The following is a 57,671-nucleotide window of genomic DNA, read 5'->3' as shown; positions in this document are numbered from 1 at the left end:
TCTTGCTAACCTGTGTGGTTGAACTCGCTATTGCTCCTCACTGCATAAGGCGCGGCCAGCTTGATAACAACTCGGTTGCCTTGGGCAGACGGCACCGCGAGCGCAAATAAGCCGAGCGTCATTTTCTATGCCGCGTTCAATCCAATTAATATTGAGAATTTTCGCTACACTCATAAGGTTTTTCTTAACATGCGTAGGCATAGTCACAGAGCCACTATTGGTGGCGCATGACTGTTTTAAATCCGCTGCAATCGCTGCAGCGTCGCCGCCTTGGGCATCAATGGCGGGGTTTAAATCGATTCCGGCACAAAGCACGTGATTATTGCCCGCCATGTCTTCAACTTTAATCGACTCACAGCAATAGATCCTTGGCTCATCAGCAACATCCAAAATGGATATTTGCGCTGAGGTACCGACCTTAGGCTCATTAATCATTCTAAATACTGCCCAGTGCTGACAGGGATCTTCTACTACGCGCATATTTCCCCAAGGTAGCGGGATACCATTACCACGATAAACGGCTTTTAACTTGCCTGGGGCATAAGCATCGAAGTAGTGCCAATGGGGGTAGGGAGAGACAACCGTCATACGCCGCATTGCAACGGAGGCTGAAACCCCAATGGTTTTACTGACGTTAATTTCATAACCGTGACGGTCAAGTAATTGTCTATAAGCCACTTTAGGGCACAACAATGCACCGGCAAAAAAGCTCGATTCGAAATCTCGCCATGCATGTAAAATATCTTGCGCATTTAGGGTCGAGGAAGCTGGTGCAGCGTTATCGTCATGGGACGCTGTATGGCGGCGACCAGCGGTTAATACGCACTTAAGTCCATCTTTATTGTGTAAAACACAGTGACCAATATGTACCGCTAAATCATATTTTAGCCGGGTGGGGTAGGACTTAAGCATTTTATTTAAATAAATGGTTGATGGTGGCTCGAAAAATGAAGTCACCACATGGGCTGTGCTGACCCCCATCTCATCGACAACTTCTTGCGGGGTTTTATCAACCCACTTAAGTTTTAGTCCGAGTGATTTAGCAATATCTTTTAAATCGTCGAGGGCTAAAGGCAAGCGTTTGTGACCGACCTCTTCAGCTGCACGCTCAAGATCAGGAAAGTGGTTTTGATGATGCTCTTGGTGAGCTCGAATAAGTAAATGGGCAAACTCTCTTCCCGTGGTGCCGGTTTGCGATAACATTTCTGGGATCGCTATCTGCAAAATATCGTTAGAAAATAAAAAGCTAGGCTCTAACGCCATACCACTAATTCCGCCGCGGCGACCTTTCTCAGGTGTGATGGCATCGCCTTCGGGTACATCATCTAAAAACCAATCGACTTCCTTTTGAAACACGGCTGCAATGACGGCGAGCATGCCTGCGCTTGGTACGCGTTTGCCCCGTTCAATCATAGATAAGTAGGAAACGGATGGGGCGGATTCTGGATCAACCCGTACGCATCTCGCAGAAAGATCTTCCATTGTGAGATGGTTACGTTTACGCAGGTTTCTAATCTTAGTCCCTAAGAAATGTGACTTTCTGATCAAGCTCTGATTATTTTTCATCTTGTAAAATTCACAATGTAAAATTTTTATTGTGAAATTGTAATGAAAATTACACTAGACTACAAATCAAGCAATCAGAAAACGGAAATAATTTTGGTTGCGATGTGAACAAGCAATAGCTGAACCGAAATCGACAGTAAGAGGACAGGGCCATGGAACTATCAACAATCAATAGTACTCAAGTAAATCTAAATAATAACTTTATTGGTGCCGATCTTGTTGATGTGAATGTTGTCGAAAAGGCAACTAAAGACACAACGGCCCCTTGTGCAAAAGCATTTTTAGACGCTAAGTTTCCCCTCGCAAATGGCTCGCATAAAGATGCATGCAGCTATGTAGTGTATTACCAGCAACTGCTTATCTTTATGGCTGATGGTACGCAAACGGGATTACGTATCCCTAAGCAGTTTGTGGCGCTGAATGGTCATAAAAGTGAGCCAACGGCGATTTTGCTTAAAGATAATGGTACTCATGTCGAGCTCACTTTTGAGCGTAATAAAGAAAATGACTGCCAGGACTTGGCTAATATTAAAGATATTCAGCTAGAAGGGCATGAATATTGGATTAGTTTAATCGATATTGAGCGTTCAGTGATTGCAAGTTCGATGCAAGATCAAGTGTTTACCGCCAAAGATGGCAGTGACTATTTATTAAAGGAATAAAAGCGAGACTATCGCTATCCTAACGATGAAATACCGCAATCAATTGCGGTATTTTTTATTGTGGTTATGAGTCCGTGGTTCGATATTCCATGGCATTTGTTGAGCTTGATTGCCCATCTTACTAAGCGTTCCTTTCAGCCACTTATTTAGCTTTGCACCTGTTTACTGGAAGTAAGTCAATTTAATGCTGAATTCTTACGGTATTTAGTCGGGCTAAGCTTGCGTATTGACGTCTTTACTCCTATGATCGCAGCGTTTTCTAATCAGAGTAATTTTTTAATGTTGAAATCTTCGCTATCTCCTAGCTCTAACGAACTAGTGATCAGTATTCTTGATCTTGTTTTATCTGAGGGTAAGCCGTTAGATCGTGCTTATTCACAACACTTTTCGGGACTAAAATTAGAGCCGAAAGAACAAGGTCGCATCACATTCGTAGTGGGTGATATTTTACGAAGATTGAACCTTTACTGTTTCCTATCTGATGTTAAGTCTGAAGAAATGGCTCGTTTAGGCACGCGTTTGCTTAACGTTTGGCATTTATTCAACAATTTGCCGCTACCGAAAATGCAGTATGCGCTGCAAGTGGATGAGCAAGAACTCGCAGCTCGTATCGAAGAAGCTAAAGCCCAACCAGTTTTATGGGATGGCTGTCCTGATTGGCTTAACGAAATGGGCCAAGCGCAAATGGGCGATAAGTGGCCTGCAGAACGTGCTGCACTAAATAAGCCAGCAAAACGCTTTTTACGTACCAATATTTTAAAGTGTACCCGCGAAGAGTTAGCAACAGCGCTGCGTAAAGAAGGTGTTGAAACTGCTACTGTGCCGGGTGTTGATACTGCGCTTGAAGTGGTTTCTGATTCAGCACTATTTAGAACCGAAACCTTTAAAAAAGGTTGGTTTGAGCAGCAAGATGCAGGTTCTCAGCTAGTGGCATTAGCACTTGATGCAAAACCAGGTATGCGCGTTGTTGATGCGTGTGCTGGCGCTGGTGGTAAAACCTTATCTATTTCAGCGCAAATGCAAGGCAAAGGTCGCTTATTAGCGATGGATGTTGAGCAATGGAAACTTGATAACCTCAAGCAACGTGCTCGCCGTGCAGGCGCACATAACGTTGAAACACGCATTATTGCCAGCAGCAAAACCATTAAGCGCTTAAAGTTAACTTGTGATCGTGTGCTATTAGACGTGCCGTGTTCAGGTTTAGGTGTACTTAAACGTAACCCAGATGCTAAATGGCGCGATACGCCAGAGCGTTTACCAGTGTTAGTTGAGCTACAAAAGCACATTTTGCAAAGCTATAGCCGCATGGTAAAAGTGGGCGGCATGCTAGTTTATGCAACCTGTTCAATTATGCCTGAAGAAAACCGCGACCAAGTTGACGCGTTTTTAGCTGAAAACAAACATTTTAGATTTATTGAAGATGAAACCATCAGCCCAGCAGAAACAGGCTTTGACGGCTTTTATCTTGCTAAACTAGAGCGAATTGCTGAAGTTTAATGGACTCAGTTTTAATCCAATAAAAAGAGCACTTTAGGTGCTCTTTTTTATGTGTTTAGTTAATCAACTTAGATTGAAGCCATTTCTGTTTTACTCGCCATTGATGGTGACAAGAATCCTACGCTTACCGCCATGATCACGATGCTCGCCTAGATAAATCCCTTGCCAAGTGCCTAGGTTGAACCTGCCGTTAGTAATTGGAATCGTTAAGCTAACACCTAACAAACTTGATTTAAGGTGGGCTGGCATATCGTCATCCCCCTCATAAGTGTGGGTGTAATAGGGCGCTCGTTCTGGTGCTAACCGATTTATATATGCTTCAAAATCAGATCTTACACTCGGATCCGCGTTTTCATTAAGCGTGAGCGATGCTGAAGTATGTTGTAAAAGTAGATGAGCCACGCCAACTTTTATCTGATTTAACTCTGGCAATGCGCGCTCGATCTCTTCGGTTATCAAATGAAAGCCGCGAGATTTTGCTGTTAGCGATATAGTTTGTTGTAACCACATAATCAATTCTGCAAAAATTAGAATACGCCAATGGTTATCTATTTTGGCTTTTTGATCAATTAGCTTATTTACGCGTGATCTCGAGAAAGTCGAATGCCTGTTAATGAACTTTGCGGTCAGTTTACAGCGCATTCGATTTTTATTAGCGGTTTATTGGCGAAATAGAGTTAGCCCTTGTGTTCTTCGTTTTGCTCTAACTCTAACTGCATAAGTATCATATCCTCACCATCAAGCACGCGAGTGTTATTGCTTTCACAGTGGCTACAAATAACGTTGCGCTGCTTATGCTCTGTTTGTTGGCCGCAATTATTGCAGGCGATAACCAGAGGTTGAATATGCATTATCAAGTCGGCATTGCGACAGATCCCCTCAAGCTTAAAGGTGTCAAACGCTGTGTTAAGAAGGCTTGGCTCTACACCACTTAAGATCCCAAGCTTTATTTCAACACGGGTAATAGCTTGAGCATTATTATCTAATGCAAGTTGCTCACATTGCTCGATTAATGCTGTAACTATCGAATACTCATGCATTAACAGATCCTCGGTAGTAATTCACCTTGAGGAACATCCAAATAGCGGGCACTGCCCCAAGGAGTATGTAAAATCACTTTGCCTTGTTGGCTGTTTTCGGTCGCGCTGTTGCTGTCGTTACCAGCATTAGCTTTATCTGCTGTTACTTTTTCCGTGGTCACTTGGCCAATAATACTGGCAGCTTGGCAATGACAAAATTGCTGCATAACATTCATTGCTTTTTCTGCGTTAGCTGCGGGTACGGCAATAATAAAGGTTCCTTCATTAGCGAGATCAAATGGTTCAAAGCCATAAAGCTCGCACAGACCTTTGACTTCATCACTGACTGGTACCGATTCTTCTTTGACCTCGATACAGACATTTGACGCTTTTGCCCACTCATTTAACACCGCAGATAATCCACCACGGGTAGCATCACGCATGGCATGAATATCAATGTTAGCGGCAATTAATTGTTCGACTATTGGCCACAAGTTAGCACAATCACTGGTGAGTTCAGATTCCAATGCGAGTCCTTCACGAGCCATAAGTATTGCTGCGCCGTGGCGACCAATATCGCGACTAACAATAATGCAGTCTCCAGCCTCAAGGTTTTTCACTGAGATCTTAGGTTTTATTATTCGGCCAACACCAGAGGTATTAATAAACAAGCCATCTGCGCAGCCTTTAGGCACCACTTTAGTGTCGCCACAGACAATGCGGGTGTTGGACTTTTTAAGTTCACTCGCCATGCTGGCAACAATGGTTTTAAGTTTCGCGATTTCAAAGCCTTCTTCGATAATTACGCTACAGCTCAGGTACTGCGGCTCAGCGCCCATCATGGCTAAATCGTTGACCGTACCTGCGACGGCAAGCTTGCCAATATCACCACCAGCAAAGAAGATAGGTGAGACAGTAAAAGAGTCTGTGGTGAAGGCGATATTGCCGTCAAAGTGCAGTACTGCTGCATCTTCTTCACTGCGCAAAATGGCATTGTCAAAAGCGTCAAAGAATATGTCTTTAATTAGGCGGTTCATCTCTTTACCACCACCGCCATGGCTAAGTTGGATGACTTTGTTTGCTAACGCGTTCATAGATTTACTCCGTTATAGCGATAGTAGGCGTTGCAAGCGCCTTCTGAGCTGACCATACAGCTACCAAGAGGCGTGTCAGGGCTGCAGCCGCGGCCAAATACTTTGCAATCTTTTGGTTTGCAAAGGCCTCTTAGAATATCGCCACATTGACAGGCTTTATGATCGTCAATCTCTATTTGTGGTAATACATTGGCATAAACGCGCTCAGCATCTAAGTGAGCATATTCAGGTTTGAGCATGAGTGCGGAATTTGCAATCGGGCCCAATCCGCGCCAGCGAAACTCTGGCCGAATAGTCAGATACTTATCAATTAATGCTTGAGCAGTTTGATTACCGTTTTCAGACACTGAGCGGCTGTATTGGTTTTCAAGCTCAGCACGTTGCTCAGCTTTTTGTTTTACCAACATTAAAATCGATTGCATCACATCAACTGGCTCAAAACCGGATACCACAACAGGTGTGTTATATGTCTCAACTGCTTGGCGGTATATTTTAGCGCCGCTAATTACGCTCACGTGGGCAGGCCCAATAAAGGCGTTAACTTTTACTTGTGGATCGCTCATTACTGCACTAATCGCTGGCGGGACTAACACGTGGTTGATATGAAACAGTAGATTAGTAATGCCACGCTGGTTTGTCTGTTCAATTAACACCGCCGTCATTGGCGTCGAGGTTTCAAAACCTATGGCAAAAAAGATAATGGTTTTGTCAGGATTGTTGACCGCGATGGTTAACGTGTCTAATGGGTCGTAAATTGGCCTTATATCGCAACCTTTAGCCCTAAACTGCGCCAAACTGCCTTTTGAACCGGGAACGCGGATCATATCGCCTAGTGTGACTAAAATGGTATCGGGTTGACTGGCAAGGGCTGCAGCATGGTCAATGCGCTCTTTAGGCATAATACAAACAGGGCAACCGGGACCGTGAATAAAGTCGATATTGCTCGGTAGTAATTGATTAAGAACGTATTTCATTATGGTGTGGGTGTGGCCGCCGCACACCTCCATAATATTAATCTTACCTTCTACTTGGCTGGCATAGTGGCCAATTTGCTGAGCGAGTGAGCGGATCACCTTAGGATCGCGAAAGCCTTGATAAAGATCGTTTAAGGCAATCATCACGCCTCCCGCTCTTCTTGCTCAAGCTTGGACACAATCTCCTGATACAGGGCTAAACTTTCCATCGCATCGGCTTTATCTATCTTGTTCATCACAAAGCCAATGTGGATAAGCACATAATCATCAAGGGCTAAGGGTTCTGCCAACAAGTGGCTGCTGACTTTACGCTTCACCCCCATAGTATCAACGGTAACGGCTTGCTCATCTGGATGAAGCTCAACGACTTTTGACGGGATAGAAAGACACATTAAGCAGTTACTCCAACATTGTGATTAAGCCACTGCACCACTTTTTCGAGGGACTCTGGCTGCTTAACTGAGATCTCCATTAGTTCTACATTAGGGTTTAGCTTTTGAAGTTGCTTACGAGATTCTTCGATACTGAAATCAAAATGAGGCATTAAGTCGGATTTGGTGATCAGTACCAAATCGGCACGGCGGAACATCACTGGATATTTTTCGATTTTGTCATCACCCTCAGGTACTGACAGCAGCACGATATTTTTATGGGTGCCAACATCGTAACTTGCAGGGCAGACGAGGTTGCCCACGTTTTCTACAAAACAAATATCGATAGCATCTAAATCAATGTGGTGTAACGCGCTATGCACCATAAATGCATCTAAATGACAGGCTGCGCCGGTTTGGATCTGATAAGCATTAATACCTTTAGCTTTTAATCTATCGGCATCGCGAGAAGTCTCGAGGTCGCCTTCAATAACGGAATATTTCAGATCAGTATATTGATGTAAGTGTTCAAGTAGAGTGGTTTTACCGCTGCCAGGGCTACTCATTAGATTGAAAGCAGTGATCCCTTTGGCCTCAAAGTGGTCACGATTGTGCTGGGCTTCAATATCGTTTTTATCAAGGATTTTATGGATCACTGATAAGGTGGTTTTGTCGTTCAATTGCGGGTTACTGGCAAGGTTATGATCATGTCTTGAATGCGATTCTTTAGTATGAGAGTGGCCAGTTTTTAGTAGGGGATCGTGTCGGGCAATAGAACAGCCGCAGTCTTGGCACATAGGAAACTCCGTTTATTTATAGTATTAAGCCATTGTCGATCACGACTTACTTACGCGTTTTGATTTAAATCAGCTTTATCAAGGAGTGCGTGAGAGGTGTGTCGCATTTTGGCTGCTAATTGTGTTGTTTCACACCTGCTAATTTATCTAATTAGACTGATTAGCAGGTATTAGACATATATTCGGTTTTAGTCTTCGGGTTTAGTCTGTGGTTTTAGAATTAGTATTTTGTCGCAAGGGAGTGCCAAAGCTGACCGAGGGAGATCCCCGCATCATTAATTGGCACGTATTTAGGATCTAATACTCGATTACCTTGTGCTATGAGTGCTGTTTCGCAGCGCTGTAATAAGTATTTGTTTTGAAACACGCCACCACAAAGCACAATAGGTAGTTCAACGTGGTCTTTAGCGGTCAGGCAAACGATATCGCTTAACGCATCCATAAAGCTTCTGGCTATCAGGGCTACGCGTACTGGGGTCAATGGTTCTGCGGTAATCGCATTGATGATCTGCATTATTAGATCTGCGCTATCCCATACATTGCGATTATGCTTTATCGAGAATGGGATAGGGTTTTCTGTATACTCGCCAGTTTTTACAGCAAGATTATTTGCATCATCAACACTGCCACCCAAAGCGTTGTTAGCAAAAGAGTGCTTATCGAACGAATGATTATCAAATGAATCCTTATCAAATGAATAGCCATCAGAAATATTCATACCTTTATCATTTTTTTGCAGTTTTTCTGCATTTAGAGCATCTTCTGAGCGCTGGTGAGTATCATTTATGCGTGTATGTTGTGTTAAAGAGTTAGCAGCAGCTTCTAACAACATACCTGCTTGTCCTTCATATTGGATCTCATCAATCAAGCCTAAAGCTACTGCTACAGCATCGAATAGTCGGCCGATAGATGAGGTTTTAACACTAATGTTTGCACGCCAGACTTTTGTTAGGTTGTTAAAGGTAAAGTTTGCCATCTTGGTAAAAGCGGGCAGCTGTAAGGCCTGGATTTCTTCTGGTGAATATTTTTCAAGCAAGATGGATAGTAATACTCGGTTAGGCTGTTTAATCGCTTGTTCGCCGCCGATTAACTGAAATGGCATTAGATGGGTGAGACGCTGATATTTTTGGTTATTACACACTAGCGCTTCACCGCCCCAAAGCGTGCCATCATCACCTAAGCCAGTGCCATCAAAGGCAAACCCTAATACAGAATCTATATAATTATTTGCCGCCATAACACTCAGTACATGGGCATAATGATGCTGCACCATCATCTTTTGTGGCGCTTGTTTTTCTGCCCATAGGCTGGTGGCGTAATCTGGATGAGTGTCGTGAACCAGTTTTTTAGGCTCAAATTGGTAAAGCGTTTTAAAAGTCGCCAAGGTGTGGTGAAAGTAGTCTAACGCTTTAATGGATACCAGATCGCCAATATGGGGGCTTAAAAAGATATTTTGTTTAAAGCCAAAACAGACGGTATTTTTTTGTTGCGCCCCTACAGCCAGAGTTGCTTGTGGAATGGCTTGCTCACAATACAGGGATAATGGTGCATAACCTCGGGCAAGGCGAAGTACTTGCACTTTATCGTTAATGACTTGCACTACGCTGTCATCGCAAGCATTTAGTATTGGCCTATTATGATCCAATATAAAATCAACAACATGGCCAAGCTTTTGTTTGATATCCAATGCATCAATTATTATTGGCTCGCCGGATAGGTTGGCACTGGTCATCACTAGCGGGCGTTTTAGCTGCGCTAAAAGCAGAAAATGTAACGGTGTATAGGGTAAAAACACCCCGAGTTTATCAATTGCTGGGGCGATCAATTCGCTCAAGTTGTTTTGTTGATGCTTTAGTCCAATGCTCAAAGACGGCGCTATTTTCTGCATTAGTGTAATAGGGCGCTCTGCTGAGCTAAGGGTCTGCCATTCACTTGCATTACCGTAAACATACTGGGCTGCAACTTGCGGATTTTCGACCATAATCGCAAACGGTTTTGCTGGTCGATGTTTACGCTGACGCAGTAAAGCAATACTGGCGTCGTTGCTTGCATCGCAAACAAGGTGAAAGCCACCGAGCCCTTTGATTGCGAGTATTTTTCCCTCTTGCAACGCTTTGACCGCATCGGTTAATGCCTGTTCTTTATCACTTAATCTTTCAAGTGCTGCGGTATTAAAGCTTAACTGGGGCCCACAGTCTGGACAGCTGACAGGTTGTGCATGATAGCGTCTATCTAACGGATTTTGGTATGCGTTGGCGCAGCGATCGCACATAGCAAAACTTGCCATTGCAGTATTGGGTCTATCGTAGGGTAGGCCTTTAATTAAGGTGTATCTTGGGCCGCAGTTGGTACAATTGGTGAACGGGTATCTAAAGTGGCGATTGTTAATATCGCTTATTTCACTAAAGCAATCATCGCAGGTGCATTTATCTGGCGATACTGCAACAACGCTATTGTTAGCATTATTGCGATTGTTACAGCTATCAGCATTTTCTTGAGTCTCTTGAGTATTCTCACTGGCAATAATCGTAAAAGCAGTTTCATTAGCAACTGTGGCTAATGGTTTACTGGTGATGTTATCGATGCGCGATAGTGGTGGCGGTGATAGTACAAAGGCTTGTTCAAACTGAGTTAATGCGTCTTTTGGGCCCTGAGCAATAATCAACACGCCTTGACTATTATTTAATACGCTGCCGCTTAGCCCAAGCTCATGTGCTAGACGATAAACAAAAGGGCGAAATCCAACCCCTTGTACTACGCCGGTGATATTAAGTTGGATACGAGCGAGTGTGGCTTGCTCAGATCCGTATTGTGGATTACTGACCGGCTTAATGTCGGTTGACTGCATATATTTCAATACTCTAACGGGTAGGTTGTTTGTGATTAAATGAAAAGCGAGATAGCTAAGGTTTGCATTGCTAGCCTTAGCTAAAAACGTTTGCTTTAACGCCTACGTTGCTTTAAATACAGTCCACCTACTGCGAGGTTTACGCCATCAAGATCCATTGCTGGATTGGTGTTTAAGGTAAAGTTCTTCACAAGTCGCAGGGCAATACGCTCTGCTAGCATTGGGTTACTAAACTCATTACCTGCCAATACAACTGATTTTAAGCCGATATTTTGGTCTAAATGCTCAATCCAATTAGCAATATAATCTGCAAATGAGTCGTGAAGACCAAAAGCGAGTTTTTCAAGGTTGCCGTCTTCAGCCAGTCTAAAGCTAATAATACTGCCTAAGGTTTTACACCAATTTAAGCTTCGAGCGGCTTCGCCTTTGGTTAAGGGAAAATCAATTCTTGGTGCGTTGCTGCCTTTGTGAGCCATGGCTTTTGCTATTACAAAGTCACAAAGTGCCGTTTTACAGAGCTGAGTTTCGGCCTCTTTTGTTGCGTCTTTACTGGTTTCTGCTCCGAGTATAATGGCTACGATTGCCCACAGGGTTTGAATATTATTACAAGGCGCTGCAAGTTTTAGCGATAACAGCTGAATGTAATCCTCTGGATATTGAGCTTTAAATTTCTCTAACAGGATTTTTTGAGGAGAATCTGACAGTTGATGAACAATCTCGTAGCCGTTATCTGGCAACTCAGGAAACTCAAAAAACAGCTCCATGTTTTGTTGCTTATCCGATGTCACAATCTGGCTTTTATATTGATTGCTGAGATAAATCGCTGCAGTATTTTTAGCATGTTTATTGCGAATATGGGCGGCGAGCAATGCACGGGTCGCGGCATTATCAGGGGCTTGCCCTAAAGGTTGATGGTTAAAAATCGGCTCTTGGATAACACTGATGACATGCTTTTGCCACTTAGCAATATAAGGCCCGGTTTGCGCGTCATCATGCAGTGGTGTTTGAGTGGTCGGGATCAATAGCGGCGCAGCGCCTAATTGGCTCGTCACCTCACACCACTGGCCATTGACCATTGCAAAATGGGGATTGTCTGAATGGGCAATATAAAGGTAATCAACTCCTTGCTGGCGTAGAACTTCACAAAGCACCAGTAATAAACGTGATTTAGCAAAACAGATCTCGTAAAGAGCGTTATGTAGACGAGGGTGTTTAGCAATGGGTTTGGCGCTGATAAATGGCTTTTCGATGCTTGATAAACCAAGTATTTGACTGCCTGTGAGTGAGAAGTGCGCGTTAAGATTATTTGGATTGCAGATCACTAGGTGTTGCCGCTGCTGCGAGCTATTAAGCACTTTATTATCTATGGGCTGGAAACTAACTATGATTGGCAATGTGTCGTTTGGGCTAGGTAGCTCTATATAGCCTTGTGAATTAAGTTTTGCTGCTAAAGCTTTGATATCTTCGAGGCTAAAGGATTTTTCAGGATCTGTAATGCGTAAATGGCTTTGGCAACAAGGGCAGGCGAGATCTATTTCACCAAACTGCGCTGATTGATTGTCGGCAAATTTAGGTTGGCAGTGTTGACAATATTCTAAGCCTAAATTTGCAGGGGTTAGCTTATCACTTTTTAGCGGTGTTTTACTGCCGCTAAAGTCGTCCACCAGCTTGATATCAGGTTTAGTTAGGCAAACCGATAATAGGAAGTCACTGGCAACCTCATCTGCGAGTTGCTCTAACTTACCTTGCTCGCCCTGGGCTTCTAAATAGTAACGGTTTTCTTCTCGGCCAATGGCAATGTCATAATCAGGTTTAAGTAGGTATTGATCACATAAGTGAGCGTAAAATGGCACATCGCGGGTACAATTAAACTCGAATCTAATTTTCTTCATCGGAAATTAAGCCACGTTTATAGGAATCGGGAATTAGGCTGTTGATGTCGATATTGGCAATGCGTTGGTGAGTAAAGCCTAATGTTGTTAAATGTTGTAATAAGGTCTTTTCCATCAAAGGCACGGCCGCTTGGATCTGCTTAGTTAATCCTAAGATCATCGGCTCGAGTACCGTTGGGGTAACCCCTAATACAAATGTTTTTGGGCGATCGCCGACCATTTCCATCATGATTAAGGTTTGTAGCATTTCTACTTCGTGGGCGCTGCCTTGCCAATCGATTTCTGCTGGGGCCTTGTCGAAGTCAAAGAAATACACTTCACCAGGCGCAACACCGTTAGCGTTAACCGTATCGACCACAATAAGATAGTCATATTGGCAAAGAGTAGGGATAAGTCCTTGGGCTAATGTTCCACCATCGAGAATGTCTAACTGCTCAACTGGATGGTGGAAATGATAGTTTTCTTGGATGTAATTGACGAAATGTACGCCGATGCCCTCATCGGCGTACAGGACATTGCCAATACCAAGTAGCAATATCTTCATGAGTTCCTTTTATTTTTTCTTATGGTAGTCATAACCTGAGACGATAGAGTCAACAGAGTTGTGCTTAAAGCGAATACCCGACCAAACAGCCATATACACGTGTATTACCACAAAGATGATAAATACCCAGGTAAGGTAATGGTGCCAGATGCGCACAGGCGCTAAGCCACCCATCAATGCCGTTAACCAATTCGCCATTGGCGCTAGTAATCCACCAAGACCTTCATGATATACATTGGCATACAACACGAGTCCTGTAATGCAGATCAACAATGCAACGACAGAGATTGCCAAGTAAGTCACAAATTGTAGTGGTCCATACACGCCAGCTTTGTCTAAATGTCCCATCCATAGGTAAGATTTAAGCTGAGTGATCCAACTTTTTACGCTCATTACATCTTTAAAAGAGCGTCGTTCGATATCGCTTTTACCAAAAAAGAACAGATAAGCCCGCACTATGGTGATTGCTACTAACACAAAACCAAAGATCTGATGGGCGGCGCGAATATAACCTTGTACCAATACGTCAGAGTTTTCTGGTGCAACCAAAAACGGCCACGCGATATAAAACCCCGTCACTATGAGTACAAAAATGGCTAAAGCTCTTAGCCAATGGAATATTCGTATTGCAGCACCAAAGATCAGTTCCCTTTGGTAGGGCGCAGATTGAGTTGCCATGTTATCCCCCTTGATTAAAATCCGTTGGGATCAATTTTAAATTCACCTAAGTTTTGCCCTTTGTAGTCCATAACGTGCACAGCACATGCCATACAAGGGTCGAACGAGTGAATAATGCGGATCACCTCTAAAGGCTTGGTAGGATCTTCAAGCTTTAGCCCAATAAGCGAAGCCTCATAGGGGCCCATCTTACCGTTGGCATCAACGGGGCCAGCGTTCCATGTAGTTGGAACTACGGCTTGATAGTTTTCAACTTTGCCGCCCTTAATGCGGATCCAGTGACTGAGCATACCGCGCGGCGCTTCAATCATGGCGTGACCCACATACTCTTTGCTTGAGTCAATTTCAGGCTTGATGTAGGTGGCTTCGTCAGACTGCATATTGGTTAGCATGGCATCAAAGGTTTTGAGGCCTTCTTCAGCAACAATAACCGTTTGCAACATACGTGCAGCGGTGCGGCCTAAAGTGGTAAATAGCGCTTCAACTGGTAATCCTGTTGCTTCAAGTAAACCGTTAACCGCATTAACTACCACTTGGTTACCGCGAGCATAACTGACAAGTAAACAAGCAAGTGGGCCAACTTCTACTGGCTCGCCGTTATAACGTGGCGATTTAACCCAAGTGTATTTGCCGTCGCCATCGACAGTTGGCAGTTTGCCGTAGACAGTGTCGCGCTCCACAAAGCCGGTGTAATCAGGCACTGTTGTACCATCGTAAGGGTGCTCTGGTTTATCGGCTTTATACCAAGCGTGGGTAGCGTCTTCTGAGATCATATCAGGATCTAAATCAGCCACATTGGCCAAGTCGCCATTCATGATCACGCCTTGATTAAACATGTACTGGTTATCACCGAGTAAGAAGTCATCACAGGCTAAGAAGTTTTTAATATTCACGCCGCCAAGTACGCTAGGCTCACTGCCAAAGGCGGCTGCAGCCATTACCACGTCTGCTTTATAAGCTCTAATAATAAAGTCTTGTACGATCTCATGCTTTTGCTTCCACTCTTGTAAACGAGCAGGGCTTAACATGTCGCGAACCGCTGTTACGCCGCCAACGACAATCGATTGTGGATGCGGTGACTTGCCACCAAAAATCGCTAGCATTTCAGCGGCTACGCGCTGTACTTCTAATGCTTTTAGATAATGCGATAGGGCGATTAGGTTTTGCTCTGGAGTAAATTTATAAGTGCCGTTGCCCCAGTAAGCGTTAGCGAAAGGACCAAGCTTGCCGGTTGCCACTAATCCTTTAACTTTTTCTTGTACTGCGCGCAGATCGCCTTCACCTGCGGCAATCGGATTAGCCGTGTATTTCAGGGCTTCTTGGGCTGCTAAAGCTGGATCTGCACTTAATGCAGAGACCACATCAACCCAATCTAATCCGTGCAGATGATAGAAATGCACAATATGATCATGCATATACAAAGAGGTTTGCATCAAGCTACGCAAATATTTGGCATTAAGTGGAATTTTTACACCTAGGGCGTTTTCTACCGCTTCAGTACCACAGCGGTAGTGAGAATAAGTACAAACACCACAAATACGTTGCACAATTAAGCCGACATCCATAGGTGTACGGCCTTTTAAAATCACTTCAATACCGCGCCATAAAGTGGAAGATGACCAAGCTTTTTTAATAACATTATTTTCATCAACTTCGACTTCTACGCGAAGGTGACCTTCAATACGCGTGATTGGATCGATAACAACACGTTTACTCATGATTATTCCTCTTCAGGTTTGGCAAATAAACTGGCTACAGCATGTGCGCCAATTCCGACAGCAGTTGCACCTAAAATGACGGCACCTATGGTGTCGCTGGTGGCGTCTAGACTGTGCAGTAATTGCCTACCTAAAGGCTTTTCAAAGTCGGCCATATCATCCCAGAAATTTGGCTCTGAGCAGCCAATGCAGCCGTGGCCTGCAAGTACTGGCCAGCTGGTATGGTGGTTAAATCGTTCTGTTGGGCAGTTGTTGTAGGTGTAAGGTCCTTTACAACCAACTTTATATAAGCAGTAACCATCTTTTGCGCCTTGATCGCCAAATTCTTCAACGAATTCACCCGCATCAAAGCGACCACGACGTTCACAGTTATCGTGCACGCGTGCGCCGTAAGCCCATTTAGGGCGATTAAACATATCAAGTGCAGGTAACTTGCCAAACATAATGAAGTACATCAAAGTACCGACAATGTTCTTCTCACTTGGTGGGCAACCACCTAAGTTAATCACGGTTTTATCAACGACTTCATATACGCCTTTAGCACCAGTTGGGTTTGGCGCCGCGGCTTGCACGCCACCAAACGCAGCACAAGTGCCTACTGAAATGATTGCGGCTGCATCTTTGGCGGCTTCTTGCACTATATGCAGGCCGGTGTGACCTTTACAGCCAACAGTGAGATACGCACCATTGTTTGCTGTTGGTACAGCGCCTTCAACGGCAAGCAAGTAATTACCTTTATAGGCTTCTAGCGCATGCTCAAGGTTCTCTTCTGCCTGCCAGCCTGCGGCAGCCATTAAGGTTTCATGATATTCGAGCGAAACGTGTTTAAAGATTAAGGTATCGAGGTTAGGGGTATCGGTACGGATCAAGGACTCGGAACAACCAGTACATTCGGCTAGATGCAGCCACACCAGTGGAACTCTGTCAGCAAACTCTGCAGCTTCAGCTACGAGCGTGCTAAACGGTAAGGGCAGTGCAAGCATGGCGGTAACTGCAGCGCTCCATTTCATGAAGTCGCGGCGGCTAATGCCATTTTGCTCCATCTTTTGCTGCAGGGTTTCTCCACTGCGAGGTTCTAACTGACGAAGTTGCTCTATTCGGGCGAGGCCTTGTCGATAAAGGGCTTCATGTGTTTCCATGTTTAAACCTTTTTTATTGTAAGGAATTTGCTCAACTTCAGCAGTTTATGCTGCACAACTCAGCAGAATGTTGATGTGGGTCAAGTTTTTTTTCGCTTTCAGAGGTAGGGCGAGCCTAGTGTTTCGCAGTCTTGCGGTAGATCATTAAAAATGACCTTGATGAGACAAAATGGCGCAGGCTAGAATTTTTTTGTGAACAAGATCACTAAATATTACTTAAAAATAGACATCACAATTAGCCAATCTCTCCCAGTTTTTTTAGATGAACTCGCTGTTGCTTGTGTTATTAACGCGGTACTTTTTCTTTGTTTTCATCAGTATTGTGTGTGAGCCTTTGTTGCAGATATTTGCTTGATGCGAATTTTCAGGTCGATATTAATGGTGTGTATCCGTGGTGATAGTTTTGTTGTTTGCATCTTATGCGGTGCAGTTTTTGTAGCGTTTTCGCCCGACTATTGCGCCGTTATTGTTAAGGGAGAGGATAGTAAATTCGTTAATGGTTAAATTTTGACTTTTATTAAGCGGCGGTAAGGCCAAATCAACTTTTTAATTAACTTAGTTAAGTGAAATGTTGCCTATTGTACTGTGACTGTGGTCACGAATGGGTTATTGCTCTGTTGTTTACTGGCTCGTTTTTGCGTTGTTTTACGATTTAAATCAATAAAACCCGACATGGTTTTATCTATTATCGTGGCAAAAAAAAGAGAAAGATTTGTACAAGCTACTAATAATAAGTCTGTTTTTTACTCTGCCACAATATTCATTCGCAGCTAATGATATTGAAACTAAACGGGCTCAATCAACTCCAGTAGATCTGACAACTCCCTTGGAACGTGTCGTTTCTTTAAATCAGCATGTTACTGAGGCTTTGTTGGCGCTACACGCCGACAAACAAATAATTGGCATTTCTTATAACGATGATAAGCCCGCTGAGCAATGGGCGCAGAGATTCAATACATTACCGACGTTATCTAAGGAATACCCCAATCCAGAGATATTGTTATCGTTACAACCACAACTGGTTATTGCGGGATTTAATAGTGCGTTTAGTGATTGGGGGATCGGCCCACGTCAACGTTGGATCGATTACGGCGTGGACAGTTACTTATTTAAGTCCGGTGAAACTAATGCGGTTGTTAGTATGGCGACCATCTTTAACGATTTAACAAATCTTGGTCAATTGTTGGGTAGAGAGCCTCAAGCTTATGAACTGATTGATGCCTATAAAAAACGGCTTGATGCTATAGGCAAGGTGCAAACCAAGCCAAGAGTTTTGTTATGGCTAAGAGAATACGATATTCCCTACGTTGCAGGCTGTTGCGGCGCTGGAAACTTATTAATTGAACAAGCGGGTGGGATTAATATTGGCCGTGATATTAACTCGCAATGGGGACATATGTCGTGGGAGTCTGTTGTGGCTCTTAATCCTGACGTTATATTAATGGTTGATTCAAATTGGTCGTCATTTACCCAAAAGAAAAATTATATAGATGCTCAGCCATTATCATTCGCTATCCATGCCGTTGAAAGCTCACAACTACTCAAGATAGGTTTTTCTGAAACCGTTGCAGGCGTGCGGCTCATTGATGGAATTGAATTGGTTAACGCATACCTCGAGCAAGTTACTGCATTATGAATTTTTTTAAGCGCTACTTGTGGTTGTTGATATTGGTGCTGCTGTGCTTTTTGCTGATCTTGTTCATCACTGGCGTGTCATATGGCGCGTTATCGTTATCTTTTTCTGAGTTAATTGGCGGCCTGATTCAATCAGAAGACCACAAACTCGCGTCAGCAATTATTTATGACATGCGCCTGCCGCGAGTGATCTTAGCCGCGCTTGTAGGTTCTGCATTATCTGTAGCAGGTCTTTTAACCCAAACTCTTGTCAGGAATCCGCTGGCAGATCCTTATTTACTCGGTATTGCCAATGGCGCCTCTTTATTTGCGGTAAGCGGCATTACTTTGGGCCTGTTTGTTCCACAATGGTTATTGTCGGTACTTGGGGCAACAAGCGCGTTTATCTTAGTGATGATGTGCGCTAATCGAAAAGGCGTGCCAGTGTCACCGATGGCTTTGGTTTTGTGCGGTGTCACAATCAGCTCTATTGGCGCATCATTAACGACCTTAATGATGATCCTTGGTGATGAGCAAGCATTAAGTCAGATCCTTAGATGGCTGATGGGCTCGCTCGTAGGGACAACCTGGGAGCATATCATTCCCTTGGCTATTGCTTTACCGCTCATTGTGTATCTAGCTTATCGCAACAGACACTATCTCGATTTAATGCTGCTTGGCGATGAAAAGTCACAGTCTATTGGCGTCAACCTGACGTTATTACGTTGGCAAGTCGCGTTCGGGGTTTTACTTTTAACCGGTATGTCAGTTGCCTCGGCTGGTGTTGTTGGCTTTATTGGCTTGTTAGTTCCGCATATTTGCCGACTGTTAGTCGGCGGAAGTCATAAACATCTTATCCCTATTACCGCGACATTAGGCGCTGTGACCTGTGTTTTCGTCGATATTATCTGTAGATGGTTATTGGCACCTAATGAACTACCGTTATCTGTGCCATTGGCATTGATCACTGCGCCATTACTTCTCTCGTTAATTAGAAGGCAGACTCATGCTGCATATTGATAGTTTGCGCATAGCCGCTAACGGGCTTGAAAACTTAGCACCATTTCAATTTAGTGTTAATCACGGAGAATGGGTGGGGATTTTAGGTCGTAATGGTTGTGGCAAAACGACTTTGCTTAAATCTATGGCTGGACTGCTGCCTGTTAAAAGTGGTGATTTATATTGGCGTACTGACTCGTTACTACGTATGAAGCAAAAGCTACGCGCTAATTATCTTGCACTTATGATGCAGCATAACGGTGCCTGCGGTGGTTTAAATGTCAGTGATGTAGTGTCTTTGGCCGCGTGCTCCTCTTGTATTGACCAAGCAAGGCTCGCGCAGTTGCTCGCAGATTGCAGCCTTACTCACCTTAAAGATCGCCAATTAGAACACCTATCTGGCGGCCAGTTACAACGCGTTATGTTGGCGCAAACATTATTTCAAAATACAGAATTACTGTTACTTGATGAACCGACTAACCATTTAGATATTTATCACCAACACCAATTGCTGTCGATCATCAAGCAGCGTGCAAACACCGTTATTGCAACCTTCCACGATATCAATTTAGCGGCGCAGTATTGCGACAAGCTTCTGCTTTTAGTTGATGACAAGGTGGCTTCATTTGGAGCGCCAACAGAGGTGTTAACACAAGAAAATATCCGTTTAGCGTATAAAGTTGATGCCCAAATACAAACTGGGGTTAATGGCGTTAACGTCACTGTTGTTGGAGTATTTGATGAGTAGTGTTTTATTGGCTTTAGGTGCAATCGCCATTGCAAATGTGAATGATATAGATGAGGTGATAACCGTAACCAATACGTTGGAGCAAACCTTAAGTTTAGATCAAGCGCAGTTAGGCCAATCTATGGTGGTGATTGAGCGAGAACAAATAACCAGCTTTGGCCAAGCTGATATTAACTCAATCCTCGCTCAATTGGTGCCGGGTTTATTCTCGTCCGCTAAGGGTGGTCGTTATGATGGCGGTTATTATTCATTACAAGGCTCACGTAAGCAGGATATCTTGTGGTTACTTGATGGTAACCGATTGAATAACCGCTTATATGGTGGGGTGTACCTAGATAGCTTAAATCCGAACATGATTGAGCGCATAGAAGTGCTCAAAGGTGGTCAAGGCATTGTCTACGGAACCAGCGCGATTGCTGGCGTGGTCAATATTGTTACTCGCGATCTATCAAAGCAAAACGTAGCTGAATTCTCGATAGGTGCAGACACACTTGCAACTCAAAGTATTGATGCTTATGTCTCTGGCGATATAGAAAGCATTGATTGGTCTTTATATGGTTCTTACTCAACGAGCGAAGGTTATCAACTTTGGCCTGATGAAAATATCCATTGGACAGCGTCGGATGACGTTAAGCGCGGTTATACGGTTTATAACATTGGCGGCAAGGCGAGATGGCTTGGTGAGCAAGATCAGCAGTTAACAATGTTGATGCAGTTCAATAATGCAGATCTAGAACGGCTTAGGCCTTATGGCACAATAAGCAGCAATAACGATAGAGATGAAAAACTCATAACTCTTGATTATCAGCAACCGATATTCGATGAGTGGGATCTGCAAGTAAAGGGTTATTACCACCGCTGGGATACTTATTATAACCGGGTCGATCAGGATGAAAATGGCGAGATCACGATAGTTGATGATAACAGTTATTGGGGTTTTGAGGATTACGGCCTAAAGGCGATAGCACAGTATCGCTCAGGCGAGATCAATGACTGGCTTGTTGGTGCAGAACTGCAACAATATCGCGGTGAAGATGAAGTGATGAACTTCGTCAGTGATACAGAAACCGTGCAATCTGTTTTTGTTCAATTTAGGCCTCAAATACATTCAACTCAATTTTCATTTGGCCTACGTTATAGTGATATCTCAGATGCTGGCGACAGTCTCAATTGGAGCGCAAGTAGTCAACATGAGTTTAACCCTAATATTATGCTTTCGGCGTCTGTCGGTACTGGCTTTAGGTTACCGAGCGCCGAAGAGCTATTTTCGGTAGCTGAGGAAGGCGGTGTTACGGGAAATTCTGATTTAGATCCTGAACAAAGCATGAGTGCCAATATTGGGCTTCGCCTGTCAGTTGATGAGTTTACGTTTGAGCCATTGCTTTTTTGGCGCGAAGTCGATGACTTAATCGGCATCAAAGATGCGCATTACGTCAATCTATCTGAACAGGTCAATACTAAAGGTTTTGAATTGCTTAGCCAGTGGCAATCAGAAGTACTTAGCATCTCTGCTGCGCTAACGTACGCAGATACTAAAGAGAAAGGCGAGTCTGAGCAGTTATCTGGGATCCCTAAGTGGTTATCACAAGTTAACGCGGACTATTTTGTTTCAGACAGTATAAAACTCGGTGTTCAAGGCCTGTATACCGGTTCTCTTACTGAGCATGATGTTGAAGTTGGCAGTGAGTGGGTTTTCTCATTGTCATCTAGCTACACATTAGGCCAACACACGCTCAGCCTGCGTTTAGAAAACATGTTTGATGTAGAGGGTGCCGTAAGCGTATTCAATCCAGGAAGCAGTGCACCAGAGGAGCATAGACAGCCCATACCAACTTTGGGGACTCCTCGAAACTTACAGTTTAATTATCGTTATCAAATGTAATCAATTTTTGGAGTCATTATGGGACAGAGAATATTATTTCTTGGCGTGTATGGTATGGAAATCGTTGAATGTGGTGGCGCACTGGCGATTAATGCTCAAAAAGGTGGTCAGTCATTTGCGTCAGTCATGCTTGCAAAAGAGATGATGAAGACTGAATTACAAGATGCTGCGACTGTGCTTGGCATTAATAAGTTGTACTTTAATGATTTTGAGCGTGGTGGGATTGATCTACGTAAAGAGTATAAAGTTGAGCTGGTAAGAGTTATTCGCGAAACCAAGCCGGATATTATCATTACTCAATGTCCTGAGCACAGCTATGAAGATCTCGATCCGGATAGAAGACCCGCTATGATGCTCATCCTCGAATCAATTGCGTTAGCGTCTCGAGATTTTGCTTTAGCTGAATTACCTGATCTAGCGCCACATCCAGTTGCCACTATATATTATATGAATCCCAAAACACCTAATTGTAGTATTTCATTGGCTTCAGTAATGCATTTAAAAAATAAGGCGATGGATTGTTTAACAATACAAATGCAGTTCTCTGGCGAACATTTTTCTCAGTGTTTATCTCAAGATGAACGAACAGCGATCAATCCACAGTTTGATTCACTGAGTTTTGTTGAACGAGGTCGCGCTGTACAGCAGGCAATTGATAACTCGCTCTATTTTTATAATGGCATTGGTAGCCACAGTAAGTTTGTTATTGCTGAGCCTTACAGAAGGCATGGGATTATGGAGCTAGAAGAGTTAATGCCTTAAGGCTTAACTAGATAGAAATAAAAATGCCAGTAACTCATTACTGGCATTTTAATGCTCAAAACTAATTGCGAATTAGCAATTAGAAGTTTGCAGAGTTTGGTGAACGTGGGAATGGGATCACGTCACGGATGTTAGCAACACCAGTTACGTAAGATACCAAACGCTCAAAACCTAGACCGAAACCAGCATGAGGTACTGTGCCGTAACGACGTAAATCACGGTACCACCAGTAATCTTCTTGGCTTAGTTCCATTTCAGCAAGACGTGCATCAAGTACATCTAAACGCTCTTCACGCTGTGCACCACCGATGATTTCACCGATGCCAGGAGCTAGAACGTCCATTGCAGCAACTGTTTTACCGTCGTCATTTAAGCGCATGTAGAATGCCTTAATGTCTTTCGGGTAGTTTTTAACAACTACAGGTGCTTTGAAGTGTTCTTCAGCAAGGTAACGCTCGTGCTCTGAGTGTAAATCGATACCCCATTCAACGTCGAACTCGAAATCTTTATCACAAGCTTTCAGAATTTCGATTGCGTCTGTGTAGTCGATTTGCGCGAAGTCACTGCTTACGAAGTTTTCTAGACGAGTGATTGCTGTTTTCTCTACACGTTGTGCAAAGAATTCAAGATCATCACGACGCTCTTCAAGTACGGCTTTGAAACAGTACTTAAGCATGTCTTCAGCAAGCTTAGCTGCATCGTTTAGATCAGCGTAAGCTACTTCAGGCTCAACCATCCAGAACTCAGCCAAGTGACGGCTAGTGTTTGAGTTTTCTGCACGGAATGTTGGGCCAAAAGTATAAACTTTTGATAATGCACAAGCATAAGTCTCAGCGTTAAGCTGACCAGATACAGTAAGGAAAGACTCTTTACCGAAGAAGTCTTCACCGTAATCAACAGTGCCTTTGTCAGTACGTGGTAGGTTCTCTAGATCTAATGTAGATACACGGAACATTTCACCTGCGCCTTCAGTGTCTGATGCAGTGATAAGTGGTGTAGAAACCCAGATATAACCTTGTTCATTGTAGAAGCGGTGAATCGCTTGCGATAAACAGTTACGTACACGGGCAACAGCACCAATGATGTTAGTGCGTGGACGTAAATGAGCTAATTCACGTAAATGCTCAATTGAGTGACGCTTTGCAGCCATTGGGTAGGTGTCTGGATCTTCAACCCAGCCAGCAACCTCAACTTTAGTCACTTGCATTTCAAACGCTTGGCCTTGACCTGGAGATTCAACAACTTCACCAGTCATCACTACAGAACAACCAGCAGTAAGCTTTAACACTTCGTTGGTGTAATTTTCTAGATTATTTGGCACAACACCCTGGATAGGGTCGAAACATGAACCGTCATAAACAGCTAGGAATGAAATCCCAGCTTTAGAATCGCGGCGGGATCTTACCCAGCCACGTACTGTGATTTGCGAACCAATCGCAAAGTCACCTTTAAACACAGAAGCGACAGATGTAATGCTCATTGTTGCTTAGTTCTCCAACGAAACGTTTTTTTAAATAATTTGGAGGTTTATATTACCTGTATAAACACTTTTCTCAAGTGGAAAGTAGGGTATCTTAGTGTCTAAATTGGTATTCTGCCGACAATCATGACAAAAACTACGGATGGCATGCATGAATAGAGTAAAAATCTTCCACTTTTTACTGTCGAGCCTGTCGATTATCGGCTGGTCTTTGGCAATCTATGCCTTAATGCTTTTTGATAAGGCAAGGCCTGATGCTGCGATAGGTTACTTTCAAAGCCATGGCGCAGAAGTAAGACTTGAGTGGGATCCTGAGCAAACGGTATTGCTGGAACATATTATTTGGGTGTGTGCGATACTAAGCTTTATCAATCTTGGGTTTAACTTTTACATTGCTCAGCGTAGTAAACTCGGCTGGTGGGTGAATATTCCATTACTGTTTACCTGCTCACTGGCTGCCGGGCTTTATATCCGCTTTGTGGTCTAGTCTATGTTTCTGTCATTTGTGTTCGAGTTAAGAGTGCTCCAGTAACAATACTTAGGTGTGAATATTTCTGTGTGAAAAATCCCGCTCCGATGTTGCTCATCGGAGCATGCAGCTGTAAAGCTCTACTAAAGCTCTACTATTGCAACAAGGCTAGTACAACAGCGTTGTTATTAGTGATCAGCTTACTAGTGATGGTTAAGTAAAAGATTTTCGTTATGACTTTAATTGTGACTTAGATGCCTACATAACAAATCAATCATTGCTGCAGTAGCGCCCCAAATAAAATGCTGTTTATAAGGAATAAAGTGCACCGGGTATTGCAATCCTTTACGGGTATAAAGCTGAGTGTGGCGATGATAACGCTTTAACAGAAATGACAGTGGCACGGTAAAGTATTCATCCACTTCACCTGGGTCGATAACTGGCACAAATGATTGTTTAACGGTTGCGACAAATGGAGTGATTTCAAAGCCTGTAAAAGTCTTATGGGCTGGCAACGCGCCAATGACCTCGACATTGGTACTTAATAAGCCAATCTCTTCTTGGGCTTCTCGTAACGCTGTTGCTTGATAACTTATATCTGCTTGCTCAACTTTACCGCCTGGAAAACTGATTTGCCCTGGATGCGCCCTAAGGTGTGTAGGGCGCTTGGTCAAAATAACGTGCAGCTGATTATTGATTTCATGGATAGCGATTAATACCGCAGCTTGACGCAGATTAGCCTCAATTTGGTCTAAGTCTGAATGAATAGGGTCGAGTTCTGGCAAAGTGTTAAGACTATAGCGGGCTTTAAACTCGACCAGATCCATTGATTATCCTTGTAATGAAGCCATAGTTATTGGCCCTTTAATAAACTTAAGCTTTTGACACTCGTTCGTTATTTATTTAGCGATTAAGCTTTGATAAGACTGGGAGTATTCGGCTCACTTTATCAAAACTTTCTTGGTACTCCGCATCAGCCTTAGAGTCGGCGACGATACCTCCTCCAGCCCAGCAATGAATGACACCTGATTTTTGCTGCTGATCTGTAGCTTTTGTTTCAGAGCCTTGTATTGAACTTGTTTGTTCTGACACTAACGTGCGGATAGTAATACTGGTATCCATAGTGCCGTCTTGGCTGATGTAACCAATAGAGCCACAATAGAGGCTTCTTCTTGAAGGTTCAAGTTCCTCGATAATCGACATTGCACGGATTTTTGGTGCGCCAGTTATCGAGCCTCCCGGGAAACAAGCCTTAAGTAAGTCAATTGGTGTTAGCTTAGGAGCTAGCTTGGCCGTTACTGTGCTAACTAAGTGATGTACGGCTGGAAAGCTTTCTACATCAAACAGTTTTGGTACCGTTACGCTTCCAGGGGCTGCAACTTTGCCTATATCGTTACGTAATAGATCGACAATCATTAAGTTTTCAGCGCGATCCTTTTCAGAATCTTTTAATTGCTGTGCTAACGCTAAGTCATTCAGCGGATCTGTATCGCGTGGCATAGTGCCTTTAATCGGCTTGGTCTGCACATCGCCATTTTGATGCTGAATAAAGCGCTCCGGTGAAATAGACAATAGGGCATGCTGCTCAAGACGGATAAACGCCGAGAATGGCGCGCCATTGGTTTCTCGTAGCGCCATATAAGCTTGCCATTCATCACCTTGATACTGTGCACTAAAACGCTGAGTCAAATTGATTTGGTAGCAATCACCACTTAAAAGATACTCTTGCACGCTAGCAAATTTTTGCTTGTAAGCTTGCTCGGTCAACTGATTTTGCCAATCACTGGTTAAAATGAAGGGCTCAATATTGCCTGATGTATCTGCTTTCGCAATATCTGGCTTAGCTGTATCGGTTGTATCTGTATTGCTAACAAGTTTAGATAGTCTATCTGCAAGAATATCGAGTGCTTCATTCGAGCTGTAATGCACTAAATGCCAGCTGTTATCTTGATAGTAAAAGATCAACGCCCAGTCATAACAGCCAAGGTTCATCTCTGGCAGCGAAATATCATTTTCAGCTATTTGCGGTAATGACTCGATTACTCGACCTAGATCGTAGTTAAAGCTGCCCATGACGCCGCCGCTAAACATAAATGGGCTGTGCTTCTGTACTGGGTAATATTCGTTAATTAGCGCATTGACCAAGCTAAACGGATCATCATTTGAATGCGATTGTTTTGCGTTATTGATGCTATAAGGCTGATTAATTGAAAAAAGGGCGCTTCTATCAATACTGCGATTGATTGTTGTGGTATCCGCCTTAGTCACAATCGTTGCTACTGGTTCGGCACAGATCACATCAAACCTTGCGTCAATGTGATTTGCATTGGCTGAATCGAGCAAAATTGCCCAAGGTGTATCTTCAAAATGGGAAAATACAGCTGTAGTGGTTAAATTCCAATCAAGACGCTTACAAAAAACGGCATTTTGCGCCAAATTGTTCATCTATTGACCCTATCTAAAATGTGATGTTTAACTAAAAGTCGCGAAAGAGTATCATATTGGTTAAACAAGTAATAAAAACAAAAACACCTGAGCGTTAACGGTGACTGAGTCATACATAACAATCAACTTTTAGTATGATTTCAGCCGATTAATAAGTGTCTGCTAAAAAGGAAGTGTCTGTGAGTAAAGAAGTCCCTGTCATTAAGCAAGCCGATCTCATTGAAAGCGTTGCTGATGCCCTACAATATATCTCTTATTATCATCCAAAAGATTTCGTCGATGCGATGGCCGAAGCCTATGAGCGTGAGCAAAGCCCTGCTGCTAAAGATGCGATTGCACAAATCTTAATTAATTCTCGTATGTCAGCAGAAGGTAAACGTCCTCTGTGCCAAGATACGGGCATTGTAACCTGTTTCGTTAAAATCGGCATGGGTGTTCAGTGGGATAAAACCGATTTAACCGTTCAAGAAATGGTTGATGAAGGTGTTCGCCGCGCTTATACCAATCCAGATAACCCTTTACGTGCATCTATTGTTGCCGACCCTGCTGGTGGCCGTAAGAATACTAAAGATAACACGCCATCAGTGGTGCATGTTGAAATGGTTCCGGGTAATCATGTTGATGTGGCTATTGCTGCCAAAGGTGGTGGCTCTGAAAACAAATCAAAAATGGCGATGTTAAATCCATCTGATGATATTGCTGCTTGGGTTGAGAAAACCTTGCCGACAATGGGCGCAGGTTGGTGTCCGCCGGGTATGCTGGGTATAGGTATTGGTGGCACGGCTGAAAAAGCGGCTGTTATGGCTAAAGAGTCATTAATGGACCCAGTCGATATTCATGAACTTCAAGCTCGCGGTGCTGAAACTGCTGATGAAAAGCTACGTTTAGATATATTTGAGCGCTCAAACAAGTTAGGTATTGGCGCGCAAGGTCTTGGCGGTGTAACAACAGTGCTTGATATCAAGATTAAATCTGCCCCAACACACGCAGCCTCTAAGCCTGTTGTAATGATCCCAAATTGTGCGGCAACCCGTCATGTACATTTCCATTTAGATGGTTCAGGTCCAGCCGATCTAAGTCCACCATCTTTAGAAGATTGGCCGGAGATCACTTGGGAAGTGGGCGAGAGCGTTCGCCGTGTTGATTTGAACACAGTGACGCAAGCAGAAATGGAGCAGTGGAAGAGCGGTGATACTTTGCTGCTTAACGGTAAGATGCTTACTGGCCGTGATGCTGCCCATAAACGTATTCAAAGCTTAATTGAAAGCGGTGAAGGTTTACCTGAAGGAGTAGATTTTAAAGGGAAATTTATTTACTACGTAGGCCCAGTTGATCCAGTTGGTGATGAAGTTGTAGGTCCTGCAGGCCCAACGACTGCAACTCGTATGGATAAATTTACTGACTTGATGCTCGAAACCACGGGTCTAATGGGCATGATTGGTAAGGCTGAGCGTGGCCCTGCTACCGTTGAGTCGATTAAAAAGCATAAGTCTTGTTATTTAATGGCTGTTGGCGGCGCTGCATACCTTGTTTCTAAAGCGATTAAGAAATCACGCGTGGTTGCTTTTGCTGATCTTGGTATGGAAGCCATTTATGAATTTGATGTCAAAGATATGCCCGTTACAGTTGCAGTTGACTCTGATGGTGTTAATGCCCATGAAACCGGACCAGCCATTTGGAAGGTTAAGTTAGAAGGCTAAATTGAATAGCTAGATTGAAAAGCTAAGTTAAAGGCTAAGTAAAAGTCTTTAAATAAGCGCACCTATTTAGCCAATGGTTAAGCTGACTGAAATAATTTGTTGCAGTCAGCTTTCAATCTAAGGCCTGAGTGTATTGATTCAGGCCTTAATTTTGGCTACTGTGCTGGTCAACTCGCACAAATTACTGACTATTTAGATAAATACTTACTTCATAACTACAGATTTAATAAACAATTGATTAATGTTTATTGAGTCTATGCAGTGGGTCGTTATGTAAATAGCTTTGGTATTAATAAGCAAGTCGCAAATTGAACTGAAAACCTTTCAATAAAAATAACGATTAACGATAAGAATAAGACTACTACGATGAAAAAAACTGCAATCATAATGGCGCTTGCGTCTGCTGGCGCGGTATTTAGCGCTCAGGCTGCATCAACAGCACCTTTTACCGTCCAAGATCTCGTTAAAATGAATAAGCTTCACTCGGCTGCATTGTCGAATGATGGTGAAAAAATCGTTTATGCTGTGAAAAATATTGATGCGGAAGGTAAGTCAACGACAGACCTTTATTTGCAACAACTTAGCGGTTCTACAGCAATTAAGCAGCTTACAAGCGCAGCAGGCACTGAACATAGTGTGGCGTTTGGCCCGAATGATAAAAATATCTATTTCCTAGCCGCACGTAATGGTTCAAGCCAAATATACAAACTTGCACTCGATGGCGGTGAGGCAATTCAAGTAACCGATTTCCCGCTTGATGTTGAAGGCTTTAAATTATCGCAAGATGGCAAACAAGTTGTCGTTAATATGCGTGTATTCCCAGAATGTAAAGATCTTGCTTGTTCAAAAGATAAATTTACCGAAGAAGCAGAGCGTGATACCACTGGCCGCGAATATAAGCAGTTAATGGTGCGTCACTGGGATACATGGAGCGACCATTCAAGAAGCCACTTGTTTGTAGCGCAACTAAATGGCACTAAAGTGTCTGATGCGGTTGATGTAACTGCTGGTCTTGATACTGAAACGCCGCCTAAGCCGTTCTCAGGAATGGAAGAAGTGACCTTTACCCCAGATGGTAAGCATGTTGTTTATACAGCAAAAGCACCTGGCAAAGATCAAGCATGGATCACTAACTACGATTTATGGAAAGTCAGTGTGGCTGGTGGCAAGGCCGAAAACTTAACTGCAGACAATAAAGCGTGGGATGCACATCCAACTTATTCTGCTGACGGCCGTTATTTAGCTTACTTTGCAATGACAAAGCCTGGCTTTGAAGCTGACCGTTACCGCATCATGCTGCGTGACACCGTCACAGGCCAAGAAAAAGAAGTGGCACCACTATGGGATCGTAGCCCAAGCTCGTTAGCATTTGCTAAAGACAATAAGACCTTATATGTCACAGCGCAAGATGTTGGCCAAGTGTCTATCTTTGAAGTTAACACCCAATTTGGCGATGTAAAGACTATCTATAACGAAGGTAGTAACAGCATTGTTGGTGTAAATAACGACAAGATTATCTTTAGCCACAAGTCTCTAGTTGAGCCGGGCGATCTGTATAGCATTAATCTAGATGGTCAAAACCTTAATCGTTTAACTGAAGTGAACAAAGACAAACTCGCTAAAGTGAAGTTTGGTGAATACCAGCAGTTTAGTTTTAAAGGCTGGAACAACGAGGAAGTGTTTGGTTACTGGATCAAGCCTGCTAACTATAAAGCAGGTGAGAAGTACCCAATTGCCTTCTTAGTACACGGCGGGCCGCAAGGCTCATTTGGTAACTCGTTTAGCAGTCGTTGGAACCCACAGTTATGGGCAGGTGCTGGTTATGGTGTGGTGATGATTGATTTCCACGGCTCAACTGGTTACGGACAAGCGTTTACTGATTCTATTACCCAAGATTGGGGCGGTAAACCGCTTGAAGATCTGCAAAAAGGCCTAGCAGCTGTGACTAAGCAGCAAAAATGGTTAGACGGCGATAATGCCTGTGCATTGGGTGGTTCTTATGGTGGTTACATGATGAACTGGATCCAAGGTAACTGGAACGACGGCTTTAAGTGTCTCGTTAACCATGCGGGTCTGTTTGATATGCGCTCTATGTACTATGTAACTGAAGAACTTTGGTTCCCAGAGTTTGAGTTTGGTGGCACATACGATAAAAACAAAGAGCTATACGAGAAGTTTAACCCGGTTAACTACGTAGAAAACTGGCAGACACCTATGCTAGTGATCCACGGCGAGAAAGACTTCCGTGTTCCTTATGGCCAAGGTCTAGCAGCCTTTACCTATATGCAGCGTAATGGCATTCCATCAGAACTGTTAATTTATCCTGATGAGAACCACTGGATCCTAAACCCAGACAATCTAGAGCAATGGTACGCAAATGTGCTCGGTTGGATGGACCGTTGGACAGAGAAGTAAATAAAACCCGAAAGCCAGAATGAAAATTCTGGCTTTTTTATTGAGCATCATAATTTTGTCTTTAAAGGAATAAATAGATGAGCCTTATCGCAAACACGCCAACGCCACCTTACTACTGCGTTGTTTTTACGTCTGAAATGGCAGAAAACATCGAAGGATATGCTACTATGGGACAAACCATGATTGAGCTGGCAGAGCAACAAGAGGGGCTTCTTGGAATGGAGTCGGCGCGGGAGCAGTTGGGGATCACTGTGTCTTATTGGCGAAGCCTTGCAGATATTAAAGCGTGGAAATTAAATGCTGAACACTTAGAAGCGCAGCGGTTAGGCCGTGAAAAGTGGTGTTCATCTTTTACCTTACGAATTGCAAAAGTTGAACGTGAGTATTCTTTCAATGGTGAATAACTCTGCATACCACGAGTTTACTCATTGGACTACTGAATAAATAACAGATAAATAGCCGAACAAATAGTAGGGTAAATGGCTAGCTAACAGAGAGCGTCAGTTAAAAAGACTTAACGCGCTGTCGAATTAAGTCATAGGTTTATGATATGGAAATCGTTTTACAAGATCCGTCTATTGCGTGGTCTAAGTTTAGTAATTTTGTTTGGTTTTCTGTGTTAGCGATAATACTTAGCTATACCGTTATTAGAATTGACGCGTACCGCAAAATGAAAAAGCTAAAGGCAAAGATAGTGATGTTAAAATGCGGCTTTTTGCCTTTATTACTCTTGTATGCCGGATACACTGAGCAATTAAATCGTTTTTACGCGCTAGCGATAAACGATAACGGCGTCTTAACACTGAGATATGTCTTTCCTAAGGGGAAACATATTTGGATTGAAGATTATCGCGCTAGAGTTAGCCGTGACGGCGCCCGTTGTTCACTTAACATATTTAGTGATGGTGAACGTTTGAAAAGTGTCATGGTGGTAAATACCAATATTTGTCGCGAGGCGGTGCAAGCGGTTGAATCGAGCTAAACATAAGATATTTATACGGTTAACAAGCGATTAATTGCAGCTCAAATAGGGGGCGGGTAAAACAAAGCCAGAACATAAGTTCTGGCTTTTTTGTATTTAATACGGCTGCTAATCTAAGGCATACTCAAGTTAGCAATCTCGGGTATATGTTGTTACCGCGTATTCATGTCGCCGAGTTGGTGAGCGATATTCAACATGGCATTCAAATTTACCTGAACGAATTTGACCAAGCTTATCTTGCCATTTTGCCGGTACGATTGCTGCAGAGCCTGAACGCTTGTATACATTAGTGATAAGAAAGTCTTCTTCAGACAAACCAAAAGCTTTGCGATAGTTATTGTTGATGATGTTGTTTAGCTTGATTGGAGCCAGCGGATATCCATTGCTGACATAAACCTTAGTGCCACTGACATCGATAAAGTACTCACCAAACAGCCTATTGCAGTTGGGGTGTTTATTAAATAACGAACAGCCCGAGAGTTCATTAATGCTTTCAATCGCTGTTTTAGTATAAATAATCTTGTTCTGGGCATCGACCTTTGCTGCCACATCTTGAAGTTGGGCGATTTGCGCATTTTGACCGATATCAAGGAGTTTAGGCAGAGTAAACACTGCAATGATGGCTAAAATAACGACTACAGTGACCAGTTCTATAAGCGTATAACCGCAGGTTGATTTGTTTTTAATAAGCATGCTAGTGAACGGAGTGTACAAAAGCGCGGAGAATAATGATTATTGCTTTTGCAAACAAGCAACTAAGTGACTGCAAAACGGAGGAATATCGTAATTGCAGTCAGAGTCACATTTTAACTGGTTGAAACTTATGCTTATAGCTGTCAGGGAGTCGCGTAAGAACTAGTGTTTAGCTAAATATGGTTCTAGTGCTAGTGCTAGTGCTAGCTCTAGCTTGAGCTTATCTTTAACTAGGCTCAAGCTTTGACTCTGTCCTGACTTAGCAATCTTTAGTAAAGACTTTTACGCTATAGTTTCGAATCGATGTTGGCGAGCTATATTCTACATGGCACTCAAAAATACCATTCTTAATATCGTTTAGTTTTTCTGACCATTTTATCGGCACAATTGCAGTGGCAGATAAATGGCGAGTCACACTGGTAAAGTCAAATTCTGTGCTTGGTAAACCAAAAACAGTACGGTAGTTATTATTAACCGTTGCGCTAGATGTTAGCGGCGGAAGCGGATAACCCATGCTGACATAAAGACGAGTAGCGCTTGCATCGATAAAGTATTCGCCTTGCCTGATGTCCCAATTAGGGTGATTGCCACAAGCGTAAGAACATCCCTTTAGTTGCTCAATATGAGCAATCGCACTTTTACTGTAAGTTAGCTGGTTTTGTGCGCTAATTGATGCAGCAATTGAATTAAGCTGAGCGATATGTGCATCTCGGTCTAAGTTAATCAGTTTGGGTAGTGCTACTATCGATATAATCGCAACAATAATGATGACAAAAACCAGTTCTATTAATGTAAAACCATATGAATTATTGCGAGATGCTTGCATGCTTGTTACCGATTGAAAAATAAAGCGCGCAGGGTAACGAGCGTAGTAGCTGTATTCAAGTATGAGGTGTTACATTTTGATACGTATTAAGCTAAGTGTTAACTGGATCACTGTTTATGGATAGTGAATTGCCATTATTAGCCAAGTAAAATGCTCGTCAGTAACAGAGTCAGTAAATAATATGAGTAAAGCAAAGTTAACCAGGCGATGATTTATAGCCACCTTTATACTCATAGATAAAAAGGCCTGCTAGATAGCAGGCCTTTCGTTATTAGCTCATTATTGAGCATCAAATCCACTTCAAAAATTCAATGCTCTAATGACGACTTAGCTAAATTGGTTCATGGTATTGTCTTTACCTGATGCTTTTAGCGCCTGATCACCCGAGAAGTATTCCTTGTGATCATCACCCATGTCAGAACCAGCCATATTTTGGTGCTTAACACAGGCAATACCTTGGCGGATCTCTTTACGCTGAACATTGGCTACATAACCTAGCATGCCTTGGTCACCAAAGTACTCTTTGGCTAGGTTATCAGTCGATAGCGCAGCGGTATGATATGTTGGTAGCGTAATCAAGTGATGGAAAATACCCGCTTCACGCGCAGCATCTGCTTGGAAGGTACGGATCTTCTCATCAGCTTGTATTGCGAGCTCAGTATTGTCGTAATCAACACTCATTAGCTTATCGCGGTCGTATGCTGATACATCTTGACCTGCTTCAGTCATCGCATCAAATACTTGCTGACGGAAGTTTAGGGTCCAGTTAAACGAAGGCGAGTTATTGTAAACTAGCTTAGCATTTGGAATGGTTTCACGGATCTTATTTACCATAGCGCCAATCTGGGCAACGTGTGGCTTTTCAGTTTCAATCCACAGTAAGTCAGCACCGTTTTGTAATGATGTAATACAGTCAAGCACGCAGCGTTCTTCACCTGTTCCTTTACGGAACTGGAATAAACCATTCGGTAGTCGAGCTGGTTTTACTAGTTGACCATTTTGCTGGAACACTACATCGCCGTTTGCAAGGTTAGCCGCATCTACAGCTTCAACTTCTAGGAATGAGTTGTATTGCTCACCCAAATCACCAGGCTCATTAGTTACAGCAATCTTTTGTGTAAGACCGGCACCTAATGAATCTGTACGCGCAACAATCACGCCGTCATCAATGCCAAGTTCAAGGAATGCATAACGAACAGCGTTGATTTTTGCCAAGAACTCTACATGAGGTACAGTTACTTTACCGTCTTGGTGGCCGCATTGCTTAACGTCAGATACTTGGTTTTCAAGCTGGATACAACACGCACCGGCTTCAATCATCTGTTTAGCCATCAGGTAAGTCGCTTCTTCGTTACCAAAACCGGCATCGATATCTGCAATAATTGGTACAACATGAGTTTCAAAATTATCAATCTTCGCTTGAATTGCTGGCTTTTCTGCTTCGGTAGCTGCATCTAATTGACGGAATAGGCCGCCTAACTCACGTGCGTCAGCTTGTCTTAGGAAGGTGTAAAGCTCTTTAATTAGTGAAGCAACTGATGTCTTTTCATGCATAGATTGGTCTGGTAATGGACCAAATTCACTTCTTAGTGCAGCAACCATCCAACCTGATAGATATAAGTAGCGACGTTTAGTGGTAAGCAGATGCTTTTTGATAGAAATCATTTTCTGTTGGCCGATAAAACCGTGCCAGCAACCTAAAGACTGGGTGTACTGTGACGAATCTTTGTCGTAGTTTTCCATATCTTCACGCATAATTTTGGCTGTGTACTTCGCAATATCTAAACCGGTTTTAAAGCGGTTTTGTAGACGCATGCGGGCTACAGATTCAGGGTTGATTGCATTCCATGCGCTACCTTCAGCATTAATCAAGGTAGCAGCTTCATCGATGTTTGTTCTGTAATTTGTCATGTGTCTATTCCTTTAACAATATGATTAGCGGCGATTGATTACGTTGAAAATAGTAGTAAGATTTGTTTAAATAAGTCTAATTTATAGTCTCTATTGTCGGTATTTATCTCATGAATATATCTCGTATTGACCTGAATCTATTGGTTTATTTGGATGTTTTGTTACGTGAAAGAAATGTTACAAAGGCGGCGGATCAACTGGGAATTAGCCAACCAGCAATGAGTAATGGCTTAAAAAGATTGCGTACATTATTTGATGATCCGCTGCTGATAAGAACCAGCCAAGGCATGACACCTACAGAGCGCGCGCAAGAATTACAACCGACAATTAGCGAACTGATTATTGGACTTGAGAAAGCTGTGCAACCGCGCGCAGAGTTTAATGCCGCAGAAAGTGAGCAAGTGTTTCGTGTTATGGCAAGTGATTACGCCGAGGCGACTTTGCTACCACCACTGATCGCAAGACTGCGTACTGAGGCGCCTAATGTTATCTTAGATATTATGACGCCAAGTGATGTGAGCTTTCCTGATGTCGAGCAGGGACGGGTTGATATGGTGATCAACCGATTTGATAGTATTCCGCAGTCATTTCATCAAAAGGTATTATGGAGTGATGACTTTAGTTGTCTGATTAGTAAGACAAATCCTGTTCTGGATAAATTCTCTCTGGATAGTTATTTAAAAGCTAATCATGTTTGGGTGAGTAAAACAGGCATGGGAGTTGGTGTCGGTATGGATCCCGGTGACGTACAACGTTTGGGATGGGTTGATGAAGCATTAACAAAGATAGGCGTGCAGCGACGGATCACCGTATTTACTCGCCATTATCAAGCGGCTTGTTTGTTGGCAGAGCAACAAGATTTGATCGCTACCATACCAAGTAAAATGGCTAAGCAGCACGAGAATAACGAGCGAGTTTGTATTGTTCCGCCACCTTTTGTTATCCAACCTATTGCACTCACTATGGCTTGGAGCCCATTGCTTCAACATAATCCAGCTCACAAATGGATGCGCCAATTAATAACTCAAACCGCAGACAGTTTTGGCCGTGGCTAGCAAGAAAGGTAATCTATTTTCATTTTTGTTGTTTTTATACGCAAATTAGCGGTTTTTGATAACTATCGTGAATAGTGGGGATAAAGAGTATAAATTTTATAAATGGCGGCTTAACAGTATAGGCTGGTAAGAGTAGAGAAAAGGTTTCGATACAAACGGACATCTTTAGCGTAAATGGTTTTACAGAAAAGAAGGGCACACTATGACAGCACGTATTCGAGTAGGTGGATTGCAGATAGCAAAGTCACTATGGGAGTTGGTTGATAGCGAAATTTGCCCTGGCACCGGGATTAGTTCACAGCTCTTTTGGAGAAAATTTGAGGCAATCGTTAATGATCTCGGCCCCGTCAATCAAGCATTATTGGCAAAACGCGAGCAGCTGCAACAGCAAATAGACGAATGGCATCTTGGAAATAGCAGCAAGCCATTTGATTTAGGCGCTTATAAAGCCTTTTTAACTGATATTGGTTATCTAGTTGCAGAAGGCGCGGCGTTTTCTATTAGTACCGAAAATGTTGATAACGAGATCACCAGCCAAGCTGGTCCTCAGCTAGTTGTACCGGTCAAAAACGCACGATTTGCCCTTAATGCAGCCAATGCGAGATGGGGTAGTTTGTACGATGCGCTTTATGGTACTGACGCAATTAGCGACGCCGATGGGGCTGAACTGACCAAAGAATACAACCCTAAGCGCGGTGATAAAGTGATTGCTTTTGCTAAGCAGCACCTTGATACCGCAGTACAGTTAGTCAATGGTTCCCACGCTAACGTCACTCAATACTTTATTGAAAGCGGTGTATTAAAAGCGAAACTTGATAGCGGTGATACAACTGAACTAACTACAGCTAGTAAGTTCGCGGGTTTTAATGGCGAACAATCAGATCCTTCTGCAATTCTTATTGTCAATAATGGCCTACATATTGAGATCCAAATTGATCGCAATCATCTGGTGGGTAAATCTGATCTAGCAGGAGTTAAAGATCTTTTAGTTGAGGCTGCCGTGACAACCATTATGGATTGTGAGGATTCTGTCGCCGCCGTTGATGCTGAAGATAAAGTAGAGGTTTACCAAAACTGGCTCGGATTAATGCAAGGGCGCTTGACTGCAAAACTTGTCAAGAATGGCAAAGAGATCGTTCGTGAGCTAAACAATGACCGACAATATATTGCTCCTAACGGGCAGCAGTTAAGCTTACCAGGAAGAAGCCTGCTGTTTGTGCGTAATGTTGGTCACCTAATGACCATAGATGCGGTACTTGATAAAGATGGTAATGAAGTACCTGAAGGCTTTTTAGATGGCATGGTAACGGCTTTTGCCGCTTTGCATGATTTGAAAGGTAACAACAATCAGCGTGGGAATAGTCGTAAAGGCTCAATCAATATTGTTAAACCTAAAATGCATGGCCCTGAAGAAGTTGCATTTACTTGCGAATTGTTTAGCCGAATAGAAGATGCGCTCAAGCTTTCTCGCAATACCATCAAAGTTGGCATTATGGATGAAGAACGCCGCACAACGGTTAATCTTAAAGAGTGTATTCGGGCCGCTAGAGAGCGTGTGGTATTTATTAATACCGGCTTTTTAGACAGAACCGGTGATGAAATTCACACCTCTATGTTGGCCGGGCCATTCGTTGCCAAATCTGTAATGAAACAACAAGCTTGGATAAAAGCTTATGAAGATTGGAATGTCGATATCGGCTTAGAGTGTGGACTGCAAGGCCGCTCGCAAATAGGCAAGGGTATGTGGCCAATGCCGGATGAAATGGCGGCTATGCTCGAACAAAAGATTGGTCACCCACAAGCTGGTGCTAATACCGCATGGGTGCCGTCGCCAAACGGTGCGGTGCTACACTCAACTCATTATCATCAAGTGAGTGTCGCTGATGTTCAAAATGAGTTAGCAAACAGGCAGCGCGCAAGTTTAGATGATCTGCTGACCTTGCCTTTGATGGAAGCTGATCATGTGCTTACGGCCGAGCAAAAGCAGTTTGAGCTTGATAATAACGCTCAAGGTATTTTAGGTTACGTGGTGCGCTGGATTGACCAAGGCGTAGGTTGCTCAAAAGTACCTGATATCAATAACGTAGGTTTAATGGAAGACAGGGCGACGTTACGTATTTCTTCGCAATATCTTGCTAATTGGCTACACCATGGTGTTTGTACAGAGGAAGAAGTGATGGCATCACTTAAAAAGATGGCGCTAGTAGTAGATAAGCAAAATCAGGCTGATAGCGAATATATCAGTATGGCACCTAGTTTTGAGGGAATCGCCTTTAAAGCGGCTTGCGATTTGATTTTTAAAGGTACGCAGCAACCCTCTGGTTACACCGAGCCTTTATTACATGCTTACCGAAAGCAAGCTAAGGCCAATGTTAATACTAACTAGGTTTATCTTCACCTAATCATCGACAGTGATCCGTTATGTGTTAATACCCATAGCGGATTTTTTATGTATTTTTGCAAAACATTGCGGTAAGTGAATGCTCTCCGGTATGGTGCTTGGAATACTGAGCTGACAAAAAATACATCAGGGTAATTGTTAGTGAGATTTGCTTTAGCTTTATTACGCCATCATTTATCAAGTAAATAGTCGAACTTTATTGTTAAAGAACTAAGGCTCAACAATATGATTTTTATGTCGATTTATACACTCGCTCTACGTTAAGCTTGTTGCCCATAAATAATGATAAAGGGTTAATTCGTTGAGCGCTAAAGCGACAGTTGTGATTATTGAAGACGAGCCTGCCATTGCAGACAATCTAATACATGTTTTGGAAATGGATGGTTTTAACGTTTGTTGGTTTGCAACCGGTGAACAAGGGCTCGCCTATATAACCGATAATACGGTAGACCTGGTGGTGCTTGATGTCGGCTTGCCTGATGTGAACGGTTTTGAGCTTTGTAAAACCATACGTGAGTTCTCTGATGTGGCGATTATTTTCTTAACCGCAAGAAATGATGAAATTGACCGTGTTGTTGGATTAGAGATTGGCGCTGATGACTATATGACTAAGCCATTTAGCCCACGTGAAATGCTTGCCCGCATTAAATTACGCATTAAAAAGCCGACTTTTATTGCTGCTAGTCAGGTGGCTGCTCCCGTTATTGATGTTAAGCCTCAATCAACCAAACCAAGCACAAGCGCAAACACAGGCCGTTTAACATCAGTTAATTTTGATTATTGTGTTGATGGAAAAATGCTGGGCTTAACCGCAGTTGAATTCAAAATCCTAGATAAGTTAATTAACCACAGCGCTAATGTATTAAGTCGTGAGCAGTTACTCATTGCTGCCGATATCTCGCCCTCCGCCTCATATGAACGTAATGTCGATTCACATATCAAAGCAATTCGCCACAAACTCAAACCTTTTGCTTTAGCTGATTCTATTAAGACTAAACGCGGGTTTGGCTATTTTTTTCAAGAGAGCTTATCTCTATGATGCGCTGGCCAAAGATCCCATTAGGGTTAAGATTATTCTCCCTGTACTTTATCTTAGTTGGGATCACCGCTTACATGGTGAGTACCACGGTTATTCAAGAGCTTAAACCAACTGTTAGACAAACTACCGAAGAGACACTTATCGACATGGCTAACTTGTTAGCCGTTTTAGCTGAGGAAGAGGTCGCGAATGACCGGATCTCTGAAAGCCGTTTCTCTAAGTTACTAGCGGCTTATGGCCAGCGCGAGCCTGAAGCCCGGATGTGGGAACTTGGCAAAAAGGCGCTCAATCATAGAATTTATATTACCGATAAAAACGGCATAGTGGTCGCCGACTCTTGGCAGCAAGACGTCGGTGCAGATTATTCGCAGTGGAATGATGTGTACCTTACTTTGCGGGGCCAATATGGTGCGCGCAGTACCACGGAAGATCCAAACGATCCTTTATCAACCGTAATGCATGTTGCTGCGCCTATCTACCATAACAAAAACATTATCGGCAGTGTTACAGTCGCTAAAGCCAACCGCTCAGTCCAGCCCTATATCGACCTTTCTAAGCGTAATGTGTTGTATTGGATGCTACTAATGAGCGGTTTAGTGTTGATTGCGGGGGCTTTGTTTTCTTGGCGCATCCATTCAGCGCTGCATAAGTTAGAAGACTATGCTGATAAAATGGGTCGTGGTGAAAAAGTGGTTAAACCGACATTTCGAGTTTTCTATGAATATGCCAATTTGAGTCATGCATTAGAAAAAATGCGCGAGCAAATTGACGGTAAAAAATATGTCGAGCAGTATGTTGAAACCCTAACCCATGAACTCAAAAGTCCGCTGTCTGCGATAAAAGGGGCCAGTGAAATACTGCAATCGCCATTACCAGCAGATAAGGTTACCCGATTTTCAGCCAATATTGAGCGCGAAACTAATCGCATGCAGTCTTTAATCGATAAACTGCTAGAGTTAACTCGATTAGAGAAGCGTCCGCAATTAGATGCATTGGCGCCAATGAACCTTATTGAAATGATACAGGAAGTTAATCTGGGATCAGAGGTTCGCTTTATCAGTAAATCTGTTACATGCCAGATTGAGGTGCCATTATCTGCCGATCAACCTAGTGAATACCGCTTACTTGGCGATAATTTTCTATTTAAACAAGCACTGTATAACGTGATGGATAATGCAATTGATTTTGTTGATCTAGGCGGCGAGATCACATGGTCAATTATTACAAGGGACAAAGAGCTTGAACTGGCCATTTATAATACCGGACCACAGATCCCGGATTATGCGATGCCGCGTATTATCGAACGTTTTTATTCATTGCCGCGCAAAAACGGCATTAAAAGTACCGGTCTTGGGCTTAACTTTGTAGAACAAGTGGTTAAATTGCATCAGGGCAACCTCAAAATAGAAAACCTAATGCAGGGCGTTAAAGTCACCATAGTTTTACCTTTGACTCGAAACTCCATCTAATCTCCACATTCGCTCCATTTTAACTCCAATTGTTGATTTTAAAATTCAGATCTCAACAATTGGAGAATTATCCGTGAAAAAAATACTTAATAATCAAGTCGTAAATAAATTCGGCTTTGTACTTTTATTGTTTGTGTTACTGCAGATCCCCATGACCATGGTAAGTGATTTAATTTCGGAGCGTTCTTATCGTTTAGAAGAAGTGCGAAGTGAAATTGCACGCAGTAGTACTGGTGAACAAAGGATCATAGGACCTTTTATTGTCGTTAATTTCACCGAAGTCGTTAATCATGAGGGCAAGAGCTATTTTAGCGAGCATCGTAAGTATATTTTGCCGGAGGTGTTCAACTTTGATACAGAGCTTGATAGTTATGCCAAGTACCGGGGGATCTATCAGGCGCGTCTTTATAAAGCGGATAGTCATTTAACGGGCTCGTTTGATTTAAATCCAATTACAGCGATGGAACCAGAAAAAATTAATAGTATTTCCATGGTGGTTGGGGTAGCCGATAGTCGAGGCCTTATCAAGCTCAATAAAATGCAGCTTGATGGTAACACTATCGAAGTCCAGCCTGGCACAGGGCTTAACCAAATTGCTCAAGGCTTTCATACTAATCTCGATTTAACTCAGTTATTGGCACTTAGTGATAACAAAGATGCAAAGATTAAATTGCAGCCATTAAAATTTGATTTTAGCTTTTTATTGCAAGGTATGGAGTCGATTCAAGTCAGCCCTATTGGTAAAGAGTCAAACATCGCGATGCGGTCTGCGTGGCCGCATCCAAGTTTTACGGGCGATTTTTTACCTATTTCGTCGACCATTTCTGATAATGGCTTTAACGCACAATGGGTAAGCAATAATTTTTCTTCAAATATCAGTCAACTGTTCGAGCATTGCATGGTTGATAAAGCCGCTTGCGCCGAATTAGAGCGCCGCCAAATGGGCGTTGATTTAATTGAGCCAGTTGATCATTACCTTAAATCACATCGAGCGGTTAATTATTCACTGTTAGTCATTACATTGGTGTTTGCAAGCTTCTTTTTACTAGAGCTGTTTCAAGCACGGCCAATGCACCCAGTGCAATACGGTTTTGTTGGTTTAGCTTTAGCATTATTCTACTTATTAATTATCTCACTGAGCGAACACATTGGCTTTAATTGGGCTTACATTTTGTCGGCTATTGCTTCAACTCTATTGCTGAGTATTTATGTTGGCGGCATGTTGGCTAACGCCAAGCATGGAAGGCTATTTGGTCTGTGTTTAATGGGTCTTTATGGTTTGTTGTTTGGATTACTACAAGCTGAAAGTTATGCGTTACTGATGGGCAGTTTATTATGTTTTGCGATTTTGAGCTTATTAATGGTGATGACGAGAAATGTCGACTGGTATGCAAAAAGTACCGCACACTCGGATGTAGTTGCGGATGTAGCTAAAGGTGCTGAAGTTGAGCTTGATAATGAAAGTCAATAAGGTGCAGCTTGCTAAAGCGAACGACAAGCAGCTCGCGAACGGAGAGCTTTACTTTAGGTTTTGTTTAGAAAAAGCATTAATTAGCTTAGGTTTTTTACTCGTACTTATATTTATCGCTGTTTTTGTTCGCGACACATTTATTAGGCCGATAGTCGGAGATGTGTTGGTCGTGGTATGGTTATATTATTTACTAGCGAGCTTTTTTAAGCTTAATAGTCGAGCGTTAGTTTCTATTACGCTATCAATAGCCTTTAGTGTTGAGTTTGCCCAATACTTTAACGTACCTAAGTTACTTGGTATCGAACCTGGAACCGTGATGGGTACCATTTTAGGCGCGATATTTGATTGGCTAGATTTAATCGCTTACCTAACTGGTGGAGTTTTATGTATGGTTATTGAGTGGTTATTAGATAGGAGAGTTTCGGCTAAAATGGTAGGGTAAATACTGCGCGGTAAAAACTGATAATACCAATGTTATAAAAGATAAAACCTAGTCAATTTTGGCTAGGTTTTATCGATTAAGATCTGTGTTAGTTAGCAGTACTGTGAACTACTCATCGCTGTAATCGTTACCATAATAGCTGGCTAACAACACTTGTTTTAGCTCAGCGATCAGTGGATAACGCGGGTTTGCACCAGTACATTGATCGTCAAAAGCGTCTTCGGCTAATTCGTCGAGTTTGGCGAGGAAGTCGGCTTCGTTAACGCCTGCTGCTTGGATTGAGCATGGAATGCCAATCGCCTCCTTGAGCTCATCAATTTTTTTAATGAGCGCTTCGACTTTTTCTTCATCACTAATGCCTTCGCCTGTCGCGTTTTCCAGTTTTAAGTATTCAGCAATCTTTGCATAACGGCAAAGAGCTTTCGGTCTATCATATTGGCTAAATGCCGCTTGTTTGGTTGGCATGTCGGTAGCATTGAAGCGAATGACATTGCTGATCAGTAGTGCATTTGCTAAACCATGGGCTAAATGGAACTCCGCTCCAAGTTTATGCGCCATAGAGTGACAAATACCTAAGAAGGCATTGGCAAAGGCTATTCCCGCAATGGTGGCACCGTTATGCACTTTTTCACGGGCAACCGGGGCATTAGCACCATGAGTATAGGCATTTGGCAAATGCTTAAATAATAAGTCCAGTGCCTGCAGTGCTTGGCCGTCGCTATATTCATTTGCCATTACGCTGACATAGGCCTCTAACGCATGGGTAATGGCATCGATGCCACCAAAAGCGGTAAGTGACTTTGGCATGTCCATGACTAGATTTGGGTCAACAATTGCCATATTAGGCGTTAGTTCGTAGTCAGCGATAGGGTATTTCATCCCAGTTTGTTCATCGGTTACTACGGCAAAGGGTGTGACTTCTGAGCCAGTACCTGAAGTTGTTGGGATGGCTACCATCTTGGCTTTACGTCCAAGTTTTGGAAATTTATAAATCCGTTTAGTGATATCCATAAAGCGCAGCGCTAAGTCGGCAAAATCAACATCTGGATGCTCGTACATCACCCAAATGATTTTAGCCGCATCCATTGGGGAACCACCACCGAGAGCAATAATCACGTCAGGCTGGAAGCTTTGCGCTACTTTAGCGCCTTGCTTAACAATCTGCATGGTTGGGTCGGCTTCTACCTCATAGAAGATTTCAGTTTCAAGGCCTAGACCTTTGAGGATTTTGATGGTTTCATCGCAGTAGCCGTTGTTGAACAAGTATTTGTCGGTAACGATTAACGCGCGCTTTTTGTCGCTAAGCTCTTCTAATGCGATTGGCAAACTGCCGCGGCGGAAATAAATAGAAGAGGGGAGTTTGTGCCACAACATATTTTCAGCCCTTTTAGCGACCATCTTTTTGTTTATTAAATGACTTGGTCCAACATTTTCTGAAATTGAGTTGCCGCCCCAAGAGCCGCAGCCTAGAGTGAGCGACGGCGCCAGTTTAAAATTATAAAGATCGCCAATACCGCCTTGGGATGCAGGGGTATTGATTAAAATTCTGGCGGTTTTCATTCTAAAGCCAAACGCGTTGATGCGCTCGCTTTGGGTATCTTGATCGGTATAAAGCCCTGATGTATGGCCTATACCGCCCAATTTCACCAGCGCGTCAGCTTTATCCAGCGCATCTTCAAAATTTGCTGCACGGTACATGGCGAGGAGCGGCGATAATTTTTCGTGAGCAAAGGCTTCAGCGTTATCAATATCTGTGACTTCACCTATTAACACCTTAGTTGACTTATGTACTTGAATACCGGCCATTTCAGCGATTTTAGCCGCACTTTGGCCGACGATGTCAGCATTTAGCCCGCCATTTTTCAAAATAACTGATTGCATGGCTTGGGTTTCGGCAGGGCTTAAAAGATAACCGCCGTGACTGGCAAAACGCTGCTTAACTTCGTCATAAACCGAATCAATAACAACCACGGCTTGCTCTGATGCGCACACAACGCCATTGTCGAATGTCTTCGACATCAAAATTGAACTGACAGCGCGCTTAATATCTGCCGTTTCATCAATGACTATCGGCGTGTTTCCAGCACCGACACCTATCGCAGGTTTACCTGATGAATAGGCGGCTTTGACCATGCCTGGCCCACCTGTTGCTAAAATGAGGTTAATGTCATCATGAGTCATTAATTGATTCGATAGCCCAACAGAAGGCTCATCTATCCAGCCTATAATATCTTTGGGGGCTCCAGCTGCTATGGCGGCTTCTAACACTATTCGAGCTGCTGTTGTGGTTGATTGTTTAGCTCGAGGATGCGGCGAGAAAATAATCCCGTTGCGGGTTTTAAGGCTAATGAGTGCTTTAAATATTGCGGTTGAGGTAGGGTTTGTTGTTGGCACTATGCCACAGATAATGCCGACCGGTTCGGCTATGGTGATAGTACCGAATGTGGGATCTTCAGATAATATGCCGCAGGTTTTTTCATCCTTGTATTTATTGTAAATATACTCGGACGCAAAATGGTTTTTAATGACCTTATCTTCAATCACACCCATTTGGGTTTCGCTTGCAGCCATTTTGGCCAGCGAGATCCGCGCATCAGCTGCAGCAAGTGCTGCGGCTCGAAAGATTTTATCGACTTCTTGCTGAGAGTAGTTGGCAAATATCTGTTGCGCGGCTTTTACTCGCTCAACTAATAGATTGAGTTGTTGCTCATTGGTTATTGTCATAGTCGCAATCCTGAAAAAATTTAGCCAAACCTAATTTGGCTAAACATTCTCGGTTGCTCTAAAATTCTACCTATGAAGAAAAATTACACTTAATGACGGTTGTTTTCTGTGATGCAACGCTCACTTAGCCTGCTTTTTGTAATTTTATAACCATAATGGCGACAAGATATTGTGATTTAAAGACAGTGATGAATTTGTAAAGTGATAACTATTATTCAAAGTTGTGATTTAGGATAGAAAATCTCATTTTTGGTTTTAAGAGTCATGAGTTAGAGTAGCGCCACATTTTTTTATGAACACATAACGCCTTGGGCGCGTTGAGGGTAAGACGTTGGATTTAACACTCTATGTTAAATTTTTTCTTGGCTTAATTGCGATAATTAATCCATTTGGATTGTTACCGGTTTTTGTGAGCTTAACCAGCCACCAAACTGAAGCCGAGCGTAACCATACCGGTAAAGTCGCTAACTTTGCTGTGGTGGTGATTTTGCTAGTGACAATATTTGCAGGCCAACATATCTTAAATATGTTTAGTATATCGCTGTCTGCTTTTAGGATCGCTGGCGGTACCTTGATTGCAATTATCGCGATGTCGATGCTGCAAGGTAAACTTGGTGAAGTAAAGCGTAACAAAGAAGAAGACCGTGAAGCATCGGGTATGGAATCTGTTGCGGTTGTGCCGTTAGCTTTGCCGTTAATGGCAGGTCCAGGTGCAATTAGTTCGGTTATTGTATCGGCTGCTGAGCATAACAGTTTAGAAAACCTTATTGGTATGTCTATCACTGTGATTCTATTTGGTTTACTCAGTTTTACTCTGTTTAGAATGGCGCCAATTATCTTTAAAATCCTCGGTAACACAGGTATTAACGTTATTACCCGTCTAATGGGTCTATTAATGCTTTCCATTGGTATTGAGGTTATTGCCGCTGGTGTGAAAGGATTTTTCCCAGGCTGATAAAACATAGCTGTCAAATGATAAAGGCACTCATTGAGTGCCTTTTTGCTATCTACGTGAAACTATCTACCTTAATTTAATTCACTAAAACTCACTATTAAGCTCCATCATTGACCCAGATTTTGCGCTAAATAGATGTTGATGCAACTTAGCGGCAAATTCATCTGTCATGCCGGAAATATAGTCAGCAATAACTCGGTGACTGTTACCGTGTTTGGCCTCTGTTGCTAGCCAACGCTCTTGAGTATTGAGTGGCAGGAGTCGCTCAGGATCAGAAATAAAGGCTTCAAATAGCTCCATGACAATCTGCTGACCTTTGTATTCCAGCATTTGGATCTCTGGTTTGCGGATCACATACTTAAACACAAACTGCTTTAACACGCTAAGCGCATTGTCAAAAGCAGGTTCTAATACCGCGTTGTATTTAAGAAGAGGCTCTTCAAAGCCGTCGATTTGTCCAATAGAAATAGCAGTAACAAAGCCGTTCACTAAAGTGCCTATAGCATCTTTGCGCTCATGGTGTTTAACCGAGAATAAACGCTGGCTTATCGTAGCAAACTCATGCTTTATCCATTCATCATCGGTATCAGCTAAGGCCTGAGTAACATCACTGCGCCATTGTGATTCATTGGCTATCCCCATTACTATGGCATCTTCTAAATCGTGTACAGCGTAAGCGATATCGTCAGCGAGCTCCATAATCGAGCAATCTAACGATTTAAAGCGAGTACGCTTATGCTTGCTGTTCTCGGGAGCGTAGCTGGATAAAAATAGTGCTTTATCCGATTGAGACAGGGGTTCAAGCACCCAGTTAAGGATAGCTAGATCATCATCGAAAATACCTTTAACTGGCGTCCAGTCAGCGGGTTTTAATTGCCTGAACTTTTCAACTTTGGTGTGTTTGTCCGTACTACAAAGTTGGCTGTACGGCGCAGGGTATTTTAAGATCCCAAGTAAAGTTCGTCGGCATAGGTTCATACCAAAATATTCGGTGTAGGGCTCTAAACCGGTAAGTATTCGAAACGTTTGCCCATTTCCTTCAAATCCACCGTGTTCACGCATCATGTAATTGAGTGCGACTTCACCACCATGACCAAACGGCGGGTGACCAATATCATGGGCCAGACACAGGGATTCAATCAAACTCATTGAGTCGAGTAGTGGATCATATTGTGGCTGTTTTTGTTTAAGCTGCGCGCAAATACCTGTGCCAATTTGTGATACTTCTAAAGAATGGGTAAGGCGAGTGCGATAAAAGTCATTCATGCCTACCCCAAGCACTTGCGTTTTGGCTTGTAAACGCCGAAAAGCGGCCGAGTGCAGAATGCGAGCGCGGTCGCGTTGAAACGGGCTGCGGTGATCATTACGTCTTTGCTTGTCTTCGCCTAAGCGTCGCTCATTCCATACTGGATCTGTCATGCAGTTTCCTCAAGGCATTAAAGCAATTTATTGATATCGTCTAAATCTAGGGTAAAGCTGGGAATAAAGTGTTCAATAAAATAGCTGACCGCTGGGTTTGTATCGCTTTTAAGTCGCTGTTCTAGGCGCTTTTGAGCCGTATTAAACTCGCTATTGCCGGCGCGTTTTTCTTCTAAACATTTTAGATAAGCGCAAAGTGTGTCTGCCGATTTTACTAACGCTTTGTATTCGGGATCAGCGTGTTCACTGGTTAACAGTGCTTGGTAATCTTGCTTAAACTCATCTGGCACCATTTCAAGCAAACGTTGCTCGGCGATGGCTTCAATCTTTTTGTATTCAGCTTCGATTTCTTTATTGAAGTATTTTACTGGGGTAGGGAGATCACCGGTTAAAATCTCACTGGCATCGTGAAATATGGCAATGGTTGCGGCCTGGTATGGATCGTAATTGCCATCAAATATTTTGTTGCTAATAATTGCCAGAGAGTGGGCGACCATAGCGACTTGTAAGGAGTGCTCTTGTACATTTTCTGTTCTTACATTGTACATAAGTGGCCAGCGTTGAATTAATTTCATTCTAGCTAAGTGGGCAAATAAATGACTCATAATCTTCCTTTAATTTAGCACTGACGATGACTCCTTGAGACTAGCATAGTTAATATATAAAAAAACGACCCTAAGGTCGTTTTTAATTGTTAAACATTGATAAATAGATTAATTATCTTTTAGCAATGTTTTTGTAAGGCTACAATTATTGCTTGTAGTTACCTAAGAAGTCACCAAACTCTGATAGCGCTTTGGTTAACTCTTCTTTGTACGGTAGGAATACTACCCGGACATGATCTGGCTCTGGATAGTTAAAGGCAGAGCCTTGTACTAAGAGGATCTTTCGATCTTTTAGTAAATCCAGAACTAAACGCTCGTCATCTCGAAGGTTAAATTTCTTTTGATCAAGCTTTGCGAAAGCATATAACGCGCCCTTTGGTGTTTTAACGCTAACACCAGGGATAGAATTGAGCATTTCAACACAGGCATCACGTTGAACGCGCAAACGGCCACCTGGCTGCACTAATTCTTGAATGCTCTGATAACCACCTAATGCAGTTTGAATCGCGTGCTGGCTTGGTACGTTTGCGCATAGACGCATAGAGGCCAGCATATCTAGTCCTTCTACGTAGCTTTTAGCCGCTTTCAGGTTACCGGTTAGCATCATCCAACCAACACGGAAGCCAGCTGCGCGGTATACTTTTGATAGGCCGTTAAAGGTAACGGTTAAGATATCGTCAGATAAGCTTGCGGCAGGAATATGTACTGCTTCATCGTATAAAATCTTGTCGTAGATCTCATCGGCAAACAAAATCATATCGTTTTGACGACATAGCTCAATCACTTCCAAGATCAGTTCTTTTGAATAAACTGCGCCAGTAGGGTTATTTGGGTTAATTAACACAATACCGCGGGTTCTTGGGGTGATCTTACTTTTGATATCTTCAAGATCTGGGAACCAGTCAGACTCTTCATCACAGCGATAGTGCTGGGCTTTACCACCTGATAAATGTACTGCTGCTGTCCAGAGTGGATAATCTGGAGATGGCACTAAAATTTCATCGCCGCTGTTTAGTAGGCCTTGCATTGCCATAACAATCAGTTCAGATACACCGTTACCTATGTAGATATCTTCGATATCAACACCGAAAATACCTTGAGATTGATAGTGCTGTACAATTGCTTTACGTGCAGAGAACAAGCCTTTAGATTCACAGTAGCCTTGTGCACTTGGTAGATTCAAGATCACATCACGTACGATCTCTTCTGGGGCCTCAAATCCAAATGGGGCAGGGTTACCTATGTTCAGCTTCAGAATACGGTGACCTTCGTCTTCTAGTCGACGGGCTTCTTTATGCACTGGACCACGAATGTCATAACACACAGAATCTAGTTTATTGGATTTGATAATTGGGCGCATCTACACCTCGAAAATGCTTCTATAAATATGAGCCAAATGCTTATTTGGCTTAGTTGCTGGCACAATAGCTAAAATCAAACAACAAATAAAGGATTAAATGCCTAATTTGATGGGTTAAAAAAGAATATGATCTTATTTACGGGCTTTAATACTTAGTAGGGTAGTGTTTTATGCTGTTTTGACGGTTTTTTATAGTGTGAGTGGTGGCAAAGTAACAACAAGCCGCAATATAAAGCCTAATTTAGCATTTTAAAAATATCGGCTTAGCTGGTATCAAGTGGCTAAATTACAGCCATAAATTTTAAATACAAAAAAGCCAGCAAATGCTGGCTTTTAATAAGCGTGGTTAAGATTAAACGCGCTTTTTGAACTCGTTAGTACGAGTGTCAATTTCAATCATGTCGCCAGTCTTAACGAAATCAGCAACACTTAATGTACCGCCACCAGTGATAGTCGCTGGCTTCATTACTTTACCTGAAGTATCGCCACGAGCTGAAGGCTCAGTGTAAGTTACTTCACGTACTACTGAAGTTGGTAGTTCAACAGAGATTGCTTTACCTTCGTAGAAAGTTACTTGGCAGTTCTCTTCCATACCGTCAACGATGTATGCTGCAGCATCACCTAGGTTTTCAGCTTCAACGTCGTACTGGTTGTATTCAGCATCCATGAATACATACATAGGATCAGCAAAGTAAGAGTAAGTACAGTCTAGACGCTCTAGAATGATATCTTCCATCTTGTCTTCACCTTTGAAGGTGCTTTCAGTAGTAGAATCTTGTAGAACGTGCTTAAGCTTTAATTTAACGATAGCAGCGTTACGGCCAGAACGAGTTGTTTCAGTTTTTTGAACAACCCATGGGCTGCCATCTAACATGATCACGTTACCAGGACGGAGTTCATGAGCAGTTTTCATTATACTATTTCCTATTTTAGGTTTTTCTATTTAAACGTAGTATCTTAGCTATTTTTGACGAATTGAACTAGTCGAGAAACAAGATCTACATCATTTATCGCGTCAATTGGCCATTGAGCTGCATGTTGCAGCAACGGCAAATTGGCTAAATTAATTTGTTGCCAGTGCTGGATCGCCTGTGTGTCTTGCTCTTGGTTAAAGGCAAGATTGAGCGCTTTCCAGCTTTTAGCTAATTCTGGCGGCAGATTATTACAGTAAAGCTGCATAAAGGCATCTAATTTTATTAGATGATAGTCATCTTCTTGTACATAAATGTGCCAAATGAACGGTTTTGCAGCCCATTGGGCACGTAAGAACGAATCTTCACCGCGCACAATATTAAAATCACAGCTCCAAAGTAGCTTATCGTAGCCCTCTTGATCTGTCATTGGCAAAATGTGGATGACTAAATTACCGAGCTTTATCTGTTCACCGCTAGTTAACTGGTCTACCTGCGATGGCAAGATTGAACGTAAACTATTCAGGCTTCTTCCTTTTGGGATGAGCGCATGAGTTGTTTGTTCACTTTGCTGCCAATGTTGACACAGGGCGAGAAGGGCAGAGGACTCATAGCTAAACACACTAATGACTTTATCTTGCAGCTTTATGCCCGTAAGGCCTAATTGTGCAAACAATGCCATTTTATTTTGCGGGTCGTTTTGCCATTCTTCGCGCTGCTTTAGTAATGCACCTTCACAAAGCAGACCACCAGTTTTATCTGTAAAACCAGGGAAATAAAAGTGCTTCTTTAATCCGCTTGGCTGCATAGAGGGTAAACCATGGCAGCCTTCGACCCAAGACTCAGCACTGAGGTACTCAAGGTTAATCCACACTGGTGGCTTTTGTTTACTGCTATCTGCTTTGTAATCACTATGGAGTTTTAACAGTACAGTTTTGACTTCATCTGGCAGTTCGCAGGCAAATGCTTCAATCAAAACAGCACCTGGCTGATAGGTCAGAGCTAAAGGCACCGTCCATTGATTGATGGTGATCCCGTAATGAACTTGGGTGGTAAGTTGCGGATCGAGCTGGGGTAAGATATGCGAAAAGCTATTTAAGTCATCGACCCAAAGTGTAATATCAATCTGTTTTTCATTAGCTAATTGCTTAGCTAGGCGCCAAGTGACACCGATATCACCATAGTTATCGACAACAGCACAAAAAATGTCCCAATGCTCAGTAGACGAAACACTTACCATGTTACAACACTCACGGTGCGACTCTTAGTGCAAGAGTCCAATTAAACCGACACGCTAACAACGCGGACAAAAAAGCGGCATAATAATATGCCGCTTTTACTATCAAAAATACTAAAGCAAAAATACTTTAGCGAATTTTGTTAGTCTTCTAGCTCTGCTAAACACATCTCTTCGTAGATCTGTTTAACCCAAGCATCAACGCGCTCTTCAGTTAGTTCTGGTTGACGATCTTCATCGATACCTAAACCAACAAAGTGGTTTTCATCTGCTAGGCCTTTTGATTCTTCAAAATCGTAACCTGCAGTTGGCCAGTGACCAATTACAACAGCGCCACGCGCTTCAACGATTTCGTTCACCATGCCCATAGCGTCAAGGAAGTACTCTGCGTAATCTTCCTGATCACCACAACCAAAGATTGCGACTAATTTATCTTCAAAATCAATTTGCTCAAGTTCTGGGAAGAAATCGTCCCAATCACATTGCGCTTCACCGTAATACCAAGTTGGAATGCCGAAAATCAACAGATCGTAATCTGCGATTTGTTCCTTGGTACTTTTGGCAATATCTTTTACCTCAACCATTTGCTTGCCCAGTTTTTTCTGGATCATTTTGGCGACGGCTTCGGTGTTGCCTGTATCAGACCCGAAAAAAAGACCTACAGTTGCCATTGTTGTTCCTTTAATATCTAGTTAACTATTAATGGTGCACGTATATAAAAAGTGGGTTAGTTACTAACCTGCTTTTGTAGTATAGATTCGATTAGTTGGCTGCGGCTGATATTACTGGCCACAGCTTGTTCATTCAAGGCGTCGTACAAATCTTGTGACACCTTTAACTCTATTCGCTTTAATCCGTTAGCTCGGTCACGCTGAATCTGGTTTCTTTTATTAATTTTGAGCTGTTGGTCGCGCGGCAACGGATTGCTGCGAGGCCTACCACGTCGCTTTTCTGTTGCAAACAGATCAATGGTGGTTCTATCTGATGTTTCTTTTGCCATTGAATTCGTATTTACCCGATACCTGAGCCTTCCCAGGTCATCTGTATAATCCCTTTTGCAATAAACCCGGCACAGCCGAGAAATAACACTAGCCAAACGATGTAACGCCCAAACTTTGGCACTTTACCTTGCTTGAGTACATCTTGAATGGCCATACCGATAAAAAAGAAAATGGCTGCAAAAAACAGGTTTAAGCCGAGTGCTTCAATCTGTTCCATATATTGCATTAGCATTTGCCATTCCTTTCTAGGCCAAAAAAGTTGCGGGAATATACCATATAAGTTTTCGAGCGGCTATAAGCTTTACATGTTTCTCTCGCGAAAATTACCATACTTGCTAGTGAGGAAATCTTTAACTATACGATTAAAAATGTTGGCTTTTTGAGCATGTAACCAATGACCGGTGCCAGCAATAGTTTTGGCTTTTACATTTGGGAATTGGCTCATAATCGCTTGGCGGTGCTCCGCTGTAACGTAATCAGAATCTCCGCCGCGGATAAATAGGCAAGGGCCTTGATAGACAGCGCCAAACTCTGGCCAGGCAATAATGTCTGGATAACTGCTGTTAAGTCCCGAAAGATTCATTTTCCACGCAAAACCAGTAGCTGTTCTAGTTAATGATTTTAATAAAAACTGCGCGGTGCCATCATCAATGCCCGATGCTTGCATGTGGGCTAAGGCTTGACGGCGATCGGTAAGTTCATTAACTGGCATGCTTTCTAATGCAGCAAATACAGCGTCATGGCGGCTTTGGTAGCTAACAGGGGCAATATCGGCAACCACTAACTTATTCACCCATTGCGGGTAGTTAAGTGCTGTTGCCATGGCAATCTTACCGCCCATAGAGTGTCCAACAAGCGTCACGTTGTCACATCCATACTCACTACAAAGCTGCCTGATAAAGTCCGCCATGTTGTCAGCTAGGCTTTGATAATTCATTGCGCTGACATGTGGACTTGCGCCATGGTTGAGCACATCAACACGCATCACTGTATAGTCGGTTTCCAACTCTTTGCTGAGCGCTTTTAAATTATCGAGGTCGCCAAAAAGGCCGTGAATAAGAATAACAACGGGTCCTTGGCCACTGGTGGTGTAATGCATTTTCTGGCTGCCTTAGGAACGGAAATTTGGCGCAGATTGTGCCTTGGTTGAGAAAGAAAACCAACTATTAGTCATAAAATCGCCAGCAAAGGAGAAAATATCGGCAAAGATCGCTTGTTAAATGAATTCTTTTACAGTTGGATCGCAGTTTTCATTTAATGGCGCTTTATCAAGGCACTAAACCTCGCTACACTGGGCGAATAATTCGGGATCGTTTGCGATCGATCGCATTGAAACAACGCTATTCCGCTTTTCTACTTAAGGAAGACTACCATTATGAAATATATCGAAGTTGATGAAGAGCTTTATCGACACATCGCCAGTAAAACAGAACAAATTGGCGAGAGCGCTTCGGATATTTTGCGCCGTATATTGGGATTACAGGTTGAATCTGTGGTTGAAGATGCTCCTGAAGAGATCAGTCATCCAAGCCTTGAACAAACTCCTAAGGTGGAAAAGGTAGTTAAAAAGCCTGTTGCTGCAGTAAAAGCGGTCTCTGATTTTAATCAGCTAATTGATGCAGAGCTACTAGCTAATCAGAAAGGAGCTGTAGGGCGTTTTTTGTTTATTCTAGACACTGTGTATTTAGCATCGCCTAAGCAATTTGAGCAGGTATTACAGATCCAAGGTCGTGACCGCTTATATTTCGCGACTTCAAAAGAAGCACTATTGAAAGCCAGCAAGTCTGCTAACCCTAAAGAGATAGGCCAAAGTGGATTTTGGGTCACAACCAATAATAACACTGCTAAAAAGCGTACTATTTTGTCAGAAGTGTTAATGCAGTTTGGTACTGATGAAGTGCAGATAAGTGAAATTGCAGCTAAAATTTAACGGTTAATTGTAAATTCTGAATCGTTAAACATCATTAACTCAAGGTTTGCTCAACATCGGCAAACCTTTGTCGGCTTTAAGGCAGACATAAATTGTTAATATAAAAGCTGTAACCTGAAACTTTTAAAAGTTCAGAGTTTTATTACAACGCCATAAAGGAGAACGTACTTGGCTACACACAAGAGAGCAGGATTGATTGCTGAGCAAAAGGATTTGGTCAATATCCCAAAACTCGTTAGCCTATATTACCGCTTAAAACCCAATGTTGAAGATGTGACACAACAAGTCACCTTTGGTACATCTGGCCATCGTGGTAGTGCTGTAAATAGTAGTTTCAATGAAGCACACATCGTCGCAATTGCCCAAGCTGTCGCAGATTACCGCATACAAGCGAACATCACTGGTCAGCTAATTCTAGGTATCGATACCCACGCATTATCTCAGCCTGCTGCTATTTCAGTTATTGAGGTATTGGTGGCGAATGGTGTTAAGGTCGTGATTCATAAGAATGACGGATTCACACCTACACCGGTTGTTTCTCATGCGATTATTTGTGCCAATAAAAATCAATCAGATCAGGCTTTGGTTGATGGTTTGATTGTTACCCCATCGCATAATCCGCCTCAAGACGGCGGGATTAAATACAATCCGCCTCATGGTGGCCCTGCAGAAGGTGAGATCACCAATTGGATCCAAGATAAAGCAAATGCATATCTTGCAAATAATCTCATTGGCGTTAAGCAGATAAGTTACCAAGATGCGTTAGTAAGCGAATTGCTGACAGAAAAAGATTTAATTACACCTTATGTTGAAGATCTTGCCAATGTCATCGATATGCAGGCTATTGCAGATTCCAAGATAAAGTTAGGCATTGATCCACTGGGTGGCTCAGGTATCGACTACTGGCAGCCTATCGCTGCGCATTACGGCATTGATCTTACGGTTGTGAACCAAAGTGTCGATCCTAGTTTTGCATTTATGCCGCTTGATAAAGACGGTAAAATCCGTATGGATTGTTCGTCTCCATATGCCATGGCAGGCTTATTAAAACACAAAGATAATTTTGATTTATGTTTGGGTAATGATCCAGATTTCGACCGCCACGGTATTGTTTGCCCTGGCAGTGGTTTGATGAACCCTAATCATTTTCTTGCTGTTGCAATTGATTACCTTGTTACCCATCGCCCTATGTGGACTGCCGAGATGGTGATTGGTAAAACACTGGTATCAAGTGCGATGATCGATAAAGTCTGTGCCTTGCTTAATAAGCAAATGGCTGAAGTGCCAGTTGGCTTTAAGTGGTTTGTTGACGGCTTAGCTAATAGCGAGTTTGCGTTCGGTGGTGAAGAAAGTGCTGGTGCAGCATTTTTAAGAAAAGACGGTAGCACTTGGTGTACAGATAAAGATGGTTTTATTCTTTGTTTGTTAGCTGCTGAGATTCTTGCTGTTACTGGTAAAACGCCACAACAGCGATATGATGAGCTTGAAGCGCAGTTTGGAAAAAGTTATTACCAACGAATTGATAGCCCTGTGAGCCTAGAAGACAAAGCTAAATTTTCAAAAATCGATGCTAAAGCTATTACTGCCGATACCCTTGCTGGAGATAGTATTTTGCAAAAACTAACTCATGCACCAGGTAATAACGCAGCGATAGGCGGCATTAAAGTGGTTACCGACAACGGTTGGTTTGCGGTCCGTCCGTCAGGTACTGAAGCTTTATTTAAGCTTTACGCTGAAAGCTTTGTAAGTGAAGCCCATTTGGCGACCTTACTTGCTGAAGCGCAAGCGATTGTGGCTGATGCGTTAAAGTAATCTAGATTTGTAGAATCAAAAAGGCACCTTAGGGTGCCTTTTTATTTTCAGCCCTAAACCACCTACTTCAGTAGGTGGTTATCATCAATTAGGCTTTGCCTGAAGTACGTTTAAT

50 protein-coding genes are annotated in these 57,671 nt (G+C 42.8%); 21 read left to right on the top strand and 29 right to left on the bottom strand.

The window, feature by feature from the left end; translation table 11 throughout:
- Positions 1–27: 27 nt before the first annotated feature.
- On the bottom strand, positions 28–1,566 hold the full coding sequence (locus MSG37_RS16390) for a DUF3612 domain-containing protein (RefSeq protein ID WP_248471732.1): 1,539 nt from the start codon (positions 1,564–1,566) through the stop codon (positions 28–30).
- 152 nt (positions 1,567–1,718) lie between these two features.
- Here MSG37_RS16390 and MSG37_RS16385 point away from each other — a divergent pair, with 152 nt between their 5' ends.
- Entirely contained in the window at positions 1,719–2,228 is a 510-nt protein-coding gene (locus MSG37_RS16385) for a malate synthase (protein ID WP_248471731.1), read from the top strand.
- A 279-nt stretch (positions 2,229–2,507) separates the two neighbouring features.
- On the top strand, positions 2,508–3,725 hold the full coding sequence (locus tag MSG37_RS16380; RefSeq protein ID WP_248471730.1) for an RsmB/NOP family class I SAM-dependent RNA methyltransferase: 1,218 nt from the start codon (positions 2,508–2,510) through the stop codon (positions 3,723–3,725).
- Positions 3,726–3,815: 90 nt separating this feature from the next.
- On the opposite strand, the gene MSG37_RS16375 is transcribed toward MSG37_RS16380, so the two are convergent.
- The 12 genes from MSG37_RS16375 to hyaA all read right to left on the bottom strand — a co-directional run bounded on the left by MSG37_RS16375 (position 3,816) and on the right by hyaA (position 16,799).
- On the bottom strand, positions 3,816–4,235 hold the full coding sequence (locus MSG37_RS16375) for a secondary thiamine-phosphate synthase enzyme YjbQ (RefSeq protein ID WP_248471729.1): 420 nt from the start codon (positions 4,233–4,235) through the stop codon (positions 3,816–3,818).
- A 167-nt stretch (positions 4,236–4,402) separates the two neighbouring features.
- Complete coding sequence (locus MSG37_RS16370) at positions 4,403–4,765, bottom strand: hydrogenase maturation nickel metallochaperone HypA (RefSeq protein ID WP_248471728.1); 363 nt, start codon at positions 4,763–4,765, stop codon at positions 4,403–4,405.
- Positions 4,765–5,838, bottom strand: coding sequence for a hydrogenase expression/formation protein HypE (hypE, locus tag MSG37_RS16365; protein WP_248471727.1), 1,074 nt, complete (start codon positions 5,836–5,838; stop codon positions 4,765–4,767). Before hypE ends, MSG37_RS16370 begins: the two co-directional genes overlap by 1 nt.
- Positions 5,835–6,956 carry a hydrogenase formation protein HypD gene (gene hypD / locus MSG37_RS16360; RefSeq protein ID WP_248471726.1) on the bottom strand — a complete coding sequence of 374 codons (1,122 nt, stop codon included), beginning with the start codon at positions 6,954–6,956 and terminating at the stop codon, positions 5,835–5,837. The genes hypE and hypD overlap by 4 nt, the downstream gene beginning before the upstream one ends.
- Positions 6,956–7,204 (bottom strand): HypC/HybG/HupF family hydrogenase formation chaperone, encoded by a 249-nt coding sequence (gene hypC / locus MSG37_RS16355; protein WP_248471725.1) that lies wholly within the window; start codon positions 7,202–7,204, stop codon positions 6,956–6,958. Before hypC ends, hypD begins: the two co-directional genes overlap by 1 nt.
- Complete coding sequence (hypB, locus tag MSG37_RS16350) at positions 7,204–7,980, bottom strand: hydrogenase nickel incorporation protein HypB (RefSeq protein WP_248471724.1); 777 nt, start codon at positions 7,978–7,980, stop codon at positions 7,204–7,206. The genes hypC and hypB overlap by 1 nt, the downstream gene beginning before the upstream one ends.
- Before the next feature lie 220 nt (positions 7,981–8,200).
- On the bottom strand, positions 8,201–10,828 hold the full coding sequence (gene hypF / locus MSG37_RS16345) for a carbamoyltransferase HypF (protein WP_248471723.1): 2,628 nt from the start codon (positions 10,826–10,828) through the stop codon (positions 8,201–8,203).
- A 95-nt stretch (positions 10,829–10,923) separates the two neighbouring features.
- Positions 10,924–12,720: a NiFe hydrogenase gene (locus MSG37_RS16340; protein WP_248471722.1), complete on the bottom strand. Its 1,797-nt coding sequence runs from the start codon at positions 12,718–12,720 to the stop codon at positions 10,924–10,926.
- Positions 12,707–13,264, bottom strand: a complete 558-nt coding sequence (locus tag MSG37_RS16335) for a HyaD/HybD family hydrogenase maturation endopeptidase (RefSeq protein WP_248471721.1) — start codon at positions 13,262–13,264, stop codon at positions 12,707–12,709. Before MSG37_RS16335 ends, MSG37_RS16340 begins: the two co-directional genes overlap by 14 nt.
- A 9-nt stretch (positions 13,265–13,273) precedes the next feature.
- A complete protein-coding gene (gene cybH / locus MSG37_RS16330; RefSeq protein WP_248471720.1) occupies positions 13,274–13,942 on the bottom strand; it encodes a Ni/Fe-hydrogenase, b-type cytochrome subunit in 669 nt (222 codons plus the stop codon).
- A gap of 14 nt (positions 13,943–13,956) precedes the next feature.
- Positions 13,957–15,660, bottom strand: coding sequence for a nickel-dependent hydrogenase large subunit (gene hyaB / locus MSG37_RS16325; protein ID WP_248471719.1), 1,704 nt, complete (start codon positions 15,658–15,660; stop codon positions 13,957–13,959).
- A 2-nt stretch (positions 15,661–15,662) separates the two neighbouring features.
- Positions 15,663–16,799 carry a hydrogenase small subunit gene (gene hyaA / locus MSG37_RS16320; protein WP_248471718.1) on the bottom strand — a complete coding sequence of 379 codons (1,137 nt, stop codon included), beginning with the start codon at positions 16,797–16,799 and terminating at the stop codon, positions 15,663–15,665.
- 712 nt (positions 16,800–17,511) lie between these two features.
- Here hyaA and MSG37_RS16315 point away from each other — a divergent pair.
- Genes MSG37_RS16315 through MSG37_RS16295 form a run of 5 tightly spaced genes read left to right on the top strand, consistent with a single transcriptional unit; the run spans position 17,512 to position 22,804 of the window.
- Positions 17,512–18,435: an ABC transporter substrate-binding protein gene (locus MSG37_RS16315; RefSeq protein WP_248471717.1), complete on the top strand. Its 924-nt coding sequence runs from the start codon at positions 17,512–17,514 to the stop codon at positions 18,433–18,435.
- Positions 18,432–19,433 (top strand): iron ABC transporter permease, encoded by a 1,002-nt coding sequence (locus tag MSG37_RS16310; RefSeq protein ID WP_248471716.1) that lies wholly within the window; start codon positions 18,432–18,434, stop codon positions 19,431–19,433. Before MSG37_RS16315 ends, MSG37_RS16310 begins: the two co-directional genes overlap by 4 nt.
- On the top strand, positions 19,420–20,160 hold the full coding sequence (locus MSG37_RS16305) for an ABC transporter ATP-binding protein (protein WP_248471715.1): 741 nt from the start codon (positions 19,420–19,422) through the stop codon (positions 20,158–20,160). Before MSG37_RS16310 ends, MSG37_RS16305 begins: the two co-directional genes overlap by 14 nt.
- The gene (locus MSG37_RS16300) at positions 20,153–22,042 is read left to right on the top strand and encodes a TonB-dependent receptor (protein WP_248471714.1); all 1,890 of its coding nucleotides are present in this window, start codon (positions 20,153–20,155) and stop codon (positions 22,040–22,042) included. Before MSG37_RS16305 ends, MSG37_RS16300 begins: the two co-directional genes overlap by 8 nt.
- A gap of 18 nt (positions 22,043–22,060) precedes the next feature.
- A complete protein-coding gene (locus MSG37_RS16295) occupies positions 22,061–22,804 on the top strand; it encodes a PIG-L family deacetylase (protein ID WP_248471713.1) in 744 nt (247 codons plus the stop codon).
- A gap of 79 nt (positions 22,805–22,883) precedes the next feature.
- On the opposite strand, the gene asnS is transcribed toward MSG37_RS16295, so the two are convergent.
- Positions 22,884–24,284 (bottom strand): asparagine--tRNA ligase, encoded by a 1,401-nt coding sequence (asnS, locus tag MSG37_RS16290; protein WP_248471712.1) that lies wholly within the window; start codon positions 24,282–24,284, stop codon positions 22,884–22,886.
- 151 nt (positions 24,285–24,435) lie between these two features.
- Between asnS and MSG37_RS16285 the strand changes: the two genes are divergently transcribed.
- A complete protein-coding gene (locus MSG37_RS16285) occupies positions 24,436–24,771 on the top strand; it encodes a hypothetical protein (RefSeq protein WP_248471711.1) in 336 nt (111 codons plus the stop codon).
- 221 nt (positions 24,772–24,992) lie between these two features.
- On the opposite strand, the gene MSG37_RS16280 is transcribed toward MSG37_RS16285, so the two are convergent.
- Positions 24,993–25,580: a CoA pyrophosphatase gene (locus MSG37_RS16280; RefSeq protein WP_248471710.1), complete on the bottom strand. Its 588-nt coding sequence runs from the start codon at positions 25,578–25,580 to the stop codon at positions 24,993–24,995.
- A gap of 76 nt (positions 25,581–25,656) precedes the next feature.
- On the bottom strand, positions 25,657–27,198 hold the full coding sequence (gene pabB, locus MSG37_RS16275) for an aminodeoxychorismate synthase component I (RefSeq protein WP_248471709.1): 1,542 nt from the start codon (positions 27,196–27,198) through the stop codon (positions 25,657–25,659).
- Positions 27,199–27,353: 155 nt separating this feature from the next.
- On the opposite strand from pabB, the gene MSG37_RS16270 reads away from it, so the two are divergent.
- The 4 genes from MSG37_RS16270 (at position 27,354) to MSG37_RS16255 (ending at position 32,295) form a co-directional block, all read left to right on the top strand.
- A complete protein-coding gene (locus tag MSG37_RS16270; protein ID WP_248471708.1) occupies positions 27,354–28,898 on the top strand; it encodes a fumarate hydratase in 1,545 nt (514 codons plus the stop codon).
- A gap of 366 nt (positions 28,899–29,264) precedes the next feature.
- On the top strand, positions 29,265–31,313 hold the full coding sequence (locus MSG37_RS16265; RefSeq protein ID WP_248471707.1) for a S9 family peptidase: 2,049 nt from the start codon (positions 29,265–29,267) through the stop codon (positions 31,311–31,313).
- A gap of 77 nt (positions 31,314–31,390) precedes the next feature.
- A complete protein-coding gene (locus MSG37_RS16260) occupies positions 31,391–31,717 on the top strand; it encodes an antibiotic biosynthesis monooxygenase (protein ID WP_248471706.1) in 327 nt (108 codons plus the stop codon).
- 146 nt (positions 31,718–31,863) lie between these two features.
- Entirely contained in the window at positions 31,864–32,295 is a 432-nt protein-coding gene (locus MSG37_RS16255) for a hypothetical protein (protein WP_248471705.1), read from the top strand.
- Between the two features lie 129 nt (positions 32,296–32,424).
- On the opposite strand, the gene MSG37_RS16250 is transcribed toward MSG37_RS16255, so the two are convergent.
- From MSG37_RS16250 to MSG37_RS16240, 3 genes are all read right to left on the bottom strand, one after another.
- Complete coding sequence (locus MSG37_RS16250) at positions 32,425–32,988, bottom strand: type II secretion system protein (protein WP_248471704.1); 564 nt, start codon at positions 32,986–32,988, stop codon at positions 32,425–32,427.
- 259 nt (positions 32,989–33,247) lie between these two features.
- On the bottom strand, positions 33,248–33,814 hold the full coding sequence (locus MSG37_RS16245; protein WP_248471703.1) for a prepilin-type N-terminal cleavage/methylation domain-containing protein: 567 nt from the start codon (positions 33,812–33,814) through the stop codon (positions 33,248–33,250).
- A gap of 327 nt (positions 33,815–34,141) precedes the next feature.
- Positions 34,142–35,725: an isocitrate lyase gene (locus MSG37_RS16240; protein WP_248471702.1), complete on the bottom strand. Its 1,584-nt coding sequence runs from the start codon at positions 35,723–35,725 to the stop codon at positions 34,142–34,144.
- A 110-nt stretch (positions 35,726–35,835) separates the two neighbouring features.
- Here MSG37_RS16240 and MSG37_RS16235 point away from each other — a divergent pair, with 110 nt between their 5' ends.
- The 6 genes from MSG37_RS16235 (at position 35,836) to MSG37_RS16210 (ending at position 43,602) form a co-directional block, all read left to right on the top strand.
- Positions 35,836–36,780, top strand: a complete 945-nt coding sequence (locus MSG37_RS16235) for a LysR family transcriptional regulator (protein WP_248471701.1) — start codon at positions 35,836–35,838, stop codon at positions 36,778–36,780.
- Positions 36,781–36,982: 202 nt separating this feature from the next.
- Positions 36,983–39,166, top strand: a complete 2,184-nt coding sequence (locus MSG37_RS16230) for a malate synthase G (protein WP_248471700.1) — start codon at positions 36,983–36,985, stop codon at positions 39,164–39,166.
- Positions 39,167–39,482: 316 nt separating this feature from the next.
- Complete coding sequence (locus tag MSG37_RS16225; RefSeq protein ID WP_248471699.1) at positions 39,483–40,220, top strand: response regulator; 738 nt, start codon at positions 39,483–39,485, stop codon at positions 40,218–40,220.
- Complete coding sequence (gene creC, locus MSG37_RS16220) at positions 40,217–41,689, top strand: two-component system sensor histidine kinase CreC (RefSeq protein WP_248471698.1); 1,473 nt, start codon at positions 40,217–40,219, stop codon at positions 41,687–41,689. The genes MSG37_RS16225 and creC overlap by 4 nt, the downstream gene beginning before the upstream one ends.
- A 73-nt stretch (positions 41,690–41,762) precedes the next feature.
- Positions 41,763–43,160: a cell envelope integrity protein CreD gene (gene creD / locus MSG37_RS16215; protein ID WP_248471697.1), complete on the top strand. Its 1,398-nt coding sequence runs from the start codon at positions 41,763–41,765 to the stop codon at positions 43,158–43,160.
- Entirely contained in the window at positions 43,147–43,602 is a 456-nt protein-coding gene (locus MSG37_RS16210) for a DUF2809 domain-containing protein (protein WP_248471696.1), read from the top strand. Before creD ends, MSG37_RS16210 begins: the two co-directional genes overlap by 14 nt.
- 108 nt (positions 43,603–43,710) lie before the next feature.
- Here MSG37_RS16210 and adhE read toward each other — a convergent pair whose 3' ends face one another.
- Positions 43,711–46,326, bottom strand: a complete 2,616-nt coding sequence (gene adhE, locus MSG37_RS16205; RefSeq protein ID WP_248471695.1) for a bifunctional acetaldehyde-CoA/alcohol dehydrogenase — start codon at positions 46,324–46,326, stop codon at positions 43,711–43,713.
- A gap of 331 nt (positions 46,327–46,657) precedes the next feature.
- Between adhE and MSG37_RS16200 the strand changes: the two genes are divergently transcribed.
- The gene (locus MSG37_RS16200) at positions 46,658–47,281 is read left to right on the top strand and encodes a YchE family NAAT transporter (RefSeq protein ID WP_248471694.1); all 624 of its coding nucleotides are present in this window, start codon (positions 46,658–46,660) and stop codon (positions 47,279–47,281) included.
- An 84-nt stretch (positions 47,282–47,365) separates the two neighbouring features.
- On the opposite strand, the gene MSG37_RS16195 is transcribed toward MSG37_RS16200, so the two are convergent.
- From MSG37_RS16195 to MSG37_RS16155, 9 genes are all read right to left on the bottom strand, one after another.
- Entirely contained in the window at positions 47,366–48,700 is a 1,335-nt protein-coding gene (locus tag MSG37_RS16195) for an anti-phage deoxyguanosine triphosphatase (RefSeq protein ID WP_248471693.1), read from the bottom strand.
- A gap of 17 nt (positions 48,701–48,717) precedes the next feature.
- Positions 48,718–49,305, bottom strand: coding sequence for a 5'-deoxynucleotidase (gene yfbR, locus MSG37_RS16190; protein ID WP_248471692.1), 588 nt, complete (start codon positions 49,303–49,305; stop codon positions 48,718–48,720).
- 145 nt (positions 49,306–49,450) lie between these two features.
- On the bottom strand, positions 49,451–50,665 hold the full coding sequence (locus MSG37_RS16185) for a pyridoxal phosphate-dependent aminotransferase (RefSeq protein ID WP_248471691.1): 1,215 nt from the start codon (positions 50,663–50,665) through the stop codon (positions 49,451–49,453).
- A gap of 352 nt (positions 50,666–51,017) precedes the next feature.
- Positions 51,018–51,578: an elongation factor P gene (gene efp, locus MSG37_RS16180; protein WP_220781648.1), complete on the bottom strand. Its 561-nt coding sequence runs from the start codon at positions 51,576–51,578 to the stop codon at positions 51,018–51,020.
- Between the two features lie 44 nt (positions 51,579–51,622).
- Complete coding sequence (gene earP / locus MSG37_RS16175; RefSeq protein ID WP_248471690.1) at positions 51,623–52,816, bottom strand: elongation factor P maturation arginine rhamnosyltransferase EarP; 1,194 nt, start codon at positions 52,814–52,816, stop codon at positions 51,623–51,625.
- Positions 52,817–52,956: 140 nt separating this feature from the next.
- Positions 52,957–53,484 carry a flavodoxin FldA gene (fldA, locus tag MSG37_RS16170; RefSeq protein WP_248471689.1) on the bottom strand — a complete coding sequence of 176 codons (528 nt, stop codon included), beginning with the start codon at positions 53,482–53,484 and terminating at the stop codon, positions 52,957–52,959.
- Positions 53,485–53,540: 56 nt separating this feature from the next.
- On the bottom strand, positions 53,541–53,813 hold the full coding sequence (gene ybfE / locus MSG37_RS16165; RefSeq protein WP_248471688.1) for a LexA regulated protein: 273 nt from the start codon (positions 53,811–53,813) through the stop codon (positions 53,541–53,543).
- 11 nt (positions 53,814–53,824) lie between these two features.
- The gene (locus MSG37_RS16160) at positions 53,825–54,046 is read right to left on the bottom strand and encodes a DUF2788 domain-containing protein (RefSeq protein ID WP_028768924.1); all 222 of its coding nucleotides are present in this window, start codon (positions 54,044–54,046) and stop codon (positions 53,825–53,827) included.
- 69 nt (positions 54,047–54,115) lie between these two features.
- Positions 54,116–54,913 (bottom strand): alpha/beta fold hydrolase, encoded by a 798-nt coding sequence (locus MSG37_RS16155; protein WP_248471687.1) that lies wholly within the window; start codon positions 54,911–54,913, stop codon positions 54,116–54,118.
- A 276-nt stretch (positions 54,914–55,189) separates the two neighbouring features.
- On the opposite strand from MSG37_RS16155, the gene seqA reads away from it, so the two are divergent.
- Positions 55,190–55,744 carry a replication initiation negative regulator SeqA gene (seqA, locus tag MSG37_RS16150; RefSeq protein ID WP_248471686.1) on the top strand — a complete coding sequence of 185 codons (555 nt, stop codon included), beginning with the start codon at positions 55,190–55,192 and terminating at the stop codon, positions 55,742–55,744.
- Positions 55,745–55,912: 168 nt separating this feature from the next.
- Positions 55,913–57,556 carry a phosphoglucomutase (alpha-D-glucose-1,6-bisphosphate-dependent) gene (gene pgm, locus MSG37_RS16145; RefSeq protein ID WP_248471685.1) on the top strand — a complete coding sequence of 548 codons (1,644 nt, stop codon included), beginning with the start codon at positions 55,913–55,915 and terminating at the stop codon, positions 57,554–57,556.
- Positions 57,557–57,671: the final 115 nt, after the last annotated feature.

Origin of the sequence: Shewanella sp. 1CM18E, assembly GCF_023161665.1 — a bacterium.
GTDB lineage: Bacteria > Pseudomonadota > Gammaproteobacteria > Enterobacterales > Shewanellaceae > Shewanella.
This window is presented reverse-complemented; position numbering and strand designations above follow the sequence as displayed.

Bases quoted from the DNA above. Each gene is read 5' to 3' on its own strand.
- MSG37_RS16390 (WP_248471732.1), bottom strand. From the start codon at position 1,566: ATGAAAAATAATCAGAGCTTGATCAGAAAGTCACATTTCTTAGGGACT.
- MSG37_RS16385 (WP_248471731.1), top strand. From the start codon at position 1,719: ATGGAACTATCAACAATCAATAGTACTCAAGTAAATCTAAATAATAAC.
- MSG37_RS16380 (WP_248471730.1), top strand. From the start codon at position 2,508: ATGTTGAAATCTTCGCTATCTCCTAGCTCTAACGAACTAGTGATCAGT.
- MSG37_RS16375 (WP_248471729.1), bottom strand. From the start codon at position 4,235: ATGTGGTTACAACAAACTATATCGCTAACAGCAAAATCTCGCGGCTTT.
- MSG37_RS16370 (WP_248471728.1), bottom strand. From the start codon at position 4,765: ATGCATGAGTATTCGATAGTTACAGCATTAATCGAGCAATGTGAGCAA.
- hypE (WP_248471727.1), bottom strand. From the start codon at position 5,838: ATGAACGCGTTAGCAAACAAAGTCATCCAACTTAGCCATGGCGGTGGT.
- hypD (WP_248471726.1), bottom strand. From the start codon at position 6,956: ATGATTGCCTTAAACGATCTTTATCAAGGCTTTCGCGATCCTAAGGTG.
- hypC (WP_248471725.1), bottom strand. From the start codon at position 7,204: ATGTGTCTTTCTATCCCGTCAAAAGTCGTTGAGCTTCATCCAGATGAG.
- hypB (WP_248471724.1), bottom strand. From the start codon at position 7,980: ATGTGCCAAGACTGCGGCTGTTCTATTGCCCGACACGATCCCCTACTA.
- hypF (WP_248471723.1), bottom strand. From the start codon at position 10,828: ATGCAGTCAACCGACATTAAGCCGGTCAGTAATCCACAATACGGATCT.
- MSG37_RS16340 (WP_248471722.1), bottom strand. From the start codon at position 12,720: ATGAAGAAAATTAGATTCGAGTTTAATTGTACCCGCGATGTGCCATTT.
- MSG37_RS16335 (WP_248471721.1), bottom strand. From the start codon at position 13,264: ATGAAGATATTGCTACTTGGTATTGGCAATGTCCTGTACGCCGATGAG.
- cybH (WP_248471720.1), bottom strand. From the start codon at position 13,942: ATGGCAACTCAATCTGCGCCCTACCAAAGGGAACTGATCTTTGGTGCT.
- hyaB (WP_248471719.1), bottom strand. From the start codon at position 15,660: ATGAGTAAACGTGTTGTTATCGATCCAATCACGCGTATTGAAGGTCAC.
- hyaA (WP_248471718.1), bottom strand. From the start codon at position 16,799: ATGGAAACACATGAAGCCCTTTATCGACAAGGCCTCGCCCGAATAGAG.
- MSG37_RS16310 (WP_248471716.1), top strand. From the start codon at position 18,432: ATGAATTTTTTTAAGCGCTACTTGTGGTTGTTGATATTGGTGCTGCTG.
- MSG37_RS16305 (WP_248471715.1), top strand. From the start codon at position 19,420: ATGCTGCATATTGATAGTTTGCGCATAGCCGCTAACGGGCTTGAAAAC.
- MSG37_RS16300 (WP_248471714.1), top strand. From the start codon at position 20,153: ATGAGTAGTGTTTTATTGGCTTTAGGTGCAATCGCCATTGCAAATGTG.
- MSG37_RS16295 (WP_248471713.1), top strand. From the start codon at position 22,061: ATGGGACAGAGAATATTATTTCTTGGCGTGTATGGTATGGAAATCGTT.
- asnS (WP_248471712.1), bottom strand. From the start codon at position 24,284: ATGAGCATTACATCTGTCGCTTCTGTGTTTAAAGGTGACTTTGCGATT.
- MSG37_RS16285 (WP_248471711.1), top strand. From the start codon at position 24,436: ATGAATAGAGTAAAAATCTTCCACTTTTTACTGTCGAGCCTGTCGATT.
- MSG37_RS16280 (WP_248471710.1), bottom strand. From the start codon at position 25,580: ATGGATCTGGTCGAGTTTAAAGCCCGCTATAGTCTTAACACTTTGCCA.
- pabB (WP_248471709.1), bottom strand. From the start codon at position 27,198: ATGAACAATTTGGCGCAAAATGCCGTTTTTTGTAAGCGTCTTGATTGG.
- MSG37_RS16265 (WP_248471707.1), top strand. From the start codon at position 29,265: ATGAAAAAAACTGCAATCATAATGGCGCTTGCGTCTGCTGGCGCGGTA.
- MSG37_RS16260 (WP_248471706.1), top strand. From the start codon at position 31,391: ATGAGCCTTATCGCAAACACGCCAACGCCACCTTACTACTGCGTTGTT.
- MSG37_RS16255 (WP_248471705.1), top strand. From the start codon at position 31,864: ATGGAAATCGTTTTACAAGATCCGTCTATTGCGTGGTCTAAGTTTAGT.
- MSG37_RS16250 (WP_248471704.1), bottom strand. From the start codon at position 32,988: ATGCTTATTAAAAACAAATCAACCTGCGGTTATACGCTTATAGAACTG.
- MSG37_RS16245 (WP_248471703.1), bottom strand. From the start codon at position 33,814: ATGCAAGCATCTCGCAATAATTCATATGGTTTTACATTAATAGAACTG.
- MSG37_RS16240 (WP_248471702.1), bottom strand. From the start codon at position 35,725: ATGACAAATTACAGAACAAACATCGATGAAGCTGCTACCTTGATTAAT.
- MSG37_RS16235 (WP_248471701.1), top strand. From the start codon at position 35,836: ATGAATATATCTCGTATTGACCTGAATCTATTGGTTTATTTGGATGTT.
- MSG37_RS16230 (WP_248471700.1), top strand. From the start codon at position 36,983: ATGACAGCACGTATTCGAGTAGGTGGATTGCAGATAGCAAAGTCACTA.
- creC (WP_248471698.1), top strand. From the start codon at position 40,217: ATGATGCGCTGGCCAAAGATCCCATTAGGGTTAAGATTATTCTCCCTG.
- MSG37_RS16210 (WP_248471696.1), top strand. From the start codon at position 43,147: ATGAAAGTCAATAAGGTGCAGCTTGCTAAAGCGAACGACAAGCAGCTC.
- adhE (WP_248471695.1), bottom strand. From the start codon at position 46,326: ATGACAATAACCAATGAGCAACAACTCAATCTATTAGTTGAGCGAGTA.
- MSG37_RS16195 (WP_248471693.1), bottom strand. From the start codon at position 48,700: ATGACAGATCCAGTATGGAATGAGCGACGCTTAGGCGAAGACAAGCAA.
- yfbR (WP_248471692.1), bottom strand. From the start codon at position 49,305: ATGAGTCATTTATTTGCCCACTTAGCTAGAATGAAATTAATTCAACGC.
- MSG37_RS16185 (WP_248471691.1), bottom strand. From the start codon at position 50,665: ATGCGCCCAATTATCAAATCCAATAAACTAGATTCTGTGTGTTATGAC.
- efp (WP_220781648.1), bottom strand. From the start codon at position 51,578: ATGAAAACTGCTCATGAACTCCGTCCTGGTAACGTGATCATGTTAGAT.
- earP (WP_248471690.1), bottom strand. From the start codon at position 52,816: ATGGTAAGTGTTTCGTCTACTGAGCATTGGGACATTTTTTGTGCTGTT.
- fldA (WP_248471689.1), bottom strand. From the start codon at position 53,484: ATGGCAACTGTAGGTCTTTTTTTCGGGTCTGATACAGGCAACACCGAA.
- ybfE (WP_248471688.1), bottom strand. From the start codon at position 53,813: ATGGCAAAAGAAACATCAGATAGAACCACCATTGATCTGTTTGCAACA.
- MSG37_RS16160 (WP_028768924.1), bottom strand. From the start codon at position 54,046: ATGCTAATGCAATATATGGAACAGATTGAAGCACTCGGCTTAAACCTG.
- MSG37_RS16155 (WP_248471687.1), bottom strand. From the start codon at position 54,913: ATGCATTACACCACCAGTGGCCAAGGACCCGTTGTTATTCTTATTCAC.
- seqA (WP_248471686.1), top strand. From the start codon at position 55,190: ATGAAATATATCGAAGTTGATGAAGAGCTTTATCGACACATCGCCAGT.